The organism is Allocatenococcus thiocycli (genome assembly GCF_921292965.1).
In the GTDB taxonomy this organism is placed as follows: domain Bacteria; phylum Pseudomonadota; class Gammaproteobacteria; order Enterobacterales; family Vibrionaceae; genus Vibrio; species Vibrio natriegens.
Map to the genome: position 1 here is coordinate 1 of NZ_CAKLCK010000035.1, position 45,722 is coordinate 45,722.

At 44.8% G+C, this 45,722-nt stretch carries 45 protein-coding genes; 10 read left to right on the forward strand and 35 right to left on the reverse strand.

Annotation, left to right across the window (positions count from 1 at the left end; all coding sequences use genetic code 11):
- From L9Q40_RS14100 to L9Q40_RS14125, 6 genes are all read right to left on the reverse strand, one after another.
- Positions 1 to 427 (reverse strand): type I restriction-modification system subunit M N-terminal domain-containing protein (locus L9Q40_RS14100; protein ID WP_498793660.1); only part of this gene is annotated, 427 nt, incomplete at its 3' end.
- 122 nt (positions 428 to 549) lie between these two features.
- Complete coding sequence (locus tag L9Q40_RS14105) at positions 550 to 1,248, reverse strand: hypothetical protein (protein ID WP_498793661.1); 699 nt, start codon at positions 1,246 to 1,248, stop codon at positions 550 to 552.
- Between the two features lie 316 nt (positions 1,249 to 1,564).
- Positions 1,565 to 1,831: a hypothetical protein gene (locus tag L9Q40_RS14110; RefSeq protein ID WP_498793662.1), complete on the reverse strand. Its 267-nt coding sequence runs from the start codon at positions 1,829 to 1,831 to the stop codon at positions 1,565 to 1,567.
- A 44-nt stretch (positions 1,832 to 1,875) separates the two neighbouring features.
- Complete coding sequence (locus L9Q40_RS14115) at positions 1,876 to 2,742, reverse strand: hypothetical protein (RefSeq protein WP_498793663.1); 867 nt, start codon at positions 2,740 to 2,742, stop codon at positions 1,876 to 1,878.
- A gap of 151 nt (positions 2,743 to 2,893) precedes the next feature.
- Positions 2,894 to 3,202, reverse strand: coding sequence for a hypothetical protein (locus L9Q40_RS14120; RefSeq protein ID WP_498793664.1), 309 nt, complete (start codon positions 3,200 to 3,202; stop codon positions 2,894 to 2,896).
- Positions 3,203 to 3,212: 10 nt separating this feature from the next.
- Positions 3,213 to 3,494, reverse strand: a complete 282-nt coding sequence (locus L9Q40_RS14125; RefSeq protein WP_498793665.1) for a pyocin activator PrtN family protein — start codon at positions 3,492 to 3,494, stop codon at positions 3,213 to 3,215.
- Positions 3,495 to 4,188: 694 nt separating this feature from the next.
- Between L9Q40_RS14125 and zur the strand changes: the two genes are divergently transcribed.
- Positions 4,189 to 4,647 (forward strand): zinc uptake transcriptional repressor Zur, encoded by a 459-nt coding sequence (gene zur, locus L9Q40_RS14130; protein ID WP_498793666.1) that lies wholly within the window; start codon positions 4,189 to 4,191, stop codon positions 4,645 to 4,647.
- Positions 4,648 to 4,662: 15 nt separating this feature from the next.
- Positions 4,663 to 5,124 carry a chemotaxis protein CheX gene (locus tag L9Q40_RS14135; protein WP_005381269.1) on the forward strand — a complete coding sequence of 154 codons (462 nt, stop codon included), beginning with the start codon at positions 4,663 to 4,665 and terminating at the stop codon, positions 5,122 to 5,124.
- A gap of 90 nt (positions 5,125 to 5,214) precedes the next feature.
- Here L9Q40_RS14135 and pgi read toward each other — a convergent pair whose 3' ends face one another.
- Positions 5,215 to 6,867, reverse strand: coding sequence for a glucose-6-phosphate isomerase (pgi, locus tag L9Q40_RS14140; protein ID WP_498793667.1), 1,653 nt, complete (start codon positions 6,865 to 6,867; stop codon positions 5,215 to 5,217).
- 306 nt (positions 6,868 to 7,173) lie between these two features.
- Between pgi and L9Q40_RS14145 the strand changes: the two genes are divergently transcribed.
- Positions 7,174 to 7,593: a secondary thiamine-phosphate synthase enzyme YjbQ gene (locus L9Q40_RS14145; RefSeq protein ID WP_420658170.1), complete on the forward strand. Its 420-nt coding sequence runs from the start codon at positions 7,174 to 7,176 to the stop codon at positions 7,591 to 7,593.
- Positions 7,594 to 7,650: 57 nt separating this feature from the next.
- On the opposite strand, the gene alr is transcribed toward L9Q40_RS14145, so the two are convergent.
- On the reverse strand, positions 7,651 to 8,727 hold the full coding sequence (gene alr, locus L9Q40_RS14150; RefSeq protein ID WP_498793680.1) for an alanine racemase: 1,077 nt from the start codon (positions 8,725 to 8,727) through the stop codon (positions 7,651 to 7,653).
- A gap of 13 nt (positions 8,728 to 8,740) precedes the next feature.
- On the reverse strand, positions 8,741 to 10,141 hold the full coding sequence (locus L9Q40_RS14155; protein ID WP_020334607.1) for a replicative DNA helicase: 1,401 nt from the start codon (positions 10,139 to 10,141) through the stop codon (positions 8,741 to 8,743).
- 320 nt (positions 10,142 to 10,461) lie between these two features.
- Between L9Q40_RS14155 and L9Q40_RS14160 the strand changes: the two genes are divergently transcribed.
- On the forward strand, positions 10,462 to 11,226 hold the full coding sequence (locus L9Q40_RS14160; RefSeq protein ID WP_024372658.1) for a DUF481 domain-containing protein: 765 nt from the start codon (positions 10,462 to 10,464) through the stop codon (positions 11,224 to 11,226).
- A gap of 87 nt (positions 11,227 to 11,313) precedes the next feature.
- Here L9Q40_RS14160 and rplI read toward each other — a convergent pair whose 3' ends face one another.
- The 14 genes from rplI to pilM form a co-directional block, all read right to left on the reverse strand.
- The gene (rplI, locus tag L9Q40_RS14165) at positions 11,314 to 11,766 is read right to left on the reverse strand and encodes a 50S ribosomal protein L9 (RefSeq protein WP_065297445.1); all 453 of its coding nucleotides are present in this window, start codon (positions 11,764 to 11,766) and stop codon (positions 11,314 to 11,316) included.
- Between the two features lie 33 nt (positions 11,767 to 11,799).
- Positions 11,800 to 12,027, reverse strand: a complete 228-nt coding sequence (rpsR, locus tag L9Q40_RS14170) for a 30S ribosomal protein S18 (protein WP_000090472.1) — start codon at positions 12,025 to 12,027, stop codon at positions 11,800 to 11,802.
- A gap of 16 nt (positions 12,028 to 12,043) precedes the next feature.
- Positions 12,044 to 12,346 (reverse strand): primosomal replication protein N, encoded by a 303-nt coding sequence (gene priB, locus L9Q40_RS14175; protein ID WP_014233141.1) that lies wholly within the window; start codon positions 12,344 to 12,346, stop codon positions 12,044 to 12,046.
- 8 nt (positions 12,347 to 12,354) lie between these two features.
- Positions 12,355 to 12,744: a 30S ribosomal protein S6 gene (gene rpsF / locus L9Q40_RS14180; RefSeq protein WP_014233142.1), complete on the reverse strand. Its 390-nt coding sequence runs from the start codon at positions 12,742 to 12,744 to the stop codon at positions 12,355 to 12,357.
- Between the two features lie 231 nt (positions 12,745 to 12,975).
- Positions 12,976 to 13,647 (reverse strand): ribulose-phosphate 3-epimerase, encoded by a 672-nt coding sequence (gene rpe, locus L9Q40_RS14185; RefSeq protein ID WP_014233143.1) that lies wholly within the window; start codon positions 13,645 to 13,647, stop codon positions 12,976 to 12,978.
- Positions 13,648 to 13,747: 100 nt separating this feature from the next.
- Positions 13,748 to 14,587 carry a Dam family site-specific DNA-(adenine-N6)-methyltransferase gene (locus L9Q40_RS14190; protein WP_498793669.1) on the reverse strand — a complete coding sequence of 280 codons (840 nt, stop codon included), beginning with the start codon at positions 14,585 to 14,587 and terminating at the stop codon, positions 13,748 to 13,750.
- A 69-nt stretch (positions 14,588 to 14,656) separates the two neighbouring features.
- Positions 14,657 to 16,150, reverse strand: a complete 1,494-nt coding sequence (locus L9Q40_RS14195; protein WP_498793670.1) for an SPOR domain-containing protein — start codon at positions 16,148 to 16,150, stop codon at positions 14,657 to 14,659.
- A gap of 52 nt (positions 16,151 to 16,202) precedes the next feature.
- On the reverse strand, positions 16,203 to 17,303 hold the full coding sequence (gene aroB / locus L9Q40_RS14200; protein ID WP_014233146.1) for a 3-dehydroquinate synthase: 1,101 nt from the start codon (positions 17,301 to 17,303) through the stop codon (positions 16,203 to 16,205).
- 31 nt (positions 17,304 to 17,334) lie between these two features.
- Positions 17,335 to 17,853: a shikimate kinase AroK gene (gene aroK, locus L9Q40_RS14205; RefSeq protein ID WP_014233147.1), complete on the reverse strand. Its 519-nt coding sequence runs from the start codon at positions 17,851 to 17,853 to the stop codon at positions 17,335 to 17,337.
- 188 nt (positions 17,854 to 18,041) lie between these two features.
- Entirely contained in the window at positions 18,042 to 19,745 is a 1,704-nt protein-coding gene (locus L9Q40_RS14210) for a type IV pilus secretin PilQ (protein WP_498793681.1), read from the reverse strand.
- 67 nt (positions 19,746 to 19,812) lie between these two features.
- Complete coding sequence (locus L9Q40_RS14215; RefSeq protein ID WP_020334614.1) at positions 19,813 to 20,328, reverse strand: pilus assembly protein PilP; 516 nt, start codon at positions 20,326 to 20,328, stop codon at positions 19,813 to 19,815.
- Entirely contained in the window at positions 20,318 to 20,911 is a 594-nt protein-coding gene (locus tag L9Q40_RS14220) for a type IV pilus inner membrane component PilO (RefSeq protein ID WP_014233150.1), read from the reverse strand. Before L9Q40_RS14220 ends, L9Q40_RS14215 begins: the two co-directional genes overlap by 11 nt.
- Entirely contained in the window at positions 20,904 to 21,479 is a 576-nt protein-coding gene (locus L9Q40_RS14225; RefSeq protein ID WP_498793671.1) for a PilN domain-containing protein, read from the reverse strand. Before L9Q40_RS14225 ends, L9Q40_RS14220 begins: the two co-directional genes overlap by 8 nt.
- The gene (gene pilM / locus L9Q40_RS14230; RefSeq protein WP_498793672.1) at positions 21,463 to 22,479 is read right to left on the reverse strand and encodes a type IV pilus assembly protein PilM; all 1,017 of its coding nucleotides are present in this window, start codon (positions 22,477 to 22,479) and stop codon (positions 21,463 to 21,465) included. The genes L9Q40_RS14225 and pilM overlap by 17 nt, the downstream gene beginning before the upstream one ends.
- A 143-nt stretch (positions 22,480 to 22,622) precedes the next feature.
- On the opposite strand from pilM, the gene L9Q40_RS14235 reads away from it, so the two are divergent.
- On the forward strand, positions 22,623 to 25,190 hold the full coding sequence (locus tag L9Q40_RS14235) for a penicillin-binding protein 1A (protein ID WP_014233153.1): 2,568 nt from the start codon (positions 22,623 to 22,625) through the stop codon (positions 25,188 to 25,190).
- 63 nt (positions 25,191 to 25,253) lie between these two features.
- Here L9Q40_RS14235 and oxyR read toward each other — a convergent pair whose 3' ends face one another.
- Complete coding sequence (oxyR, locus tag L9Q40_RS14240) at positions 25,254 to 26,162, reverse strand: DNA-binding transcriptional regulator OxyR (RefSeq protein ID WP_118119497.1); 909 nt, start codon at positions 26,160 to 26,162, stop codon at positions 25,254 to 25,256.
- 158 nt (positions 26,163 to 26,320) lie between these two features.
- Between oxyR and L9Q40_RS14245 the strand changes: the two genes are divergently transcribed.
- Complete coding sequence (locus L9Q40_RS14245; RefSeq protein ID WP_020334619.1) at positions 26,321 to 27,049, forward strand: redoxin family protein; 729 nt, start codon at positions 26,321 to 26,323, stop codon at positions 27,047 to 27,049.
- A 213-nt stretch (positions 27,050 to 27,262) separates the two neighbouring features.
- On the opposite strand, the gene argH is transcribed toward L9Q40_RS14245, so the two are convergent.
- The 4 genes from argH to argC all read right to left on the reverse strand — a co-directional run bounded on the left by argH (position 27,263) and on the right by argC (position 32,505).
- Positions 27,263 to 29,137: an argininosuccinate lyase gene (gene argH / locus L9Q40_RS14250; RefSeq protein ID WP_498793674.1), complete on the reverse strand. Its 1,875-nt coding sequence runs from the start codon at positions 29,135 to 29,137 to the stop codon at positions 27,263 to 27,265.
- Positions 29,138 to 29,383: 246 nt separating this feature from the next.
- Positions 29,384 to 30,598 (reverse strand): argininosuccinate synthase, encoded by a 1,215-nt coding sequence (locus L9Q40_RS14255; protein WP_498793675.1) that lies wholly within the window; start codon positions 30,596 to 30,598, stop codon positions 29,384 to 29,386.
- A gap of 89 nt (positions 30,599 to 30,687) precedes the next feature.
- A complete protein-coding gene (gene argB / locus L9Q40_RS14260) occupies positions 30,688 to 31,479 on the reverse strand; it encodes an acetylglutamate kinase (RefSeq protein WP_498793676.1) in 792 nt (263 codons plus the stop codon).
- Between the two features lie 21 nt (positions 31,480 to 31,500).
- Positions 31,501 to 32,505 carry an N-acetyl-gamma-glutamyl-phosphate reductase gene (argC, locus tag L9Q40_RS14265; protein WP_372377403.1) on the reverse strand — a complete coding sequence of 335 codons (1,005 nt, stop codon included), beginning with the start codon at positions 32,503 to 32,505 and terminating at the stop codon, positions 31,501 to 31,503.
- A gap of 144 nt (positions 32,506 to 32,649) precedes the next feature.
- Here argC and argE point away from each other — a divergent pair, with 144 nt between their 5' ends.
- The 3 genes from argE (at position 32,650) to L9Q40_RS14280 (ending at position 37,679) form a co-directional block, all read left to right on the forward strand.
- Entirely contained in the window at positions 32,650 to 33,786 is a 1,137-nt protein-coding gene (argE, locus tag L9Q40_RS14270; RefSeq protein ID WP_014233160.1) for an acetylornithine deacetylase, read from the forward strand.
- A 277-nt stretch (positions 33,787 to 34,063) separates the two neighbouring features.
- Positions 34,064 to 36,697 (forward strand): phosphoenolpyruvate carboxylase, encoded by a 2,634-nt coding sequence (gene ppc, locus L9Q40_RS14275; RefSeq protein WP_330471428.1) that lies wholly within the window; start codon positions 34,064 to 34,066, stop codon positions 36,695 to 36,697.
- 442 nt (positions 36,698 to 37,139) lie between these two features.
- Positions 37,140 to 37,679 (forward strand): PadR family transcriptional regulator, encoded by a 540-nt coding sequence (locus L9Q40_RS14280; protein WP_014233162.1) that lies wholly within the window; start codon positions 37,140 to 37,142, stop codon positions 37,677 to 37,679.
- A 76-nt stretch (positions 37,680 to 37,755) separates the two neighbouring features.
- Here L9Q40_RS14280 and metF read toward each other — a convergent pair whose 3' ends face one another.
- The 3 genes from metF to L9Q40_RS14295 all read right to left on the reverse strand — a co-directional run bounded on the left by metF (position 37,756) and on the right by L9Q40_RS14295 (position 42,498).
- The gene (metF, locus tag L9Q40_RS14285; RefSeq protein WP_014233163.1) at positions 37,756 to 38,652 is read right to left on the reverse strand and encodes a methylenetetrahydrofolate reductase; all 897 of its coding nucleotides are present in this window, start codon (positions 38,650 to 38,652) and stop codon (positions 37,756 to 37,758) included.
- Positions 38,653 to 38,916: 264 nt separating this feature from the next.
- On the reverse strand, positions 38,917 to 41,325 hold the full coding sequence (locus tag L9Q40_RS14290; protein WP_498793677.1) for a bifunctional aspartate kinase/homoserine dehydrogenase II: 2,409 nt from the start codon (positions 41,323 to 41,325) through the stop codon (positions 38,917 to 38,919).
- Between the two features lie 9 nt (positions 41,326 to 41,334).
- A complete protein-coding gene (locus tag L9Q40_RS14295; RefSeq protein WP_498793678.1) occupies positions 41,335 to 42,498 on the reverse strand; it encodes an O-succinylhomoserine (thiol)-lyase in 1,164 nt (387 codons plus the stop codon).
- Positions 42,499 to 42,724: 226 nt separating this feature from the next.
- On the opposite strand from L9Q40_RS14295, the gene metJ reads away from it, so the two are divergent.
- Entirely contained in the window at positions 42,725 to 43,045 is a 321-nt protein-coding gene (metJ, locus tag L9Q40_RS14300) for a met regulon transcriptional regulator MetJ (RefSeq protein ID WP_014233166.1), read from the forward strand.
- Positions 43,046 to 43,160: 115 nt separating this feature from the next.
- Here the strand turns inward: metJ and L9Q40_RS14305 are convergent, their stop codons facing one another.
- The 4 genes from L9Q40_RS14305 to L9Q40_RS14320 form a co-directional block, all read right to left on the reverse strand.
- Positions 43,161 to 44,432, reverse strand: coding sequence for a malic enzyme-like NAD(P)-binding protein (locus tag L9Q40_RS14305; protein ID WP_014233167.1), 1,272 nt, complete (start codon positions 44,430 to 44,432; stop codon positions 43,161 to 43,163).
- Between the two features lie 210 nt (positions 44,433 to 44,642).
- Positions 44,643 to 45,119, reverse strand: a complete 477-nt coding sequence (bfr, locus tag L9Q40_RS14310; RefSeq protein ID WP_014233168.1) for a bacterioferritin — start codon at positions 45,117 to 45,119, stop codon at positions 44,643 to 44,645.
- Between the two features lie 96 nt (positions 45,120 to 45,215).
- Positions 45,216 to 45,401 carry a (2Fe-2S)-binding protein gene (locus L9Q40_RS14315; protein WP_076633424.1) on the reverse strand — a complete coding sequence of 62 codons (186 nt, stop codon included), beginning with the start codon at positions 45,399 to 45,401 and terminating at the stop codon, positions 45,216 to 45,218.
- Between the two features lie 58 nt (positions 45,402 to 45,459).
- A partial coding sequence (locus tag L9Q40_RS14320; RefSeq protein ID WP_498793679.1) for a hypothetical protein occupies positions 45,460 to 45,722 on the reverse strand: 263 nt, incomplete at its 5' end.

The following is a 45,722-nucleotide window of genomic DNA, read 5'->3' on the forward strand; positions in this document are numbered from 1 at the left end:
ACAATTCATCAAACTTGAAATGCTCGAAGATTTCACGCGCATCTTTGGAGAATGACTGCACGTACTTCTCAAGGTTCGCCTTGATGTTGCTTTGGCCCATCTTGCCAAGGTTCATTGGCGAAGTATTGAAGAACGACAGGCCATCTGGTTGCGCTGGTGATTGCGTTGCTCGTAGCAACATTTTTTCGCGCTGGTTTTCATCCAGTGGATCTTTACCTGCGGCAACCATCGTTTCGCTTAGTGTATCTACTTTTGAAATTTCAGCGAGTACCGCATCTTTGCTCGGCTCAAGTACACACTCAAGGCGACGAAGGAGGGTAAACGGCAAGATAACACGGCCGTATTGAGATTGTTTGAAGTCACCGCGAAGGAGGTCAGCCACAGACCAGATAAAGGCAGCGGTTTGGGAGAAGTTGTTGTTTGTCATAAAAAATCTCTGAACTAGCCAAAATTTGAATAATTCAGAGATTGTATCGCAAAGATATGAAGATGTACGCAGATTTGGGCAGGTTATGCCTAACCTACTAATCCAACTACCGAAAATGTAACTTACATCATTCTATCTTCAACCATTTCTATTGAACAAAAAGCGTCATAGCAAAGACTTTTTATTGATTTTCGCCCCTGTTGATAACTTTTCATTTCATTTTGCTCTACAAACCAGATATTAACTGAATCATCTAAAAACTTTGATTTAAGAGCTTTACGAGCTAATTTGCAGAACTTCACGTAAATTGAAACATCAGATTCTTCTTTAGCTGCTTGGTAGAAAAGTTCTTCAAACAAATCGCCTTGAGCCCTCTTCTGACTTGAAATTTCATCGGATTTATCGATGATTTCGTCAGCAATAGCATGTTGAGCATCTCTTAACTCATATTCTTCTATAAATCCTGAAAGCTCATCACCGCTCAAATCAAATCCATCAGTTAATATGTCTTCAACAACATCATCACCGAAAATCATTGATAGGACCTCATCTTTATCCATCAGAGATAGTTGAAGTTGATCCATTTGTTGAAATTTAGACTCTTGTTTTTCAAGTTGCTTATAGACCGCAACAAGCCTTTCATAAGTATTAAATCTATTATTCCTTTTTAGTAACCGTTCAATTTCCAACCCCATATTTTCTGTTACTTCGCTTTCTAACGACTTAATAATTAGACCATTACTCAATCCTAAATATTGAGCTAGACCTTCATTAGTGAGATTTAAAGCATGTCTACTTGCTTGTAACTCTATTGGAGTCATAATAACATTCCTTTCAACATATGAAACAGTTCTAAAAATAGCCTATAAAAATTTTCACCATGCTATTGAACTGTTGAGTAACTTACAGCACTTAAAATCAAAAATAAAGATTTAAATCAATAGAAATATAAAAAGAAAAAAGTAAAGCGATAAAGTGAAATTGTGGTAATGAATAGTAAAAATCAAAAAGTAAACCAATAAAGTGAAAAAGTCGTAAAATATTAAAAATTAAAATATCTGAATCAACCAAAATCAGTCATTCAGATATTCATCGGTAATTAATAATTTAAATACAATTCAAGACTTATTATAACAATCAAAGGTTGTCAGTTTTATTATCCACAAAATCAGCCACTTTCATACAAACCACTTTTACACATTCATTAACAAGCTCGTCCTTCTCATTTTCAGATTTTGCTTTAGGTAAATTAGTTCGGATAAAAAAGGCAAAGATATATTGATCAACCATCTTGTGTAGTAGTTGACATTCATCATCAAAATAATTAATAACATCCTTTTTCTTTACATTTTCAATAACTAATTCTTTTACTACCTTATGTAGAAGTTCTTTACTATTTATCATAATATTATTTTATTTACACTTATAACTTAATGAACAAATATCTACTAATCAAACTTTATTTTATTACCGCTTTTTCTATTTATGGTATCAATAATACTTTCAACTAGATTCTTAGTTTCGCTATCTATCACACCCCTGTCTATATTATTTATTTCTTTTACAATTCTATTATATTGTCGATTCATTTGCTTATGGTCATTATATCTAAAGGCCAATAACCACTTTTCTGACTGGTTTGTTATTTTTGCTATTAGTTTGAGTGATTGCTTTTTCTGTTCTTCTATTTTTTCTTTTTCTCTAGCTTGTTTTACCACCCATTTAGGCACTCGTTTTTTTGCTGAATTTTCATAATTTTTCGTAGGTATATAATCATAATTGCTAATTCCTAATTCTTTCTTTACAGCATCGTTAAAGCTTAACTTAGAGGTTCTTATCACTCCACGTTTCTGTAGTTCCCTTAGGTAAAGCCCATTATTAGTATATTTACCAATAATCACATGCATATGATCACCAGCACCACGTTCCTGATCTTGAGCTTGTTGATGCACCACAGCTCGAACAATGCCGTTAAACTCGGTACTGGGTACTCCCAGTGAACAAGCAATATTGTGGATGACTCGCTTTAAAATATTTCGCCATTGTTCGGGGGATGGTCGAATCTGCTTTGGTAAGGTAAATACAAACTCCATGCCCGGTGTTGGTGGTCTACCTCCTTTACGCTTCATTGCTTGTTTAAGTTTATATTTTTCACATTGATAGTTAATATTTAAACTAGTTACCTCATTACCAAAAACAGAGATAATATTTTCTGTCTTTTTATGATTTGGATGATTTTTATCATTTAAATATATTTCTCTAGCATTGATGTTCTTTACAGATTCAACAGTGACCGTCCAGTTTTTAATTGCCATTTTATTTTTAGCTTAATATTAAAACAGCAATTATCAAAAATAAAAACCAAACTATTATTATGCTCGTAGTCAAGATAGGCAAACCGAAATAATTCCATTATTGTCGTTTATGTTTGCCTACTTGCCAGATTGAATATCCCTCTGGACTCCCTTATTTTTTTACTTGGAAGGGGAAATAGCAGTGACGCTCTCTCCAGCCTTCACTATAATAATCGAACTGCAAGAGCGATTTATCTTTCCCACGAATAAAGCCTCTTTTCTTCGCTTCTGTTTTCGATAAAGTAATAGTGTTGATATCAATTCCAAAAACATTCTTCAATAAAGTACATTGACTTGTATGAAGATACACCGAATGTTTATTCTTTATTCCATTAGCTAAGCGAAAAAGAATCTCTATAGCTTGTTCTTCTTTTTTATTGTATTTCATCATCGTTGTTTTTTTCTTTTTAATTTTATTCATAATTTTTCTTCTATAAGTAACATTGCATTCGCTGCCACTGAGCTTTTTCTTCTGCAATTTTGGCTTCCATGTAGGAAGCTAAATCATTAATCGAAACGAGCCATGGACTTTTCTGTGACTCGATAAGTCGAAAAGCAGGAAAAGGTAGCTCATGGTTCTTAGCTAAAGTACTCGCTCGCTTATAGCCAATCTTGAGAACTAATTCGCATAGTTTCTCAAGTTCAATTGCAGGTTTAACACCAAATTGCGCAGCCAAAAGAAATTTAATATCCAGATTATTCAGATCTGACATAAGAAGAGCCTCGTGTTTAAGTTCTTATGCTTATTAGTAAGATACTGAACGATAGAATCAATAGGAAAATCAAAAGGAAAACGTAAGTGATTCTTTTAGAGTGGATAATTTTTTTTGAGGGGTTTGATTGTATTGGCAGGACTGATACTATCGATCACAGAAATGAGAAAATTTGGCTGTATTTGAGACTACTATAGAAGTTACGCGATAGTGTTTTCATCCTATCTGATGTCCCCTATTTGTCCCCTTCTTTTTGGTGCTAATCTTAATGCATTGAAAAATAATGATTAATTTTAACTTTCCACCCAATCCAACATTGGTGCTACGGAGAGCCTGCAAGAATGAGTCATGATTTCAACACCCGTTTTTATGTTACCAAGGTCGAGCGCAGCAGTACGCCCAAAAAATAAGTCGGGTATTGTATACCCAAGTCACCTTAAGGTGCTAGTTTCCGCATGAAGTTCTTGGCCATAAAACCAATCCGCAGATGATGTGAATACTGTCTCCAGCAAAGAAGAAGTGGTCGATTAAAACGATTTCTGCACCGTCTTACCATTCTGTTATGACCACTTCGTCACGATGCGAGGAGCGATTTGCTTTAATTCATGATTTTCGCAGTGATAGTAGGTAAAATGAAATATCTCTAGACGAACTTCGTAGAGAAAGAATTTATAATTAAGCACGTCCAATAGTTATGGTGAAAGGTTTGACCCCAACAATCATTGAACAAGTTGAAAATATCTGCGCCGAGCGCGGAGTAAGATTGACTCCCCAGCGCCGACGTGTGTTTGAACTTATCTGTTCGAATCGCAGTGCATCAAGTGCGTATGAGCTATTGGAGCAATTAAAAGAGAGCGAACCACAAGCGAAACCACCTACGGTTTATCGCGCCCTGGACTTTCTCCTCGAGCAAGGCTTTATCCATCGAGTAGAATCAACCAACAGTTTTATAACTTGTTGTTCTTTCAATACGCAACAACACTTTTTTCAATTACTAATTTGTGATAAATGTGGTGCTGTTGTTGAACTCGAAGACGAAAACTTGATCGCCCTGTTAGCTAAAAATGCTGAAAGGCATGGATTCAAACTCACTAATCAAGTTATTGAAACACATGGTGAATGCCAAGCCTGTGCTTCCGAAACGAAAGAATAAGTATAGAAGACCAATATGCGCGCTGAATTTGTAAACCCGTTTTTAGCTTCTTTAATGAACGTGCTGAAAACAATGGCTTCTCTGGAGCTGAAGCCTCAAAAACCTCGAATCAAAAAAGATGAAATCGCACGAGGTGATGTTTCAGGTTTAATAGGCATGGTTGGTCCGCAAACTCGTGGCTCAATGTCGATTACCTTCGATGAAGCGTTAGCATTGGAAATCATGCAAAACATGCTTGGAGAGCGCCCTAACGGACTCAATGAAGAAGTGACCGATATGGTCGGTGAAATCACTAATATGGTGACAGGTGGAGCAAAACGAATTCTGGCTGAGAGTGGGTTTGATTTTGATATGGCAACGCCGGTTGTGGTTTCTGGCCGAGGCCATACTATTCGTCATAAGTGTGAGGGCTCGATTATCATCATGCCTTTCTCCTCACAATGGGGAAATGCGTTTATCGAGATTTGCTTCGAATAACCCTCTCTATTAATGAGTGAAACTAACGCACTCAACTCAGAGATTCAAAAAAGGTCAGCAATTGCTGACCTTTTTTATTCTAATCGTGCATTAGGCTTTGAAAGCTTTGAATGCGTTGATCAGACCATTTGTAGAGCTATCGTGTGAACTGATTGCCGATTCATCAGCTAGCTCTGGCAGGATTTGGTTTGCTAGTTGTTTACCTAGCTCAACACCCCATTGGTCAAAGCTGAAGATGTTCCAAATAACGCCTTGTACGAAGATCTTGTGCTCGTACATTGCGATCAGGTTACCTAGCGTGCGAGGTGTGATTTGCTTAACTAAGATAGAGTTAGTTGGGCGGTTACCTTCAAATACTTTGAATGGAGCGATTGCCGCTACTTCTTCTGCATTTTTACCAGATAGTACCAACTCTTCTTTCACTGTCTCTACACACTTACCAAACGCAAGCGCTTCTGTTTGTGCGAAGAAGTTCGACATCAGTTTCTGATGGTGATCGCTTGCTGGGTTGTGGCTGATTGCAGGTGCAATGAAGTCACATGGGATCAGCTTAGTACCTTGGTGGATTAGCTGGTAGAACGCGTGCTGGCCGTTTGTACCTGGTTCACCCCAGATGATTGGGCCAGTTTGGTAAGTCACAGCATTACCGTCACGGTCAACGTATTTACCGTTTGACTCCATGTTACCTTGCTGGAAGTACGCTGCGAAGCGGTGCATGTACTGATCGTAAGGCAGGATAGCTTCAGACTCTGCGCCGTGGAAGTTGTTGTACCAAATACCGATAAGCGCAAGTATCACTGGGATGTTGCTTTCCAGTTCTGTTGAGACAAAGTGCTTGTCCATCTCGTGCGCGCCATCAATTAGCTCAACGAAGTTGTCGAAGCCAACGGCTAGTGCAATTGAAAGACCGATTGCAGACCATAGTGAGTAACGACCGCCAACCCAGTCCCAGAATTCAAACATGTTGTCTGTGTCGATACCGAACTCAGAAACTGCAGTTGCGTTAGTAGAAAGTGCCGCGAAGTGCTTAGCAACGTGAGCTTGATCGCCAGCCGTTTCCAAGAACCAATCACGAGCAGAATGCGCGTTCGTCATGGTTTCTTGAGTTGTGAATGTTTTAGAAGCGATCAGGAATAGTGTTGTTTCAGGATCGACTTTCTTCAGTGTCTCTACGATATGAGTACCATCAACGTTCGACACGAAGTGCAGGTTTAGATGGTTTTTGTATGGTGCCAGTGCTTCCGTCACCATGTAAGGACCAAGGTCAGAACCACCGATACCGATGTTTACGATATCTGTAATCGCTTTACCAGTGTAACCTTTCCATTCACCGCCAATCACACGCTCTGTGAAAGACTTAATTTTTTCCAGAACGGCATTTACAGCTGGCATTACGTCTTCACCATCAACCATAACCGGTGTATTCGCACGGTTACGCAGAGCGGTGTGCAGAACAGCACGACCTTCTGTTTGGTTGATCGCTTCACCACTGAACATCGCTTCGATTGCAGATTTCAGCTCAGTCTCTTTAGCAAGAGTGAACAGGTGCTTCAGAGTTTCCTCATTGATGAGGTTCTTTGAGTAGTCGACAAGAATGTCTGAGCCGAAACGTGCAGAGTATTTGTCAAAACGATCCGCGTCTTGAGCAAACAGCTCTTTTAGATCCATATCTTGTGCAGATTCGAAGTGCGCTGTTAACGCTTTCCAAGCTTGTGTTTGCGTTGGATTGATATTTTTCAACATGGTCTTTATCCCGATGTTACAGTAGGTTCCATTCCTTACAGTCTAGCGAAAACTGCGGAATCCCCGATTTAGCAAAAAGAATTTAAATGTAGATGTTTGGGCGTTTTGCCACAAAACAAGTCTTTGTAATTTTTTTTCAGGCAACAATTATGACCGAGAGCATTTACCCTCACATTGAGTTAGGTCACGTTAGCTGCCCTGAATTTGAACAATTCATTCATAGGTATAGAATAATATCATCAAGTAATGACAGGCTCTAATTGGATTAGAATAGACGCCAAATTAGAAATGTCCAAAGGAACGCGTATGTGGACGCAAAAAACACTAAATTTAAAATCAAGAAGTCGCGGTTTTCACCTGATTACTGATGAAATTGAACAACAATTACCGCAAATAAGTACTCTTTCAGTAGGTTTGTTACACCTTTTTATTCAGCATACCTCTGCGAGTCTGACCTTGAATGAGAACGCTGATCCCACCGTTCGTATGGATATGGAAGCGCATTTCAATAAGTACGTTCCTGAGCGCGCCTCTTATTATCAGCATACTTATGAGGGAGATGACGACATGCCTGCCCATATTAAAGCATCACTACTTGGCAGCAGTGTGACGATTCCAATTCAGAATGGTCGCTTGGCGTTAGGAACTTGGCAGGGCATATACTTAGGTGAACACCGAGATTTTGGTGGCGGCCGTCGCATCATCGCAACGATAAATGGTGAATAAAAAATAGGGGCTAACGCATTGGTTAGCCCCTATTCTTGAATTGCTATTATCCGTAAGTTACTTTGAATATTCCATTTCGACACGTGGCGTTAGCTTGGTCACTAACTCATACGCTATGGTGCCAATGTGATGAGCCACTTCCTCAACGGGTAACTCTTTGCCCCACAGAATTGCTTCATCACCGACTTGGTCTTTCGCATCCGGCCCAAGATCGACGGTCAGCATATCCATCGAGACTCGACCGGCGATAGGCACTTTACGCCCGTTGACCCACACTGGTGTACCATTCGGCGCACCTCTTGGGTAACCGTCGCCATAACCAACCGCAATCACACCCACTTTGGTGTCTCGCTCACTGGTCCAGGCTCCACCGTAACCAACACTCTCGCCTTTTTTCACTTCACGCACTGCGATCAGGTGAGACTTAAGCGTCATCGCGGGTTGGTAACCTAAATCTTGTGCCGTTTTATCCCCAAACGGAGATACGCCGTACATGATGATTCCCGGACGAACCCAATCGAGGTGGCTTTGTGGCCACGCCAGTAGCCCCGCTGAGGCTGCTAGTGAACGCTCACCATGACAGCCCTGCGTCAATGAATTAAACAGTTCTATCTGCTGAGATGTGATTTCACTGTCTAACTCGTCAGCACAACCAAAGTGGCTCATGTAACGCAGCGGTTTAGCCACATTAGGACACGCTTTGAGTCGTGAGGCTAATTCATCAAACTGCTCAGGGCGTACCCCCAGTCGGTGCATGCCACTGTCAATTTTGAGCCATACCACCACTGGTGTTTCCAGCTCGGCTTGTTCAAGAGCTATCAACTGCTCTTCACAATGCACAACGGTTTGGATGTTATTAGTCACCAACACAGGTAAATCACCCGAAGAATAAAACCCTTCTAATAACAAAATTGGCTTCACGACACCGCAAGCTCTCAGTTGCAGCGCTTCTTCAATACGCGCGACACCAAAAGCGTCGGCTTCACCAGTCTGCTTTGCTACGTGACGCAAACCATGGCCATAACCGTTGGCTTTCACCACTGCCATTACTTTGCTGTTTGGCGCTTGAGCTTTAACTCGACGTAAATTGTGTTGTAACGCAGACAGGTCAATACATGCCTTCGCGGCTTTCATGTAGCTCATGGCATTACTCATCATCAATGTCGAATGCTGGACCTGCATAATTGTCAAAGCGTGAGTGTTGTCCTTGGAAAGTGAGACGTACAGAACCGATTGGACCGTTACGCTGCTTACCAATAATAATTTCAGCAGTACCTTTATATGCGCTATCTGGGTGGTAAACCTCATCACGGTAAATAAACATGATCAAGTCGGCATCCTGCTCGATAGAGCCCGATTCACGCAAGTCCGAGTTTACCGGACGTTTATCTGCACGTTGCTCCAAAGAACGGTTTAGCTGCGAAAGTGCCACAACAGGTACATTCAATTCTTTCGCCAGCGCTTTAAGCGAACGCGAGATCTCAGCGATTTCCAGAGTACGGTTGTCCGTTAACGCAGGCACTCTCATCAACTGAAGGTAGTCGACCATGATCATGGATAAACCACCGTGTTCACGGGCAACACGACGAGCACGAGAACGTACCTCTGTCGGCGTTAGACCAGAGCTATCGTCGATGTACATGTTTTTCTTCTGCATCAGGATACCCATGGTAGAAGAAATACGCGCCCAGTCTTCATCATCCAGCTGACCGGTACGAATTTTAGTTTGGTCAACACGCGACAAGGATGCCAGCATACGCATCATCAACTGTTCAGCAGGCATCTCCAACGAGAAAATCAGCACGGGTTTATCTTGCTGCATTGCCGCGTTTTCACACAAGTTCATCGCAAAAGTGGTTTTACCCATCGATGGACGTGCCGCGACAATAACCAAATCAGAACCTTGTAGGCCTGCGGTTTTCTTGTTGAGATCGGTAAAGCCAGTGTCGACACCTGTTACACCATCCTGCGGAGTTTTATATAACAACTCGATACGCTCGAGGGTTTTTTCCAGGATGTTGTCGACGTTTTGTGGCCCTTCGTTTTCACTGGTACGAGACTCTGCAATCGCGAAAACTTTACTCTCCGCTAAGTCGATCAAATCTTCTGAACTGCGGCCTTGCGGATCATAACCCGCGTCAGCGATATCGTTGGCCACGCCAATCAAGCCACGAACGATCGCACGCTCGGCAACGATATCGGCATACGCATTGATGTTAGCCGCACTCGGTGTGTTTTTCGCTAAGTCAGCTAAGTAAGCAAAGCCACCCACATCATCTAACTGCTCGTGACGTTCGAGGTATTCCGACAACGTGATAAGGTCGAGTGGTTTGCCATCTTCAAGAATGGTTTTTACACCTTCAAAGATAAGGCGGTGTGGACGGCTATAGAAATCACTGGCGACAACGCGCTCGGCAACGGTATCCCAACGCTCATTGTCCAGTAAGAGACCACCAATCACTGATTGCTCTGCTTCTAGTGAGTGAGGTGGCACTTTGATTGCGTCGACCTGACTATCTGAAGGTTTGCGATTTCTGTTTTCCGCCATGATTTTGCTCGATAACTACTAATGACCCAAGATTATAACCTTAACCCAACAGAGATGCTCCCTTGAAGCGAAAATTACTTGTTAAGAATCGGAATGCGTTCGGTTGAAAGACATTTTGATAACTAGGTCCGCTGGATAGTTAAAGCCCTAAGATAAGTGCCTACTTTATGGGAGATTTTAGCTTCTTTAATGCTGTAATTTTGCTCTTTACTAAGATTTCGTTAGCCTAACCAGGTCTAATAAAATTTAACCTACCATTGACCAAAGCGAGCATCTGTATCAGTATCATGCCCCTCCTTTTCATTACGTTCGAGGTTTATGTGTCCCGATACTGGTTACTAAGCGTTAGCATACTATGCGTGGGAGCATCGTACGCTGATGAATCAGTACAACCAGAGCAAACTATTGATGTGCCAGATCCACTGCAAACAGAAGTGGAATTTGGTTATCAAGCTCACACAGGTAACACGGACTCTCGTTCCCTGAATGCTCGTTTGAGTGCTGAATACATATCTGGTCGACATCGTTCTTATGGGGAGTGGAAATACTACAACCTGTATAAAGACGGTGAAGAAGATAAACGCTCCTCCACTTATTCGGTGCAGAGCGACTACAAACTCGGCCCTAGAACCTATTTGTACAGCAGCTTTAAAGGCGTGGATTCACGCTATAGCGCGTATTTTAAAGATTACACGCTTTCCGGAGGTCTGGGTTACCAGTTCTCCTACACGGAAGATCTCGTATTAGAGGTCGAGGTAGGTCCGGGTTATCGTTACCAGGAGCCTAATCTGGATGAAATAGATGACGACGATATTGTATTTCCGGATATCGTCCGTGAAGGGATCTTTCGTGGTAACCTGAACGCAACTTGGCATGCATTGGACAACCTGAGTTTCGCAGCCGATCTCACGTTAGTAACCGGTAGCAGTAATACCAGCTTGGATAGCGAGTTCAGTGTCACTAACGACATTACTGAAGATATTGCGTTAAAACTGACTCACTCTCGTCAATATCACGACAGAGTGCCTGAGGGGTTAAGTAAAGCGGATAGTGTTTTCTCGGTAAATTTGCTTTTCGTTTTCTAATATCCATTTACCGTTCATGCCCAAACATCAGACATAAAAAAAGCACCTCCGAAGAGGTGCTTTTTAGTATTTCGTCTTGATACTGAATTACTCAGCAGCAACAACTTGTAGGTTCACAGTTGCGAAAACTTCAGAGTGAAGTTGAACGCTGATCTCGAACTCACCAGTTGTACGTAGAGCACCTTCAGGAAGGCGAACTTCGCTCTTAGCAACTTCAACGCCTGCAGCTGTAATAGCGTCAGCGATGTCACGAGTACCGATAGAACCGAATAGTTTGCCTTCGTCACCAGCTTTAGAAGCGATAACAACAGCTTCTAGAGCGTTAACTTTCTCAGCGCGAGCTTCTGCAGCAGCTAGTTGCTCAGCAACTTTAGCTTCTAGTTCAGCACGACGTGCTTCGAACATTTCAACGTTGCCTTTAGTAGCCATAACTGCTTTACCCTGTGGGATAAGGAAGTTACGAGCGTAACCAGATTTAACGTTAACTGTATCGCCAAGAGCACCTAGGTTACCGATTTTATCAAGTAGAATAACTTGCATTGCTTAATCCTCTTTCTTAATAAACGGAACCGATTACTGATGCTTGTCAGTGTACGGTAGTAGAGCTAGGTAGCGTGAACGCTTGATAGCACGTGCTAGTTGACGCTGGTACTTAGCGCTTGTACCTGTGATACGGCTAGGTACGATTTTACCAGCTTCAGTGATGTAGTTTTTAAGAGTTGCTACGTCTTTGTAATCAATCTCTTGTACGCCTTCTGCAGTGAAACGGCAGAATTTACGACGACGGAAGAAACGAGCCATGGGCTATCTCCTGATCTTAAATTTGAGTAATGTTGTCGGCATGTAACACTAATTTCCCAACACCATTTCGGCCGGTCTGATAAGCGACAAAGCCACTTACCTTAATGTTACTACCTTGTACTAAATTCTGAGTTATTGCTTGTGACCCAAGCCCGCTGACTACAACCGGCATACGACAATAAACTTGTCTCGGTAAATCAGCTTCGATAACAGTAGAGCGATGCTCTAGCCAAAACCGACAGTGTTCAATGCCACCAGGGCTTTTACTACGAATGGGCGGTTTGGCAATAGTGCCGCTCAGCTCCATTCGATTGGTCATAACAAATATTACTCAGCAGCTTCTGACTTAGCTTCAGGCTTAGCTTCAGAACGCTCTTCACGACGTGGAGCACGCTCTTCTTTTTGCTTAAGCATGATAGATTGCTCAGTGATCGCTGCTTTAGTACGCATGACCATGTTACGTAGAACTGCATCGTTGAAACGGAAAGCAGTTTCTAGTTCATCAATTACAGCTTGGTCAGCTTCAACGTTCATTAGAACGTAGTGAGCTTTGTGAAGCTTGTTGATTGGGTAAGCCAGTTGACGACGACCCCAGTCTTCTAGACGGTGGATTTTACCGCCAGCTTCAGTGATAGAACCAGTGTAACGCTCGATCATGCCAGCAACTTGCTCGCTTTGATCTGGGTGCACCATGAATACGATTTCGTAATGACGCATTGGTTGCTCCTTACGGATTATTCAGCTTCCACAATTGGCTCAGTCGTCCAGAGGAAGCAAGGAACTAAAGATAATTGACTGAGTTTTAAGGAGCACGAATAGTACAGAAAGGACGCAAATTAGGCAAGTGATTATTTGCTCAGCGCGGTGGATATTTTCTTTTCGCAAAAACCAGAAACAACAAAGGCTGCCACTCATTGGACAGCCTTTCAAATCAGCAGGTTAAATTGCTTATCTTACCTGTGATAGCTCTTCACGCATTTGGTCGATCACGGCTTTGTAATCTGGCTGACCAAAAATCGCTGACCCAGCAACAAACATGTCTGCGCCCGCTTCAGCAATTTCACGGATGTTGTCCACTTTAACGCCACCGTCGATTTCCAGGCGAATATCACGACCTGATTCATCGATCATCTTACGTACCGCGCGTAGCTTATCCATTGTATGAGGAATGAAAGACTGACCACCAAAACCTGGGTTGACCGACATCAGCAGAATCATATCTACTTTGTCCATAATGAACTCAAGGCTTGCCAACGGCGTTGCCGGGTTTAGTACTACACCCGCTTTACAACCGTGCTCTTTGATCAGCTGCAGAGTACGATCAACGTGCTCAGACGCTTCAACATGGAAGGTGATCATCGATGCGCCGGCTTTCGCGAAGTCAGGAATAATGCGGTCAACAGGCTTAACCATTAGGTGAACATCGATTGGTGCAGTGATGCCGTAATCACGTAGCGCTTTACACACTGGTGCACCAAAAGTCAGGTTTGGCACATAGTGGTTATCCATAACATCGAAATGCACGACATCTGCACCCGCTGCTAGAACTTTTTCTACGTCTTCACCTAGACGAGCGAAATCTGCGGATAAAATGGATGGAGCAATAAGAAAATCTTTCATACCTGACCTCAGTAGTGACGAGCAAACAGCAAACCAATTTGCGCGCAATTCTACCGAAGCCAGTGGGGAGATCCACTATTTAGAACAAATAGTGTGAGAACTATGAAGAAGAGCTGTCTGAATCAGGGGTATTAAAAAGCGCCAGCAGTTCATCAACTTTATTTCGACCACTGCCATTACGGCTGATGGTGCGCTTCACTTTTACCACGCTCAAATCCGCTCCGTGGTATAAACGACGCGTTAATGTTGTATCGTGGTTTGAAATCAGTACCGGAATGCCGCGTTCAGTGGCGGTTCTTTCCGCGATATCGGCTAGTGCCGCCTGATCATCGAGCGTAAACCCATTTCCTGCATAAGAGGTGAAGTTTGCGGTATTTGAAAGCGGCGCATACGGCGGATCGCAGTAAACAACGCTGCCTTTACGCGCACGACGAAACGTCTCGGGATAGCCTTCACAAACAAACGTGGCTTTCTTGGCTTTTTCTGCAAAGAATTCCAGTTCAGCTTCAGGGAAATACGGTTTCTTGTATGACCCAAACGGGACATTGAAACCGCCTTTTTTGTTGTAACGGCACAGGCCATTAAAACCAAAACGGTTCATGTAAAGAAAAGCAAGTGAGCGATACATCACGTCGTCAGTCTTATTGAACTCAGCGCGAATACTCAGATAAGCTTCTTTGCGGTTATTTTCGGCTACGAACCAACGCTTCGCTTCAGAGATATACTCCTCCGGACGCGCTTTAATAAGGTTATACAGATTGATCAAATCCGGGTTGATATCAGCCAGTAAATACTGATCGTAATCTGTATTCAAAAAAACAGAGCCAGCGCCAACAAAAGGTTCAACTAGCTTTCGAGCCGGTGGTAAATGACGTTGGATGTCTTCAACCAGTCCGTATTTTCCTCCTGCCCACTTTAGAAAGGCTCGTTGCTTTTTCATCTACTGCTCTATCTATCGACCCAAAATTAAGGTTGCGGAATGTAACATATTTTTCAGCGAAGCTCAGGTTTATTTCACGCGGTCAATTTCACGCTGTACCTGGCCTAAAGATTTTGCCCATGGACTGAGCGACTTAAGTGAATCTGGCAGCGCTTCAACGGCATCACGAGCCAATTGAATTGACTGATAATCTCGGTAGGTGATGATAAACCATTCCACTTCATTACGGACCGTTGGATAAATACGCACTTCGTTATTCAACTGATACTCATCAAGGAATATCTGTACATCTTCCATTGAGGTCATCGCAGCAAGTTGGATGGTATAAGCGCGAGGTGACAACGCCTTTAGCTCTTCGCGAGCAAATGAAAACTTAACAACGGACTTAGTCGCCGTCACCGATGATTCAGCGTTTTGCACTGACGAAGCATCATTTGGCTTCACCACTTTTATCAGAGACGAGTTCGTCTCTCCTTGAGCTGGTGTTGTCGCTTCTTCAGCTTGTTCGTCGTCAGATCCAGCAGGTTGTTCTTCTTTGCCTTCAAGCAGGGCGTCAACAACATCAGACTCAATCACAACACGTTGGTGCGTATCATCAATACCGACACTGGCCACCTCTTCGGTGACTGTTGGTGGTAATGAGTCAGAATCATCACTTGCATTAAAAGCACCTGAACCAGTGGAATCACCTGTCACGGAAGTCAATCTACCACTTTCCGTCTCCGATAAAGTTGGGATCGCCGTTTGTTCAATGTTACCGGTCAATTGTTGCGCTCTATCATCTGGGCTCGGTTGGCTGAACATCCACCAATAACCACCAGCGACCAGCAATAACAACACCAAAATTACCAGCGTAATCTTGAGCGGGCTGCCGACAATTGAGCGGATAATGATCCTTTTTTCCACTTTCATCTCTCCTAATGCCATGATGTCACCCGGGATCGGAGCCACTCTCTTAAATGCATCCCGAACTCGTTTTTCCGATTGATCATCCACATACCGTGCAACTAAAAACTCGAAAAAGCGACGAGCTTCTACTTCAGACAGCATATCGATATCCACCTCAACCGGCTTTATTTCCAACCCGTAGCTTATACGCGAAAGTACACCATCTAATCGGCCTGGTGGAGTGAACAGCAATACATTGATTGTCCAGTTCGGTTTTTCCTGCGCCTGCAACACGAGTGTCCATAACTCTGAAATCAGAGTCGCACTCAACAACTGTGCATCATCAACGACAATGACGATATCACAACGCTCGTCACCTAATACCCGCTCGAGAGTATCAACCAAAGGCTCCTGTTGGTTGAATAACGCGTCGGATAGTAGTTGGCTCAATATGAGAATGCGATGCTGAAGATCATCTTGATTTCTATGACAAAGTAGCAAACATTGGTTTTTGTTGCTGGCACCCACTTCAAGATATCGTTGTGCCAACCAAGATTTACCAAAGCCAACATCGCCATTTATCACGATCAGATTAGAACCAAAGTTGGTTAATAACCTCAATCGCTCTAATAGCTCTGTTTGAGAATCTAATTCCAGACCGTGAGCAGCACTCATCTAATAACCGTAAATCCACAAAAGAATGACGCCCAACGGCGCCATTACAAGATTAAATATTCCGACCAAATTCGATAGCTTGCTTAAGCACTTCTTGAGTCGTATCAGCGATGACCTCAGCAGTACCAATGCCAGTAGGTAAAACTAACCTTAGTTGACCAGAAAGAACCTTTTTATCGCGCATCATATGTTTGATAAAGTCGTCGAAGCTCATGCTATCCGGCGTATGCACTGGTAACTTAGCCCGGCGTAAAATCGCCACAATACGTTCAAATTGCTCTTCAGAAATAAGTCCACGCAAAAGCGAAGTTTTTGCAGCCATTACCGTGCCGGATGACACTGCTTCACCGTGCAGCCAGTTACCATATCCAAGCTCAGCTTCAATCGCATGACCAAAGGTGTGGCCTAAGTTTAGTAACGCGCGAATGCCGGACTCTTTTTCATCCTGAGCCACAACTTCCGCTTTAATTTGGCAACAACGAGCAATCGCGTAAGTTAGTGCATCTTCATCCAACGCATACAGACGCTCTAGGTTTTCTTCCAGCCAAGCAAAGAAATCTGCGTCGTAAATGATGCCGTATTTAATGACTTCAGCAATACCCGCTGCGAATTCACGCTCAGGCAACGTAGACAAGCAATTGGTGTCAATGATTACCGCTTTAGGTTGGTAAAACGCACCAATCATGTTTTTCCCCATAGGGTGATTGACCGCAGTTTTGCCACCGACCGAGGAATCTACTTGAGACAACAAGGTGGTTGGAATTTGAATAAAATCCACGCCACGCTGGTAACACGCAGAAGCAAAACCAACCAAATCACCGATAACACCGCCACCGAGTGCGATAATAACCACATCACGCGCATAGCTTCCTTCTAGCAGAAAGTTCATGACCTGATTAAACACTTCCAGGTTTTTGTACTTCTCGCCGTCAGGCAGTTCTAGCAACGATGCGCTGCATCCAAGTTGTTCTAGTTGATTAAGAATTTTATCTGCATACAAAGGGGCTACCGTGACATTACTGATCACGACCACTTTTTGATTTGCATTTTTGTTTGAGAGAACTTGAGAAAGGTACGCCGGGTCCTCAAACAACCCGGCGCCTATAGAGATTGGGTAGCTACGCTCAGCTAGATTGACCGTAATCCGTTCCATCGGTGTGCTCCAATTTAAAAAAGATAAATACTTATCTCTCTTCTAGCATTTTTACGATCTGGTTGGCTACCACTTTTGCACTCTGATCGTCAGTGCGAACAGTGTAATCCGCTACTTCTTCGTATAGAGGGTTACGTTCTTTAGCTAATTGCTCCAATACTTCACGAGGACTATCCGTTTGAAGTAGTGGACGCTTCTTGTCACGGTTAGTACGCGCAAGTTGCTTTTCAATCGTCGTTTCTAGGTAAACAACAACACCACGTGCAGAAAGGCGGTTACGGTTTTCTTTACTCTTTACAGAGCCACCACCCGTTGCAAGCACGATGCCTTGCTCTTGTGTTAGGTCTTCAAGCACCGATTCTTCACGCTTACGGAAGCCTTCTTCACCTTCTACATCAAAAACCCAAGAGATGTCTGCACCAGTGCGTTCTTCGATCACTGTATCGGAGTCAACAAACTCCATATGCAGCTGCTGTGCTAGATGTCTACCAATTGTACTTTTGCCGGCGCCCATAGGCCCAACAAGGAAAATATTACGTTTCTCAGCCATGTTTAGCAGTAATTTACAACATTGATTCAATAAGATCGCCACAAGAAAACACAGCTAAGCCGCTGTTCTACAAGGCTTGTGGCACCAATTCCTCACAGATAATTCGTGATAAGACCCGAAATTATCCAAGCATGGTGCCACTAATGCAACTTTATTTTTGATCTAATCTTCTTTTTGCTCACTTATGGCTATTGAATAACAACCTTTGGTGTAACGAAAATCAGCAGTTCACTTTTACCAACTTTTTCATAACTTCTGCGGAAAAGTGCACCTAATAACGGCAGATCACCGAGTAATGGCACCTTATCGACAGAGTTAGTAATGCTGTGTTGGAAAATGCCGCCAAGAACAACCGTCTCACCGTTGTTGACTAAGACTTGAGTCCCGATTCTCTGGGTGTCTATTGTGACCGCTTCGCCAGTTCCCGTTTTTACCACTTGCCCCGGTCTGTCCTGAGTAACACTTAAATCCAGCACCAGACGATTATCCGGTGTAATTTGGGGCGTTACCTTTAAACTTAACACCGCTTTTTTGAACGTAATGGTTGTCGCACCACTCGATGATGATTCTAGATAGGGAATTTCAGTACCTTGTTCTATATAAGCTGGTTTTTTATTAGTCGTAATTAAACGAGGGCTTGAGATGATCTCTGCTTTCGATTCCTGCTGCAGCGCAGAAAGTTCCAGATCGAGCAAAGTGTCAGAGCCCAACTTGGCTACCTGAAACGCAATGCTGGTTGCGCTCGGGTTAGTAGCGGCCAGGTTGACGTTAAGAAAATCATCAATTCCAACACTGCCGCCCTCGCCCTCTTCACCATCACCTTCATAAAGGCCAATGGTTGCCAGATTATTTTCAATCGAGCCACCAACGGTGTTATTGCCGTTGATGGAAGAGAATCCCCATCGAATGCCGAGTTCATCCATATTCCCTTCACTGACGGTGACAATCCTCGCTTCGATTTGGACCTGCTTAACCGGAATATCGAGTGATTCGATAATGTCACGAATAACTAAGATATTCTCTGGCAACTCTCTGACCAATAGTGAGTTAGTGCGCTCATCAATCGTCATGCTGCCTCGCTCAGAGAGCATGCTGATATTGCCTTCACCATTAATCATCTCAGCGATATCGGATGCTTTGGCAAAATTCACTTTGATGATTTCAGACGACAGTTCGCCCATTTCCTCTTCAAGTTGCTGCTTCTCTAGTTGCTGCTTCTCTCGAAGGTCAAGTTCATCGGTCGGCGCGACAAGAATGACATTACCATCAACTCGCTTATCCAAACCTTTTACTTGCAGAATAATGTCCAAAACCTGCTGCCAAGGCACACCATCAAGTCGCAGTGTCAGGTTGCCTTCGACAGAGTCTGATACCACTAGGTTAAACTGGTTATAGTCGGCAATGAGCTGTAAGACGTTACGTACCGGGATATCCTGGAAGTTAATCGATATCAGTTTGCCTTCTTTCTCTAAAATGCTCTTATCTGGTGTTTTTTCATCAGACTTGAGTTTACTGACCGTGATTTCCAAATAGCGCCCTGCCAAGCGGTAATCATGGGTGTAATCATCACTGATATGCGTGACCAAACGAGTCGTCGAGGTATCACGAAAGACTTCCACGCTGTCCACTACCGTTGAAAAGTCTTTTACATCGAGGAGATATAACTGCTCATCTTTCACTGACGTATTAAGCAAGTCGATGCTCAGTCCTTCCTGAACCCGCTGAATATCGACTATCGACGCTGGGGAAGACAGTTCCACCACAATCACCGCGTCTTTGTCCTTGTTCGTGCGAAAGTCGATACTCTTTAACGCATTAGACATCCCGCCATCAGCCAAAGCAAAAGGGGTGAAAAGTAAAACTAACCAAAAGGATAAGAGCCCAGTGAGCATCCTTGGTGTACGTGTAAGTCCTTGTCTCATTATCATCACTCAATATCAAAAATAATTAGAGGTTTATCTATCTCAAAGCCAGCTTTACTTTGCGTTTCTGCCAGCAACCCAAACCATCAGGCAGCGTTTCGTCGATCAGTAAGTAAGAATGGGTAATTTTGGTGACCTTACCGTTGTTACGTCCGAGATACTGACCGGGAGCGACTTTGTAAACCGTTCCATTCGGAGCCTGCACAAGCCCGGAGACTGTGCTTCCTATCCCCATAACGCCTTTCAGCCTTAGCTGACTTAACGGAACTTTTTCTAACTTGCCAGTACGAGTTCTGGATGGCGGCTGCCAGCAGTCTTTTCTCGCAATAGGTTGAGTCGCTATCGTCGCCTCTCGGGGTAATTCAAAAGGCGCTCTCATTATTTGCGGTGCGTAGGCAACCGCGACATATTGGTCCGATGGTTTGAGCTTCTCAACATCCCGCCTCGCCTGATTTTCAACGTCACGAATAAAGTCCGTTAACGACTCATCATTTGCCTGACACCCCACCAGCAACATTCCCATCAGAACCATCAGCAAAGATTTATTTTTCATCTTTCTTTTCCTCTGGCTTGAACTGATAGGTATGTGCTCTTACCCGGAAGTGCAGCGTTTCACTCTCCTGACTGACGCGTTGCCAAGTCACATCTTGAAAAGTGATGATGCGTGGTAAAGTTGCAATCGCTTGTGAGAAACGGCCGATGTCATGAAAATCACCGGTTAACTCGATGTTAAGTGGCAGCTGATACAAAAAGTGATCAGACTGCTTTTCTCCCCAGTCAATTCGCGTGAAGGTCAGTTTATTGTCTATGCCGAGCTCATTGACGGAAGCCAGCATCGTGGCTAACTCTTTTTGGGCGGGTAATTGCTGCAACAACAACTCGTAACGTGTAGTCAATTCATCTAACTGAGATTGGAGCTGCGGTAATGCGGCAACCTTGTTGGCTTTAATTCGTAACGCAACTTTGAGTGTTTCTTCCTGCTGGATGAGGTCATTTAACCGCTCTTCCTTAGGCACTAGGTAGAACCAATAGCCGACACCTTGGAGTAAAAGAATGAACAAACTAATGGCTAGCAACTGAGGAATTAAAGGCCACTCAGCAATCTCATCCATTTCCAGATCTTGCCAATTAACCATGCTGACCTCCCTCTTCCTGCTCTACCGCTTTAAATATGAAAGACACTTTGAAGGTCTGAAATTCTTTACCGAAGCGTTCTTTGCCATGGACAATAGAGTGCATTTCAACGTCCAATAGTTTTGCCGAACGCTCCATGTTATCGAGCATGGTTGCCAGACGTGGTGTGCTATCAGAAATCCCCGCAATTTCGATTTCCAGATCATTCATTTTGATCTTATCGACGTAAACACCTTCAGGAATAACAGCAGGCATCAGGTTCATGAACTCTGTGGTTTTGTTGCGACCATTTTGCAAGCCTTCGACCACCTTCAAACGCTCTAATATTTTGCTATGCTCTTGCTCGGCAATTTTCATTGCTTCAATACGTTGATCAAGTTCCGTAATATAGTGAGTAAAGTAATCGAGTCGGTCTTGCTGCTGATCTTGTTGGATCTCATAAAACTTCCCAATCCCCCATTGAATACCAACAGCACAAAACAAGCCCAGAATGAACATGCCAACAAAACGACGGCGATGTTCTTCTCTTTGGTTCTCCCTCCAGGGCAATAGGTTAATTCGATGTAGCACGATGACCTCCCAACCATTGAATACCTCGTACTGCCAAGCCAGCAGCGGTTGAAAAGTGCTGCCACTCTGCCGCTCGACGCTTACGTTTAGCGACGTTCATTTCAAATAAGCCTAACGGGTTCAGTAACTCGCACTCTATCGCCAATTGATGAGATAGCTCCTCAGCCAGCATTGGCGTTGTTGACCCTTCACCGGATAACCAAAGACCTTTGATGTTTTGTGACCCGTTAATGGACGTATAAAGCTGTATCTGACGTTTGACACGATCGACCATCTGACGATTGAATTGATTCGTTTTGGCTTGTTCTTCTCCGGTCAGAGGGCTTTCCTGCACAGAGCACTGAATGGAACCTGTTCCACAGGCAAATTCTTTATGGAACAACTCGTTTTGCTCGGTGAACATCGTGAAAGAGCTCGACACAGAACCAACATCAAGCAAACCGTAGTTGTTTTTATCTGGAAAACGTTCTGCGGCCAGTTTCCATATCTGCCCGAGGCTTTGTGAATGGACCTCGACGAGAACAGGTTTAAAGCCGGATTTACGTATTGCTTCAACCCGACTCTCCACGACATCTTTACGTGTCGCAAAAACTTGGTAGCTAACTGGCCCTCGCAGGCCTCCTTCATGATTAAGACGGACGAAGTCCAGACTCAACTCATCTACGGGGAATGGAGATTGATGAGAAAATGCCTGCACGACCGCGAACTCTATTTCGTTCTCTTCAAGGTCTTGTTCAATGTGCAGTTTTTTGCTGATAACCGCATTATCAGGCACTGAAATTGCCACTCTGCTTGCGCCAAATGGCAGGTCTTTTTTCACCTGTTTAAGGGTATTTACAATTTCTTGATGATTTATGGTGTTATTTTCAGCGACAATACCATCCTTAAGTAATATTTCTTTGTAACCCAACAAGGCGAATTGCTCGCCATTGGGTTTAAGTACGACGGCTTTGAGGCTGTTATGGCCTATATCGATGCCTGTAACGATTCGCTTATCCATCTTCTACTCTCGCTCCGAAATTTCTTCGCGCAAAGGTTGTTATTAACGCCCAAATAAGAGTTAATATCTCTATGTGCTAAATTTTTGACCTAAGAGTACAAGGGTTTGCAGTTACACAGCCTCAACCAATCAGGGATTCTCCGGTGAAGTTCATAAAGCGTTTATTTTTATTAACATTGATTTGCATAATTCTTGGAGTCACCACTATTTTTGGCTTCTATCAGTACGTGAAGCCTGAATTACCAGATGTTGCAACTCTAAAAGACGTTGAATTACAAACACCTATGCAGGTGTTTAGTCAAGACGGGAAGCTGATCGCACAGTTCGGTGAAAAGCGTCGCATTCCTGTAACTTATGATGAAATTCCTCAAGACTTGATTCATGCGTTAATCGCAACAGAAGACAGCCGTTTTTACGAGCATCCTGGTATCGACCCAATCGGTATCACTCGTGCTGCAGTAGTCGTTGCGCTTTCTGGTTCAGCAAAGCAAGGGGCGAGTACCATTACTCAGCAGTTGGCGCGTAATTTCTTCTTATCAAATGAGAAGAAACTCATGCGTAAAATTAAAGAGATTTTCATCGCAATCCACATTGAGCAATTGCTGAGTAAGCAAGAGATCATGGAACTTTACGTTAACAAGATCTTCCTCGGTTACCGCTCATATGGTTTTGGTGCAGCTGCGCAGGTTTACTTTGGTAAAAGTCTCAACGAACTGACACTCAGTGAAATTGCAACGTTAGCTGGTATGCCAAAAGCGCCATCAACCATGAACCCGATTTACTCACTAGAGCGTGCGACTAATCGTCGTAATGTCGTCTTAATGCGTATGCTGGATGAGGATTACATCACTCAAGAACAGTACGATGAGGCTCGTAATGAACCGATCGTAGCGCGTTATCACAGTGCGGAGATCGAGTTATCGGCACCGTATGTTGCTGAGTTAGCTCGTGCTTGGGCAGTGAAAGAGTTCGGTGAAGAAAAAGCTTACACATCAGGTATGAACATCTACATGACGGTAGATTCAAAACTTCAGGATGCCGCAAACGCTGCTGCCGTAAATAACCTGCTCGCCTACGATGAACGTCATGGTTATCGTGGTGCCGAAAAAGCGCTTTGGAAAAAAGGCGAAAGTGCCTGGGATACCGAGCAGATTGAACAGCACCTTAAGAAGCAGCCTACCTACGGCGACCTTTCTCCTGCAGTAGTAACCAAAGTAGAAGGCAAAACGGCGCAGGTATGGGTGAAGAACAACCAGATGCAAACGATCCCTTGGTCAGGCATGAACTGGGCACGTAAATACCTAACGGATAATCGTCAGGGCTCAGCGCCAAAATCAGCGCAGGATATCCTCTCTGAAGGTGAGCAAATTTGGGTTCGTGAGATGAGCTCTAGCGATGACGAAGGTAATACGGTACACAATTGGAAGCTGAGTCAGGTTCCGAATGCCAATACTGCGTTTGTCGCCATGAATCCAGAAAACGGCGCTATATTGTCTATGGTGGGTGGCTTTAACTTTATCCATAGCAAGTTTAACCGTGCAACCATGTCGGTACGTCAGGTAGGTTCGAGTATCAAACCGTTCATTTATTCTGCCGCTATTGATAAAGGTCTGACGCTGGCGACGCTCGTCAACGATGCACCTATTAACAAATGGGATGCTGGCTCTGGTTCTGCATGGCGACCAAAAAATTCACCGCCAACTTACGGTGGTCCAACTCGCCTTCGTATCGGCCTTGCTCAATCTAAGAACGTAATGGCGGTTCGTACACTACGCGAAGTGGGTCTGGATGAAACACGTCAATACCTAACACGTTTTGGTTTTGATATTAACGATGTTCCGCGCTCAGAAACCATTGCTCTTGGTGCTGGTAGCTTAACGCCGATGAAAGTCGCGCAAGGTTATTCCGTATTTGCCAACGGCGGTTACTACGTCGAACCGTTCTATGTCGACCGAATTGAAGATGCGTTCGGTGAAGTTCTGTTTAAAGCAAACCCTAAGAGCGTTTGTAAGCAGAACTGCCCACAAGTCGTCGAACAATACACCGAAGATCGCTTTGCGAATGAGTTTGGTGAACAAGATGTCGAGATTGAAGGGTTAGCAACAGACAACGCGCTAGATAGTGATGAGCCTCAATACGCCCCTCAAGTGATTTCTCAAGAAAATGCATTCCTGATGCGTGAAATGATGTACAGCAATATTTGGGGTGGTGGTGACTGGCGAGAAGGTACAGGTTGGAACGGCACAGGTTGGCGCGCACAATCTTTGAAACGTCGTGATATTGGCGGTAAGACGGGTACAACGAATGACTCTAAAGATGCCTGGTACAATGGTTACGGCCCAGGCGTTGTAGCTGTCGCTTGGGTTGGCTTTGACGACCACTCACGAGCGCTTGGCCGTGCTACGGTGAACAGTAACCTTGGTCAAGGCCAAGTATCTGGTGCAGAGGCTGGCGGTAAAACAGCCGAGCCAGCTTGGATCGACTTTATGCGTGTGGCGCTTGAAAACACACCAGAGCAGAATAAACAGGTTCCGGACAACATTGTACAAGTACGCATTGATCGTAGTAGCGGTATGCTGACTGACAACGTAGATGGCAGCTCTATGATGGAATACTTCGAGAAAGGTACAGAGCCAACCGAATACTCAGGTAGCTTCTTGGAAGACAGTATTTACTCCAGCGGTGGTGGAGCAACCGAAGAACTGTTCTAAAACCTGCACAATAAACAACAAGGGGAGCCAATAGCTCCCCTTTTTTACATCAACTCATCGCTATTAAGCTGCAATAGAGGATGGGTAACTCGCCAGAATATCTTTGATCTTCGCCGCGAGTGCTTCAAAGCGTGCACGAAGTGGTGAGCCAGGACGGTACACCAGCACGATTTTACGAGTGGGCGTCGGATTTACCGCTGGAATGTAACTAACGCCATCTTTTTGCTTTTCATGTGGCAGTGATAGTTGAGGTAGCAAAGTGATCCCAGCGCCTGCAGCCACCATATTACGCAGCGTCTCTAAACTCGTGGCTTTGAATCGCTCATCATCTTTTGCGCCTGCCGCAAAACAAAAGCCTAGCGCCTGATCACGCAAGCAGTGGCCATCTCCGAGAGCCAGTACCGTCTTCCCCTTAAGGGACATCATGTCAATTTGATCCAATGATGCCCATTCATGATCGCAAGGCACTGCCACACTTAACGGCTCGTTATACACTTCGATCTCTTTGAATGGTTCGGTTTCTGCCACGGACGCCAGTACCAGACAATCCAACTTACCATCCTCCAACTGATGCACCAATTGCTGAGTTTGCGCTTCATGCAGGAATAACTCCAGATCCGGAAATTCAACTTTTAGATCTGGCAGGATTTTAGGTAATAAGTAAGGACCGACTGTAGGTATAAAGCCAATATGCAATGGACCGGTCATCGCGCCATTTTGGCCGCTCGCCATGTCCTTAAACATTTTCACTTCACTTAAAATACGTTTTGCTTGATCCACCAGTTGTAAACCAGAGTCAGTAAACAGCACTCGGCGGCTGCTGCGCTCCAAAAGCGTTGTTCCAAGCTCGTCTTCTAACTTACGAATTTGTCCGCTAAGGGTCGGCTGGCTGACAAAACATGCTTCTGCCGCCTTACGGAAGTGTTTATGTTCCGCAAGCGCGACGAGGTACTCAAAGTCCCTAATATTCATAACACACGATTCGCTTCTATTTAGTGATAGTTAACACCTATCAAAACCATAACACTAAACGATTACAGCTATCAAAAGATTTTTATCATAATAAGCCTAATCAAACAGAACAGACACGAGCCGAACGCTCACGACTAAAAAGAATTAAAAGGAACACTATGTCTATCTCTAAAGAAGGTCAGAACATCCCACAAGTTACTTTCCCTACTCGTCAAAACGGCAACTGGGTTAATCTCACCACGGATGAGCTTTTCAAAAACAAAACGGTCATCGTATTCAGTTTACCAGGCGCGTTTACGCCGACTTGTTCTTCAAGCCATTTACCTCGCTACAACGAACTGCTTCCAGTTTTTAAAGAGCACGGCGTGGATGAAATTTTATGTGTATCAGTCAATGACACGTTTGTAATGAACGCATGGAAACAAGAGCAAGAAGCGGAAAACATTACCTTCATCCCTGACGGCAACGGTGAATTCACCGAGGGTATGGGAATGCTGGTTGATAAAAGTGAACTAGGCTTTGGTAAACGCTCTTGGCGCTACAGCATGTTGGTGAAAAATGGTGTGGTTGAAAAAATGTTTGTTGAACCTAATGAGCCAGGCGACCCGTTTAAGGTGTCAGATGCGGATACAATGCTTAACTACATCGCTCCTGACTACAAGACGCAAGAATCAATTACGGTCTTCACTAAGCCAGGTTGCCCATTCTGCGTGAAAGCAAAGCAGAACCTGATTGATAAAGGGCTTCAGTATGAAGAAGTGATCCTGGGTAAAGATGCAACGACGGTAAGCCTACGCGCGATTTCAGGCCGCACTACTGTGCCTCAGGTATTCATTGGTGGCCGACTCATTGGCGGCAGCGAAGAGCTGGAAACCTACTTAGGCTAAACCAGCCTCATTACTCAAATTACAGATAGAAAAAAGCCCCAAAATCAATATCGATTCTGGGGCTCTCTTAGATTCTTCTAAGAAAAAGCAGTGGTACTTTAATAGACCCGGCTTCCTCTTAAAGGTTCCATCTTTTTTCGAATTTTTTAGCAAATACTTATGTAACGATATCGCCACGCAGTTATGTTATTGAATGCTAAAACGATCGACCATTTATGCTACATAACTTTTCTGGATCAACTGCTCGACCAAATTGATCTCCAGCGCAACTTCATCACAGGCATGCTGGCGAGGGCATTGGTCACAATCTTTCAGCACTTTCTCCGGTAATAGAGATTTCGAAGTTGGCACGAAGTTCTGCTTCATAAAGAATTCAGGCGTTCGCGTTAGCACAAAGACTTTTTTGATTGCCATTTGACGGGCTTTTTCCACCAAGTAGTTCACAATCGCACTGCCCTGTCCCTGACCTTGCCAGCCAGCTTCAATGCCCAGAGAGCGGACCTCGGCTAGCCCTGAGTCATAGACATACAGAGAAGCGCAACCTGTTACTTCACCATGATGTTCTGCGACCGCAAATGAGCCAATATCGCGTACTAATTCATTACGAGAACGTGGCAGGTTTTCTCCCAGGTTCGCCCAATAAGCCACCATACCCTCAAGCGTCTCAATATCAGTTAAACGCGCTGGACGTACTTTCACAGCAGAGTTGTCACGCTGAATTAAACGTTTGTCAGCCTGATCAACGGCATAAGCCACTTGTTGTGGTGAGACACCACCAAGAGCACAACGTTTTTCCAGACAGGACTCAATGGTCAGAATCTCGTATACATCGTCTTCAATGACATCTGAGAATACTTTCAGCTCTTGCAGAGAAAGCTCTTCAAGCGCGCAGCCTTTTTCAATCGCACCGACTACGGCAACACCCACAATATGGTGTGCTTCACGGAATGGGATATCTTTCGCCACCAAGTAGTCTGCCAGCTCAGTCGCATTTGCATAGCCCTGCTTCGCCGCTTCCAGTGTTCTTTCACCATTGACTTTAATACCATCGAAACACAACGCTGCCATTTCCATACAGTCGTTCCAGGTATCTAACGCATCAAACAAACCTTCTTTGTCTTCCTGCATATCTTTGTTGTACGCCAGTGGCAACGCTTTAACGGTCATCATCATAGCAGAGAGCGCACCGTAAACACGGCCAGTCTTGCCACGGATTAATTCCAGTGCGTCTGGGTTTTTCTTCTGAGGCATCAATGACGAGCCAGAAGTCACCGTATCAGCTAACTCGATGAAGTTTGACTCACCTGAGTTATAGAAAATCATATCTTCAGCCAAACGAGAAAGGTGCAGCATTGAGATAGAAGCCACTGACATCAGCTCCATCACGTGGTCACGGTCAGATACCGAATCAAGCGAGTTACGCGTCGCACGATGGAAACCAAGATTATGAGCCAGTTGCTCACGATTGATTGGATATGCAGTACCAGCTAGCGCTCCAGAGCCCAGCGGACAGGTATCTAAACGTTGCAGAGCGTCACTCAAACGCGAGTGGTCACGCTCAAACATTTCCACATATGCCAGACACCAATGTGCAAACGTCACAGGTTGTGCACGCTGAAGGTGCGTGTACCCAGGTAAAACCGTGCCTTGATGTTGCTTAGCGACATGCACCATTTGTGATTGCAGACGGTCCAAAGCAATCAAAAGTTGCTGGCCTTGCTGACGACACCAAAGCTTAAGGTCGGTGGCTACCTGATCGTTACGTGAACGGCCAGTGTGAAGCTTTTTGCCTAAGTCACCCACCTTACCGATAAGTTGCTGTTCAACCCAAGAGTGGATGTCTTCTGCATCAGAGCCTAGGATCTGATGCGGGTCTTCCATCACCTCGAGTTTCAACTCGTTCAAAGCGAGTTCAAGCTTCTGTTGTTCTTCTGCCGACAGCACATCGACAGACAGCAATGCCTTAGACCATGCAATTGAGCCTACAATGTCTTGCTCAGCCAATCGGTAGTCGAAACGCAACGAATCGTTGAATTCTTTGAATCTGGTATCTGCTGCTTGGGTAAATCTTCCGCCCCATAATGCCATTGCGTCTCTCCTGATGACTATTGCTAACTCTAAAGTACTCTAATTAGTGATGACTAAATTGATGGTCATTTGCTCACTTTTTCTTATAGGCCAACGTTACGGCAATTTGAAGAAAAAATAAAGTATAAATTCAATATTTTTACATATCTATTCACGATAATTTAGTTTCATACACATAAAAACGCGTTGAAAACAAAAAGACCTGCCAATCAATGGCAGGTCTTTTTAATCAATGATGAAATATGCTTATTTCTTCTGGCTGTTCAGAGCGCGGATACGGCTTGATAGTGAGTAAAGACGGATGAAACCACCAGCATGGCTTTGGTCGTAAACCTCGTCTTCACCGAAGGTTGCAAACTCTTCTGAGTACAGGCTGTTGTCAGAACGTTTTTGAGTAACCGTTGCCTGACCTTTGTATAGCTTAACAACCACTTCGCCATTCACATCTTGAGCAAGCTCTTCTGAAGCCGCTAGGATTGATTTACATAGCGGCGTGAACCAACGACCATCGTACACAAGGTGAGAAGCTTTAAGACCTAGCTCTTCACGGAATTCGAATGATGATTTGTCTAGCACTAGCTGCTCAACGGCACGCAGTGCTTCCATCATGATGGTGCCTCCCGGAGTTTCGTAACAACCACGAGACTTCATACCCACCAAACGGTTCTCTACGATATCGATACGACCAACACCGTGCTTCGCGCCTTTCTCGTTTAGGTAAACTAGCGCATTGTATGGCGTCATTGCTTCGTCATCTACTGCAACCACGGCACCTTTCTCAACTTTTAGCGTCACGTATTCAGCTTCGTTTGGTGCTTGCTCTGGATCAACTGTCCATACCCAGCAGTCTTCGTTTGGAGCATTCCAAGTGTCTTCTAGTACGCCACCTTCAGTCGAGATGTGCCACGCGTTCGCATCACGTGAGTAAATCTTAGTCAGAGACGCTGAACAAGGAATGTTACGCTCAGCCAGGTAATCCAGACATTGCTCACGGCTGACTAGATCCCATTCACGCCAAGGTGCGATAACATGGAGATCCGGTGCTAGTGCTGCGAAAGCACCTTCAAAACGAACCTGGTCGTTACCTTTACCAGTACAACCGTGACACAGTGCGTCAGCACCCACTTTACGAGCAACTTCAACCTGCGCTTTGGCGATGATTGGACGAGCCATTGAAGTACCTAGCAGGTATTTACCTTCGTAGTAAGCGCCTGTTTTTAGTGTTGGGTAAACGTATTCCGCTACCATTTCTTCTTTCAGGTCAGCGATGTAACACTCAGATGCACCTGATGCTTTCGCTTTTGCTTCAATGCCTTCTAGCTCTTCTGCGCCCTGGCCTACATCGGCTACAAACGCCACAACTTCACAGTTGTAGTTCTCTTTTAGCCACGGGATGATTACTGAAGTATCTAGACCGCCTGAGTATGCGACTACTACTTTATTTACGTTCACTTTGCTCATTTTTTTCTCCAAATTTAACTGGCTCTGCTCTCGGCGGTCAGTGCCAACTACTTCCTAATGTTTAATTCTTTAAATTCTTTACTGCGACGTTATTGAGGCAGAAATTGCGTACCGATGCTGTGACCAGCAAATAGCTGCTCCAGCTTCTCAGGGTAACGCCAGGTTGCTACTTCGATAGGACGACCAAGATCATTGGCAGCCTCCAAAGCGGCTTTAACTTTGACGATCATGCCGTCAGTGATCACATGACCTTCGATCAATGCATCGGCTTCTTTTTCAGACAAGCTTTTGATCAAGTGACCTTTGCCATCCAAAACGCCGCTTACATCTGAAAGCAGAACCAACTCCGCATCCAGTGCACCAGCAACCGCAACGGCCGCCTGATCCGCATTGACGTTCATCAGTTGACCTTCTTTTGTCAGGCCAATTGAACTGATGATTGGCAGCGCGCCAGTGTTTAAGATCGCTTGGATCAGTGTTGAATCACCCGGAGAGGCTTTACCTACTGCGCCCAACTCCGGATCGAGTTCTTCCACCTGACATAAACCGCCATCCGCTAAGCTCATGCCCACTGCGTTAAGACCGTCTGCAATCGCCTGACCTTGTAGTAACTTATTGGCTGTACCCGCTAGTGCTCCGGCAATAACTGGAATTTGATCGTATGGCGTCACGCGTAATCCGTGCTTCTTTACGGTTTCGAGCTGCAACTTGCTCATTAGCTCGTCCACCAAGTAGCCACCGCCATGAACGATGGCGATTTGTCGCTGCGCCGAACTTTGATAGGCCGCGATGGCACCAAAAAGTTGGCTTAAGGTTTTTGTGCAAGATAAAGCTGCACCGCCTAGCTTAATGACTAATGGAGCTTGATTGGTTTGCGTCATTGCTTTTCCCTCTATCAACGACTACAGCAACGCTGTCAGTTCTGGGTAACCGTAATGAATATTTAAACATTGCATCGCTTGACTTGATGCACCTTTGAGTAGGTTGTCGATGGCAGAAATCACAATCACGTGTTCGCCTTGAACCTTCCAGCCGATATCGCAGAAAGGCGTATTTTCAACATCCTGAATACGTGGAATACCATCGCCTTTTAGACGTACCGCAGGCTTGCCTTGATACGCTTGTTCGAACGCCTGAGTCACTTGCTCTGCAGTCACACCTGCGGACAACTTCATTGTGATGGTGGCAAGAATGCCACGCTTAAAGTTGCCCAGATGAGGAGTAAAAATCACATTACAACCCAAGTGTTGAGCGATCTCTGGTTGGTGACGGTGGTTGAATACTCCATAAGGTTGCAGGCTCACTTCGCAGAAGCTGTTGGTCATCGACGCTTTTCTGCCTGCACCAGACACGCCACTCGTCGCGTTGATCACTGGCCATTGTTGAGTATCCAATAAACCACCTTCTAAAAGGGGCTTGATGGCCAATTGCGATGCTGTTGGGTAGCAGCCAGCTACCGCAACTAAAGGAGTGTTTTTAATTGCTTCGAAGTTCCACTCCGCTAAGCCGTACACCGCTTTATCTAGCCAGTTGTTAAATTGATGCTTGAAGCCATAGAACGTGTCGTAAAAGCCTTCGCTCTGAACACGGAACGCGCCAGATAAATCGAAAACCTGACATCCGGCATCAAGGAAAATTGGGGCGAGGTCATGGCTGACTTCATGTGCTGTTGCTAAAAACACCACATCAGATTCTTCAGCCACTTGTTTTGGATCGGTTAACGGATTCACGGGCATATCGATAACGCCAGCTAACTTGCCATGCAGTTGGGCAATACTTTTTCCTGCATCTACACTGTTGGCGGAAACGTATAAACCTGATAGCGTGAGTTCTGGGTGTTTGTTAACCATTAAAGCTAACTCTGCGCCGGTGTAACCGCTGGCTCCGATAATCGTGGTTTTTAGCATTCTATAACATCCGTAAACTTAAAGGCTCAAGTGACTATTCATATTTAATTTTTGCTATATTTTGATTTTTTATTCATTAAATATGATTTAATATGTGTTTTACAGTTTTGTGCTCTGTCTGTCAATAGGAGATTTGAAGAATCCATGCAATTACCAACGTTTCTAGAGGTCTATGAAGGACTCATCAGCACCTCTTCGATCAGCTCCACCGACCCAAAATGGGACCAAGGCAATGCCAAAGTCATTGAGAAACTCGCTTCCTGGTTCAAAGATCTTGGGTTCAGTGTTGAGGTGGTCGAAGTCGAACCAGGCAAACACAATATGATCGCACGTATGGGCGAAGGCGAAGGTGGCCTCCTTTTAGCCGGTCACAGTGACACGGTGCCATTTGATGAAGGGCGCTGGAACTTCGACCCGCATAAACTGACTGAAAAAGACAACCGCTTTTACGGTCTGGGTACAGCAGACATGAAAGGCTTCTTTGCCTTCATTTATGAAGCCGTCAAGAAAGTCGATTGGAGTAAACAGAAGAAGCCACTTTATGTTTTAGCGACCTGTGATGAAGAAACCACGATGTTAGGTGCTAGACACTTTACCGCTAATGCGCCGTTTAAACCGGACTACTGCATTATTGGCGAACCGACCAGCCTGGTTCCAATTCGTGGCCATAAAGGTCATGTCGCCAACGCCATTCGTGTGACGGGTAAGTCAGGTCATTCATCCGATCCTGCGCTTGGTGTTAACGCCATTGAGATCATGTATGAAGTGATGTTTGCCATGATGCAGCTGCGCGATAAGTTAATAAAAGAGTACCACCACCCGGGTTTTGCTATCCCTAACCCCACATTGAACTTGGGCCATATTCACGGTGGTGACAGCGCAAACCGTATTTGTGGCTGCTGCGAATTGCATTACGACGTTCGCCCATTACCAGGCATTAGCTTAGATGGTCTGGAGAACATGCTACGCGGTGCTTTAAAAGAAGTGGAAGCCAAATGGCCGGGACGTATTGAGATAGTACCTCTGCATGAATCCATTCCGGGTTACGAGTGTCCTCATGACCACCCGTTCATTGGTGGCGTAGAAGAACTGTGTGAAACCAGCTCTCAAACCGTGAACTACTGTACAGAAGCGCCATTTCTACAGGAACTGTGCCCAACCTTGGTACTTGGACCGGGCTCTATCGATCAGGCCCACCAGCCAGATGAGTTTCTTGCTTTTGATTTTATTGACCCGACCATTGATGTACTGTCTAAAGCAATGGTCAAATACTGTTGTTAGCGAAATAAAAAGACAACATACCTGTACAGCTCCGATGAGCTGTACAGACGATTCTTTATCACCACAATGAGTTAACCGTTAACACTAATTTAACTTGTTATTTTGTAATTAATTTTCATTTATTAAGCCATAGGCCTAGTAACTTTGCTCTAAATCAGGAGAGAAGCGGAATAATTACAAACATAGTCGGCTTTATTTGACTAGAACTGGTGCTTTTCGCTAGATTGGTGTCTTAACAAGGACAATGGATGTAGTTTTTTTACGAGGCAGGACGACAATGAACGAGAAATACGCCGCACTCAAAAGCAATGTGCGCATGTTAGGCCACTTACTGGGTAATACCATTCACGATGCCCATGGCGAAGAAATCTTCGAGAAAGTGGAAACTATTCGTAAATTATCCAAATCAGCCCAAGCAGGAAATCAAGCAGACAAAGAAAGCTTGATAGAAGAAATTAAACACCTTCCTGATGAGCAATTGACACCAGTCACTCGAGCTTTTAACCAATTTCTAAACCTCACGAATATTGCTGAGCAATACCACACGATTTCACGTCACTGTGAAGAGCACATCTGCGAACCAGACGCGATCAACTCGCTATTTTCTAAACTGGTACAAAACGATGTTAGCAAGCTTGATACCGCTCAGGCTGTACGTGACCTGAATATTGAACTGGTACTGACGGCTCACCCAACTGAAATCACTCGTCGCACCATGATCAACAAACTGGTGAAAATCAACGAGTGTTTATCAAAGCTAGAGTTAAGCGACCTTTCATCGAAAGAGCGCAAGAAAACTGAACGTCGTCTGGAACAGCTGATTGCCCAAGGCTGGCACTCAGACGTCATCCGCCAACAACGTCCGACACCGCTTGATGAAGCGAAATGGGGCTTTGCTGTTGTAGAAAACTCACTATGGGAAGCCGTACCTGAGTTTTTACGCGAGATGAATGATCGTCTGGAATCTTATCTTGGCGAAGGTTTACCAATCGACGCACGTCCAGTGCATTTCTCCTCTTGGATGGGCGGCGACCGTGACGGCAACCCGTTTGTTACGCACAACATCACGCGTGAAGTTCTGCTTCTATCGCGTTGGAAGGCGGCAGATCTTTATCTAAATGACATCAACGAACTGATCAGTGAACTGTCGATGACAGTCAGCAACGATCAAGTGCGTGAACTGGCTGGAGATGATCAACACGAACCATACCGTGCGATCCTCAAGCAGCTTCGCTCTCTGCTCAACGAAACCAAAGATATTCTTGATGCGAAGATCAATGGTCAGAAGCTGGCAGTCAAAGCACCACTACAAAAAGTAGAACAGCTTTGGGAACCTCTATACGCGTGTTACCAATCACTACACGAGTGTGGTATGGGTGTAATCGCTGATGGTTCACTGCTAGATACTCTTCGCCGCGTGAAAGCATTTGGTGTTCACCTAGTTCGTCTGGATATTCGTCAGGAAAGTACTCGTCACGCAGATGCACTATCTGAGTTGACTCGCCATCTTGGTATTGGCGACTACCAGCAGTGGAGTGAGCAAGACAAGCTTGCGTTCCTAACTAATGAGCTGGCTTCCAAACGCCCACTTCTACCTCGTGACTGGGAACCATCTGAACCAGTTCAAGAGGTTTTGGACACCTGTAAGATCATTGCAGCACAATCTCGTGAAGCATTCGGTGCTTACGTCATCTCCATGGCACGTACCGCGTCAGACGTTCTGGCAGTTCACTTACTGCTACAAGAATCTGGCTGTCCTTACCGCATGGATGTCTGTCCTCTGTTTGAAACCCTAGACGACTTGAATAACGCTGAGTCAGTGATCAAACAACTGATGGATATCGACCTATACCGTGGCTTTATCCAAAACCACCAAATGGTCATGATTGGCTACTCTGACTCTGCAAAAGATGCGGGTGTTATGTCTGCAGGCTGGGCTCAGTACCATGCAATGGAGTCTCTGGTTAAAGTTGCTGAAGAGGAAGGCGTGGAACTGACATTATTCCACGGTCGTGGTGGTACGGTTGGTCGTGGTGGTGCTCCTGCGCATGCTGCGTTACTGTCTCAGCCACCTAAGAGTCTTAAAGGTGGCCTGCGTGTTACCGAGCAAGGAGAGATGATTCGCTTTAAGCTGGGTCTTCCAGACGTTGCCGTAAACAGCTTTAACCTATACGCCAGTGCGATTCTGGAAGCGAACCTGCTACCGCCACCAGAGCCAAAACAAGAGTGGCGTGATCTGATGGAAGTACTGTCTCAGGTGAGCTGTGAAGCGTACCGTAGCGTTGTACGCGGCGAACCAGATTTTGTACCTTACTTCCGTCAGGCGACCCCAGAACTAGAACTCGGTAAACTGCCACTGGGATCGCGCCCTGCGAAGCGTAACCCTAAAGGTGGTGTCGAGAGCTTACGCGCCATTCCATGGATCTTCTCATGGAGCCAAAACCGTTTGGTTCTGCCAGCATGGTTAGGTGCCGGTGAAGCAATCCAGTACTCGATCGACAAAGGTCATCAAGCGTTACTGGAAGAGATGTGTCGTGAGTGGCCATTCTTCTCAACGCGCCTTGGCATGTTAGAAATGGTGTACTCGAAGTGTAACATCGATATCTCTCGCTACTACGACCTGCGCTTGGTTGATGAGTCACTTCGTCCATTAGGCGAAAGATTACGAGAGCAGCTTCAGAAGGACATCAAAGCGGTTCTGAATGTAGAAAACAACGAGAACCTGATGCAACATGACCCTTGGGGTCTGGAGTCCATCCGCTTACGTAACATCTACGTTGAGCCATTGAATATGCTTCAAGCCGAGTTGCTGTATCGTACACGTCAAAATGAGGAAGCATCAGCAGACCTTGAAGAAGCGCTGATGGTGACTATTGCGGGTATCGCGGCAGGTATGCGTAACACAGGTTAAAATAGCCTGTTACTTGTAACAGATTATGATATAAAAGGCTGAGCAATCGCTCAGCCTTTCTTATATCCATCAAATTGAACAGCAATTAACCAGATAAACACCCTAAAAACACCCCAAAAAGAACCAATGAATCAGAATAAATAACCACAAAAATACATTACTGAGTATTATGTTAGTTTTTTAGTGTTATTCTTTCCTAGTATTCCACTTCATGCTTATTATTTATATACTACTCGCCTTGCTGAGAGCGAATAAATCCAACCATATCAGCTCCAGCCTCGATGGGTTCCACCCATCTTTCTAGGTGATAAACGGCTTTAAGGTGACAGGACCAACATTTGTTGGTGCTACTTATGCATAAAAAACTCAAAACGCCATTAAGAGCGCAGCTGAAAGTATAAGTAGCTTGTTTACAAGTTTATTGACCATTTGGATTGAAGACATGTCATTACCACACGTAATCTTAACTGTGCTTAGCACGCGCGATGCAACCGGTTACGATATCACAAAAGAATTCTCAGCTAGCATTGGTTACTTCTGGAAAGCGAGCCACCAGCAAGTTTACCGTGAGCTAAACAAAATGGCTGAGAAAGAACTGGTTACTTGCGTACTAGAGCCTCAAGAAGGCAAACCAGACCGTAAAGTGTACTCCATCACAGATGCTGGACGTAGCGCACTAGGTGAATGGTTTGATCAGCCAACTGCACACCCAACAGTTCGTGACGAGTTCTCAGCGAAGCTGATGGCTTGTGCTGTGCAACCGTCTGCACCTTTCCGTGAGCAACTATCTGAACTGGTTGAAGAGTCACGCAAACTGGTTTCTCACTACAAAGAAATCGAAGCTGCATACTACGCGACGCCGTCTACTCTGGATAAACAAGCACGTCTGGAGCGCCTGACACTACGCCGCAACCTTCTACTACGCGAAACGTGGATCACGTGGGCAGAAGAAGTGCTAACTGAACTTGAAGTTATCGGCTAATCCACTTCAAACAGCTCATAGCTTAACAACAAAAAAGGCTTGCCATTGGGCAAGCCTTTTCTTTTTCACTCACGTTTTAGACTGCAACTTGAGGACGTACACCCAAGGTGTGGCACAACGCGTAAGTCATCTCAGCTCGGTTTAGCGTGTAAAAGTGGAAGTCTTTCACACCTTCACGGCTCAGTACACGCACCATATCAATCGCCTGACTTGCACCAACTAATTGACGAGTTACCGGATCATCATCCAAACCTTCAAACTGCTTGCTCATCCAGCCTGGAACTTTTACGTTATTCTGCGCAGCAAAGCGAGACGCCTGTTTAAAGTTCGAGACTGGCAAGATACCCGGTACGATTTCTACGTCGATTCCAGCGACAACACAGCGGTCACGAAAACGTAGGTAAGACTCTACATCGAAGAAAAACTGAGTAATCGCTCGGTTCGCACCTGCATCCACCTTACGCTTAAGGTTTAGCAGATCAGCCTGTGCACTTTTTGCTTCAGGATGCACTTCTGGGAAAGCCGCAACTGAGATATCGAAATCATGACGAGACTTCAACAGTTCAACCAGATCAGACGCGTACATATCAGGAGCACCGCCACCTGGTGGGATATCACCACGTAGTGCGACGATATTTTCGATACCGTTGTTCCAGTAATCATCGGCAATCTCAATCAATTCTTCACGAGTCGCATCGATACAAGTCAGGTGCGGTGCTGCCACTAAGCCTGTTTCTGATTTGATTTCTTTGATGATGGAATGAGTTCTGTCACGTTCGCCTGAGTTAGCTCCGTAAGTAACTGATACAAACTTAGGCTTGAGTGTTTTTAGACGGTGCACAGAGTTCCATAGCGTCTCTTCCATCTTTTCATTGCTTGGCGGAAAAAACTCAAATGAAACATTAATATTGTCTGACAATTCAGCGATATTCTGGTTTAAGGCATCGATATGGCCTGCGTGCGTGTAACCCATCTTACTCTCCCTGTGGCAACCCGCCACGAAATCAAATTCTTAAATCGACGTTTAGACGTCTATATGTCTACAGAATGTATTGAATACGATTTAATGTCAACCTTGTGATTATGAATTTTTTTCACGTTAATGATGAGGATAGTTCAAGTTGATTATTGGCTAATATTTATCCACAAAAATAGTTCACCAATAACGGTTCTGAGATTAATTATGGCACCAAGACAGGAATAAAAAACCCCGGATGAATTCCGGGGTTTTGAATGTTTAGAACAGCCCAGCAAGGCGGTTTAGATCGGACTGAATCGCCCCTGCCGTCACTTCACGTCCAGCGCCAGGACCGCGGATAACAAGCGGGTTGTCTTTGTACCACTTGCTCTCAATAGCAAAAATATTGTCGCACGGCAGTAGGTTAGCCAGCGCATGCTCACGGGACAAGGCTTCGATGCCGACGGTCGCTTTGCCATCTTTCTCTAAACGCGCAACGTAGCGCAGTACCTGATCGTTTTTCCGCGCCTTGGTCAAACGTTCTTGCAGAGTCTGGCTCAGCAGCGCGGCATTATCAAAAAACTCATCTAAGCTCAGCGTGCGCAGTTCTTCAGGAACTAACGACTCTACCTTTACGCTTCCCGGTTCGATATCCAGACCAGACTCACGCGCCAAAATAACCAGCTTACGCATCACATCAGAGCCATCTAAGTCAGAGCGAGGGTCAGGTTCTGTTAATCCTTGCTGCCAGGCTAAATCCACTAACTCGCTGAATGGCACTGAGCCATCAAACTGTTGGAATAACCATGAAAGCGTACCGGAGAAAATACCAGAGAGTGCAATAATCTCATCACCACTCTCACGAAGATCGCGCACCGTATGGTTGATTGGTAACCCGGCACCTACCGTCGCGTTATACAGCCAGTGACGTCCAATTTTGGCAAACGCATCCTGGACCTGATGGTAATATTGACTATCAGCTGAACCTGCGACTTTATTCGCCGAAATTAGGTGAATGCCTTGCTGAGCGATATCAACGTAACATTTCGCTAATTCCTGACTGGCGGTGACATCGAGAACCACAGCTTCATCGTAGTCCTGCAAAGCACCAAGACGAGATAACCAAGAGCCGTCGTTTGCAATACTTTCGTCATTGAAGCGTGCTGAAACACTGGATGCATCAATGCCTTGGCTATCAAACCAATACATTTGGCTATCAACCACCGCGACTAAGTCAAAGCTCATGCCATGACGTTTTTCAAGTTCATTCTTCTGTGAAGCGAATAAACTCAGCCAGCTCGAACCGATATTCCCTTTACCGCATAATGCGACAGCAACGCGCTTCTGTGCCTGAAATAACTGGCTATGAACCGTCTGTACCAGTTCTTCGGTATCAGTGTTACGTAATACTGCTACCAGACTTAAACCAGACTCCGTCTCAGCGATAAATTCCACCGGAGAGTGTTTCAGCTTTTGCTGAAAACCAAAACAGTGGTTGGCATTAGTTGTCACACCAGCACCTACGGCAGCAATCAGAGAGTAACCATCAGTGAGGTTAATCTCCGCATCCAAATCAGATTCCTGTAGATACTTGAGTGCACCGCCAGCAATTTCTGCTGTGTATGCCAGTCGTAATATCTGCTGTTCAGGCTGAGCTTCAAATGCCAGTGGCTCCAACTGAACGCGTTTTAGGGATTCCAGAACATCACTCTGTGCTTTCTCAAAGTCATGTCCATGCGCAAATGCTAGCTGAACCAATAGCACGTCATCCAGTGAGGTGATGATTTTCGCCCCACGACCAGAAGCCAGAACTCGCTCAATGCGGGTCGAACCTGACTCTGGCAGGTAACTGCATTTAAGGCTCAGGTCCATGGTACTTTGAGCCACAGGCTGCAAGGTTCGGCTGTGCAGTACTGGCGCAGCTAAACGAGCCAACTCACTCGCTTCATCCAGTCTTAAGAGTGGTAATAAACATGCATCTGATACCAAACGAGGGTCTGCGCTATAAACGCCCGCTACATCACTCCAAATCGTCACTGTGCTCACTTCGGCAAGCGCACCAATCACGGTTGCAGAGTAGTCTGAACCGTTGCGGCCAAGCAGAACAGTTTCACCGTTATCGTTTTGTGCCATGAAGCCGGTAATGATCACACGCTTGTGACTATGTTGTGCCAGTGCCTCTTTGATAAGCGGGTATGAACGAGCACGATCAACTTCTGGTTGAGTGCCCGCTTCTGCGCGCAGAAACGCTCGCGCGTCTTGCGCTACAGCAGGCAGTTGCTTTTGCGTCAGTAAAGCAGCCAGTAATCGAGAAGACCATACTTCTCCGTGGCCTAATACCGCCGCCTTTTGCGCTTCGGTCAGCGGAGAGGTCAGTTCCGCCAATGTACTGAATTCATCTTGTAAGGAGGCAAGCAGCTGTTCTTGCGCATCTCCCTCTAATAACTCTTCAATGAGACTGATTTGAAACTGTCTCAAGCTCTGCAAAGCTTCGTGCGCAATTCGACCATCTTTTTCTAAGCCTTCAAGGAACTCAATCAGGCGGTTGGTTGTTTTACCTGCTGCAGAGACCACCACCAAGTCATTTTCTGCAGAGTATTCCTTGAGAATTCCCGCTACACGTAAGTAACACTCTGGGTTTGCCAGGCTGCTACCACCAAACTTGTGTAGCTGACGTTGTACAGTCATTATTAACTCCTATTGCTGTGCAGATTTAGTGAATGCTTGTTCTAGGTCGGCAATAAGATCTTGTGCATCTTCTAGCCCTACAGAAAGGCGCAGCAATTGCTGTGATACACCCGCTTCAGCCAAGGCTTCTTCACCCATCGCGCGATGCGTCATAGATGCTGGGTGACAAATCAAGCTTTCTACCCCGCCCAGAGACTCTGCAAGTGAGAACAACTGAAGCTCTTTGACAAAGGCTTTAAGCTGCTCAAACGAGCCCGCAAACTCAAAGCTCAACATAGAGCCAAAACCAGACTGTTGCTTTTTAGCAATCTCATGGCCAGGGTGCTGTGGAAGACTTGGATGATAAATTTTCGCCACCAAAGCTTGCTTCTGCAGGTAAGCCAGCACCTGCTGTGAGCTTTCTTCATGCACTCGCATACGCGCACCCAAAGTACGAAGACCTCTCAAGGTCATGTAGCTATCAAAAGGTGTGCCTGTCGCCCCAATACAGTTGCCCCACCACGCTAACTCTTCTGCATGCTCTTCCGTTTTAGCGATAATCACACCACCAATCACATCTGAGTGTCCATTGATGTATTTCGTTGTAGAGTGAATAACAAAGTCAGCACCTAGCTCTAATGGCTTCTGGTACACCGGTGTTAAAAAGGTATTGTCTACCGCGACTAATGCGCCAACCTGCTTCGCTTTTTCACACAAGACAGCAATATCGACAACACGAACCAGAGGGTTAGATGGCGTTTCTAGCAGAACCAGTTTTGGTTTCTGTGCTAATGCCGCATCCAGCGCCTGTTCGTCAGTTTGATCGACAAACAGCACCTTGAAATCGCCTTTGTTTGCACGAGTGTTAAACAGACGATAAGTGCCCCCATAACAGTCGTTTGGCGCAACAATAAGATCATCAGGTCCAATAAAAGCAGACACCCATAAGTTCAGTGCGGACGTACCACAGTTAGTGATGACAGCCCCTTTGCCAGACTCCAGCTCAGACAATGCACTTTCTAATAATCCACGGTTTGGGTTACCAGAACGCGTGTAATCGTACTTAGGCACTTCCCCAAACGCAGGAAAGCCGTAATTCGTTGAAAGGTAGATTGGTGGAACGACAGCATGATATTGAGTGTCAGACTCAATACCGGTGCGTACAGCAATAGTTGCAGGCTTACGGGAGCTCATGGGTGTATCCTTTCACAGGTGATGACTTCTAAATGGGAATGCGCTATATCTAAATGGTCAGATTCAATGAATTGCACACTTCCCTTACTGTTCTTGTCACTTTACTCGTCAAAAATTAAGACGTCAACACTTCTAGACGTCTATATGTCTTTGCTTATGGCAGTAAATGCAGCTAAAATCAGCACCTCAATTAGTTTTTAACCTATTACAAATATGAAGGTACGCAATGGCTGACTGGAATGGCGAATACATTAGCCCATATGCTGAGCATGGAAAGAAAAGCGAACAAGTAAAAAAAATCACTGTATCTATCCCGCTGAAAGTTTTAAAAGTGCTAACTGATGAACGTACTCGTCGTCAGATCAATAACTTACGCCACGCAACCAACAGCGAACTCCTATGCGAAGCATTCCTACATGCGTATACGGGTCAGCCACTTCCAACGGACGAGGACCTTCGTAAAGATCGCCCTGACGATATTCCGACTGAAGCAAAAGCTCTGATGACCGAAATGGGCATCGAATTTGAGTCATTTGACGAAGAGTAATTAGGAGCACGTTGAATACACCAAGCGGTGATTTAGCGCCTAATACTAAAAAATGACATAAAAAAAATGGGACGCCATCGCGTCCCATTTTTTGTACATCATTTAAATCTTTGTCTTACTCTGCCATGTAGTTTTCAGGCATTTCAATACGAGCAACACCAGAGTCAACGGCTGCTTGAGCAACAGCTTTTGCAACGCGAGGCAGTAAGCGAGCATCCATTGGCTTTGGAATGATGTAGTCAGTGCCAAACTCAAGCTTATCGACACCCGCCGCTTTCAGTACCGCTTCTGGTACTGGCTCTTTCGCCAATTGACGAATAGCGTCAACCGCAGCAAGTTTCATCTCATCGTTAATTTCGCTTGCACGCACATCAAGCGCACCACGGAAAATAAATGGGAAACACAGTACGTTGTTTACCTGGTTTGGGTAATCACTGCGGCCCGTACCCATAATTAAGTCATCACGAACTTCATGTGCTAGTTCTGGCTTAATTTCAGGATCTGGGTTTGAACATGCGAAAACAATTGGCTTATCCGCCATCAGTTTTAATGCTTCAGGTGGAAGCAGGTTTGGACCTGATACGCCAAGGAACAGATCAGCACCTTCAATCACATCTTCTAAAGTACGTTTGTCGGTGTTATTTGCGAATAGCTCTTTGTACTCGTTAAGATCATCACGGCGAGTATGAATCACGCCTTTACGATCCAACATGTAAATCTTTTCACGCATCGCGCCACATTTGATCAGTAGTTCCATACACGCTACTGCAGCCGCACCTGCACCAAGACAAACGATCGTAGAGTCTTCAAGCTTCTTACCTTGCAGCTCAATGGCGTTCAGCATGCCAGCGGCCGTTACGATAGCGGTACCGTGCTGGTCATCGTGGAATACAGGTACATCACAACGTTCGATAAGACGCTTTTCAATTTCGAAACAGTCTGGCGCTTTAATATCTTCAAGGTTAATACCACCGAAGGTATCAGCAATGCTTGCTACGGTATTGACGAACTCGTCGATCGTGCGGTGTTTTACTTCGATATCAATAGAATCAAGTCCAGCGAAACGCTTAAACAGTAGCGCTTTACCTTCCATTACAGGTTTAGAAGCAAGCGGACCTAAGTTACCCAAGCCAAGAATCGCGGTACCGTTAGAAATAACGGCAACCATGTTACCTTTCGCGGTGTACTTGTATACATTGTCTGGGTTTTGTGCGATTTCACGTACAGGCTCAGCTACACCAGGGCTATATGCTAATGCAAGATCACCGGCGGTTTCTGCGGGTGTTGTCAGCTCGACTGCAATCTTCCCTGGGGTTGGGTATGCATGATAGTCAAGGGCTCGTTGGCGCTGCTCTTCTTCGGGAGTTACTGCTTTGTCTTCAGACATGTGGGCGTTTCTCTTTTTATTTTTTAGGTAAGGGGGAATAAATTCTAATGGATAGAAGTCAATCTTCATAGGTAAGATTGCGAGCAATATCCTTAAAAAATCGATATTAAAAGAGATTAGACCAGATAAGCAGGAAAAGCACCCAACTTTTAAGTCAGGTGCACTGCTGTAAGCATCAGATTTGTAAACATAACGAGGAAATTGCCGAGATTATTCCTCATCGACATACTGCGCTTGCAGATAATTTTCGATGCCAGACATCTCGATTAAGCCAAGCTGAGTCTCAAGCCAATCGACATGTTCTTCTTCATCTTCGAGGATATCCTGAAACAGATCACGTGAAACGTAGTCTCGAATATCTTCTGCGTAAGCAATCGCATCTTTTAGATCAGGAATAGCGGCCATTTCCAGTTTAAGATCGCATTCAAGCATTTCTTTGGTATCTTCACCGATCATCAGCTTGCCGAGATCTTGCAGGTTAGGTAAACCTTCTAAGAATAGAATACGTTCAATGAGATGATCGGCATGCTTCATTTCATCAATAGACTCGTGATATTCCTTATCAGCCAGGTGCTTTAAACCCCAGTCTTTATACATACGAGCATGGAGAAAATACTGATTAATAGCGACGAGTTCGTTACCAAGTATTTTGTTGAGATGTTGGATTATGATTGGATCGCCTTTCATTGACTAGCCCCTCCTCTATTTAGGCTTCATTTAAATGTAGAAGCAAATGAGAAGGTGTCAAAAGGCTCAGCGCTTTCACCAGAGCAATTACAGTGATTAGCTAGCTTGTTTTAGTTCGGTGTAGTGTTCTGCTAAAATTTCTTTGGCTTGTCGAATGCACTTCCCGCATTGGCTACCCAAAGCTGTACATCGCTTTATCCCCCTGATATCCGTTATGCCTTCATCAACTGCCAACTTCCTAATTTTCTTGTCAGAAACACCATGACAAAGACATACAAACATACTCAAAACCCATAAACAGTAACTATCGAAAAAACAATATAAACAAGAATAGTTCTTGTTACCAGTCGTATTGAAAGGTCAATTCAGAACATTTGGTTATATTAATCTTGGAAAAATAAGAAAGGATCAAGCACTTAGAATGAATAGATAAAATGAAGATATTGGTAAGAGGGTAACACGCTGTTTTAAAGAAAGAAAAAATAGGATCGTTTTTTATCTGCTTATAACTGAATGGATCAGTAGATATGAAAAAGGGAAGCCAAAGCCTCCCTTTTTCTGCTGCGTTTTCTTCAAGATGAAGAAACGTGCGAGATTTCGTTT

Bases quoted from the DNA above. Each gene is read 5' to 3' on its own strand.
- argE (WP_014233160.1), top strand. From the start codon at position 32,650: ATGCAATTACCAACGTTTCTAGAGGTCTATGAAGGACTCATCAGCACC.
- L9Q40_RS14305 (WP_014233167.1), bottom strand. From the start codon at position 44,432: ATGTCTGAAGACAAAGCAGTAACTCCCGAAGAAGAGCAGCGCCAACGA.
- L9Q40_RS14115 (WP_498793663.1), bottom strand. From the start codon at position 2,742: ATGGCAATTAAAAACTGGACGGTCACTGTTGAATCTGTAAAGAACATC.
- argC (WP_372377403.1), bottom strand. From the start codon at position 32,505: ATGCTAAAAACCACGATTATCGGAGCCAGCGGTTACACCGGCGCAGAG.
- L9Q40_RS14280 (WP_014233162.1), top strand. From the start codon at position 37,140: ATGTCATTACCACACGTAATCTTAACTGTGCTTAGCACGCGCGATGCA.
- zur (WP_498793666.1), top strand. From the start codon at position 4,189: ATGGTGAAAGGTTTGACCCCAACAATCATTGAACAAGTTGAAAATATC.
- L9Q40_RS14145 (WP_420658170.1), top strand. From the start codon at position 7,174: ATGTGGACGCAAAAAACACTAAATTTAAAATCAAGAAGTCGCGGTTTT.
- bfr (WP_014233168.1), bottom strand. From the start codon at position 45,119: ATGAAAGGCGATCCAATCATAATCCAACATCTCAACAAAATACTTGGT.
- L9Q40_RS14135 (WP_005381269.1), top strand. From the start codon at position 4,663: ATGCGCGCTGAATTTGTAAACCCGTTTTTAGCTTCTTTAATGAACGTG.
- L9Q40_RS14110 (WP_498793662.1), bottom strand. From the start codon at position 1,831: ATGATAAATAGTAAAGAACTTCTACATAAGGTAGTAAAAGAATTAGTT.
- L9Q40_RS14105 (WP_498793661.1), bottom strand. From the start codon at position 1,248: ATGACTCCAATAGAGTTACAAGCAAGTAGACATGCTTTAAATCTCACT.
- argH (WP_498793674.1), bottom strand. From the start codon at position 29,137: ATGGCATTATGGGGCGGAAGATTTACCCAAGCAGCAGATACCAGATTC.
- L9Q40_RS14220 (WP_014233150.1), bottom strand. From the start codon at position 20,911: ATGGTTAATTGGCAAGATCTGGAAATGGATGAGATTGCTGAGTGGCCT.
- aroK (WP_014233147.1), bottom strand. From the start codon at position 17,853: ATGGCTGAGAAACGTAATATTTTCCTTGTTGGGCCTATGGGCGCCGGC.
- rplI (WP_065297445.1), bottom strand. From the start codon at position 11,766: ATGCAAGTTATTCTACTTGATAAAATCGGTAACCTAGGTGCTCTTGGC.
- L9Q40_RS14215 (WP_020334614.1), bottom strand. From the start codon at position 20,328: ATGAAAAATAAATCTTTGCTGATGGTTCTGATGGGAATGTTGCTGGTG.
- aroB (WP_014233146.1), bottom strand. From the start codon at position 17,303: ATGGAACGGATTACGGTCAATCTAGCTGAGCGTAGCTACCCAATCTCT.
- L9Q40_RS14190 (WP_498793669.1), bottom strand. From the start codon at position 14,587: ATGAAAAAGCAACGAGCCTTTCTAAAGTGGGCAGGAGGAAAATACGGA.
- L9Q40_RS14255 (WP_498793675.1), bottom strand. From the start codon at position 30,598: ATGAGCAAAGTGAACGTAAATAAAGTAGTAGTCGCATACTCAGGCGGT.
- L9Q40_RS14210 (WP_498793681.1), bottom strand. From the start codon at position 19,745: ATGCTCACTGGGCTCTTATCCTTTTGGTTAGTTTTACTTTTCACCCCT.
- pilM (WP_498793672.1), bottom strand. From the start codon at position 22,479: ATGGATAAGCGAATCGTTACAGGCATCGATATAGGCCATAACAGCCTC.
- rpe (WP_014233143.1), bottom strand. From the start codon at position 13,647: ATGAAAGATTTTCTTATTGCTCCATCCATTTTATCCGCAGATTTCGCT.
- L9Q40_RS14245 (WP_020334619.1), top strand. From the start codon at position 26,321: ATGTCTATCTCTAAAGAAGGTCAGAACATCCCACAAGTTACTTTCCCT.
- L9Q40_RS14120 (WP_498793664.1), bottom strand. From the start codon at position 3,202: ATGAATAAAATTAAAAAGAAAAAAACAACGATGATGAAATACAATAAA.
- L9Q40_RS14155 (WP_020334607.1), bottom strand. From the start codon at position 10,141: ATGGCGGAAAACAGAAATCGCAAACCTTCAGATAGTCAGGTCGACGCA.
- L9Q40_RS14295 (WP_498793678.1), bottom strand. From the start codon at position 42,498: ATGAGCTCCCGTAAGCCTGCAACTATTGCTGTACGCACCGGTATTGAG.
- priB (WP_014233141.1), bottom strand. From the start codon at position 12,346: ATGACCAATCGAATGGAGCTGAGCGGCACTATTGCCAAACCGCCCATT.
- metF (WP_014233163.1), bottom strand. From the start codon at position 38,652: ATGGGTTACACGCACGCAGGCCATATCGATGCCTTAAACCAGAATATC.
- rpsR (WP_000090472.1), bottom strand. From the start codon at position 12,027: ATGGCTCGTTTCTTCCGTCGTCGTAAATTCTGCCGTTTCACTGCAGAA.
- metJ (WP_014233166.1), top strand. From the start codon at position 42,725: ATGGCTGACTGGAATGGCGAATACATTAGCCCATATGCTGAGCATGGA.
- alr (WP_498793680.1), bottom strand. From the start codon at position 8,727: ATGAAAGCCGCGAAGGCATGTATTGACCTGTCTGCGTTACAACACAAT.
- L9Q40_RS14195 (WP_498793670.1), bottom strand. From the start codon at position 16,150: ATGAGTGCTGCTCACGGTCTGGAATTAGATTCTCAAACAGAGCTATTA.
- rpsF (WP_014233142.1), bottom strand. From the start codon at position 12,744: ATGCGTCATTACGAAATCGTATTCATGGTGCACCCAGATCAAAGCGAG.
- argB (WP_498793676.1), bottom strand. From the start codon at position 31,479: ATGACGCAAACCAATCAAGCTCCATTAGTCATTAAGCTAGGCGGTGCA.
- L9Q40_RS14315 (WP_076633424.1), bottom strand. From the start codon at position 45,401: ATGTTTGTATGTCTTTGTCATGGTGTTTCTGACAAGAAAATTAGGAAG.
- ppc (WP_330471428.1), top strand. From the start codon at position 34,064: ATGAACGAGAAATACGCCGCACTCAAAAGCAATGTGCGCATGTTAGGC.
- oxyR (WP_118119497.1), bottom strand. From the start codon at position 26,162: ATGAATATTAGGGACTTTGAGTACCTCGTCGCGCTTGCGGAACATAAA.
- L9Q40_RS14290 (WP_498793677.1), bottom strand. From the start codon at position 41,325: ATGACTGTACAACGTCAGCTACACAAGTTTGGTGGTAGCAGCCTGGCA.
- pgi (WP_498793667.1), bottom strand. From the start codon at position 6,867: ATGTTGAAAAATATCAATCCAACGCAAACACAAGCTTGGAAAGCGTTA.
- L9Q40_RS14125 (WP_498793665.1), bottom strand. From the start codon at position 3,494: ATGTCAGATCTGAATAATCTGGATATTAAATTTCTTTTGGCTGCGCAA.